General features: G+C 43.6%; 53 protein-coding genes. 21 read left to right on the top strand and 32 right to left on the bottom strand.

What is annotated here, in order from left to right:
• Window positions 1-163: 163 nt before the first annotated feature.
• On the bottom strand, window positions 164-1,180 hold the full coding sequence (gene tsaD, locus FTV12_RS10685) for a tRNA (adenosine(37)-N6)-threonylcarbamoyltransferase complex transferase subunit TsaD (protein ID WP_004782431.1): 1,017 nt from the start codon (window positions 1,178-1,180) through the stop codon (window positions 164-166).
• 146 nt (window positions 1,181-1,326) lie between these two features.
• On the opposite strand from tsaD, the gene rpsU reads away from it, so the two are divergent.
• Entirely contained in the window at window positions 1,327-1,542 is a 216-nt protein-coding gene (gene rpsU / locus FTV12_RS10680) for a 30S ribosomal protein S21 (protein ID WP_001136722.1), read from the top strand.
• A gap of 33 nt (window positions 1,543-1,575) precedes the next feature.
• Window positions 1,576-2,022, top strand: coding sequence for a GatB/YqeY domain-containing protein (locus FTV12_RS10675; RefSeq protein WP_004782432.1), 447 nt, complete (start codon window positions 1,576-1,578; stop codon window positions 2,020-2,022).
• A gap of 80 nt (window positions 2,023-2,102) precedes the next feature.
• Here the strand turns inward: FTV12_RS10675 and FTV12_RS10670 are convergent, their stop codons facing one another.
• From FTV12_RS10670 to FTV12_RS10610, 13 genes are all read right to left on the bottom strand, one after another.
• On the bottom strand, window positions 2,103-2,462 hold the full coding sequence (locus tag FTV12_RS10670) for a hypothetical protein (protein ID WP_004782434.1): 360 nt from the start codon (window positions 2,460-2,462) through the stop codon (window positions 2,103-2,105).
• 101 nt (window positions 2,463-2,563) lie between these two features.
• A complete protein-coding gene (locus FTV12_RS10665) occupies window positions 2,564-4,006 on the bottom strand; it encodes a M48 family metalloprotease (RefSeq protein WP_171521883.1) in 1,443 nt (480 codons plus the stop codon).
• Between the two features lie 85 nt (window positions 4,007-4,091).
• On the bottom strand, window positions 4,092-5,072 hold the full coding sequence (locus FTV12_RS10660; protein ID WP_004782439.1) for a D-glycerate dehydrogenase: 981 nt from the start codon (window positions 5,070-5,072) through the stop codon (window positions 4,092-4,094).
• Between the two features lie 22 nt (window positions 5,073-5,094).
• Window positions 5,095-5,742 carry a hypothetical protein gene (locus tag FTV12_RS10655; RefSeq protein WP_179992287.1) on the bottom strand — a complete coding sequence of 216 codons (648 nt, stop codon included), beginning with the start codon at window positions 5,740-5,742 and terminating at the stop codon, window positions 5,095-5,097.
• Window positions 5,743-5,950: 208 nt separating this feature from the next.
• Window positions 5,951-7,840, bottom strand: coding sequence for a M48 family metalloprotease (locus FTV12_RS10650; protein WP_180034002.1), 1,890 nt, complete (start codon window positions 7,838-7,840; stop codon window positions 5,951-5,953).
• A 91-nt stretch (window positions 7,841-7,931) separates the two neighbouring features.
• Window positions 7,932-9,467, bottom strand: a complete 1,536-nt coding sequence (gene purF, locus FTV12_RS10645; RefSeq protein WP_179992286.1) for an amidophosphoribosyltransferase — start codon at window positions 9,465-9,467, stop codon at window positions 7,932-7,934.
• A 24-nt stretch (window positions 9,468-9,491) separates the two neighbouring features.
• A complete protein-coding gene (locus FTV12_RS10640; RefSeq protein ID WP_005235088.1) occupies window positions 9,492-10,073 on the bottom strand; it encodes a CvpA family protein in 582 nt (193 codons plus the stop codon).
• A gap of 5 nt (window positions 10,074-10,078) precedes the next feature.
• Window positions 10,079-11,080 (bottom strand): quinone-dependent dihydroorotate dehydrogenase, encoded by a 1,002-nt coding sequence (locus FTV12_RS10635; RefSeq protein WP_180034001.1) that lies wholly within the window; start codon window positions 11,078-11,080, stop codon window positions 10,079-10,081.
• A 90-nt stretch (window positions 11,081-11,170) separates the two neighbouring features.
• Entirely contained in the window at window positions 11,171-11,650 is a 480-nt protein-coding gene (gene gspM / locus FTV12_RS10630; RefSeq protein ID WP_004782448.1) for a type II secretion system protein GspM, read from the bottom strand.
• Complete coding sequence (gene gspL, locus FTV12_RS10625; RefSeq protein ID WP_179992285.1) at window positions 11,650-12,792, bottom strand: type II secretion system protein GspL; 1,143 nt, start codon at window positions 12,790-12,792, stop codon at window positions 11,650-11,652. Before gspL ends, gspM begins: the two co-directional genes overlap by 1 nt.
• Before the next feature lie 29 nt (window positions 12,793-12,821).
• The gene (locus FTV12_RS10620; RefSeq protein WP_179992284.1) at window positions 12,822-13,277 is read right to left on the bottom strand and encodes a histidine phosphatase family protein; all 456 of its coding nucleotides are present in this window, start codon (window positions 13,275-13,277) and stop codon (window positions 12,822-12,824) included.
• Window positions 13,278-13,349: 72 nt separating this feature from the next.
• A complete protein-coding gene (locus FTV12_RS10615) occupies window positions 13,350-14,423 on the bottom strand; it encodes an NAD(P)H-dependent glycerol-3-phosphate dehydrogenase (protein ID WP_034704062.1) in 1,074 nt (357 codons plus the stop codon).
• A gap of 33 nt (window positions 14,424-14,456) precedes the next feature.
• Window positions 14,457-15,035 carry a nitroreductase family protein gene (locus tag FTV12_RS10610; protein ID WP_034169994.1) on the bottom strand — a complete coding sequence of 193 codons (579 nt, stop codon included), beginning with the start codon at window positions 15,033-15,035 and terminating at the stop codon, window positions 14,457-14,459.
• A 265-nt stretch (window positions 15,036-15,300) separates the two neighbouring features.
• Between FTV12_RS10610 and FTV12_RS10605 the strand changes: the two genes are divergently transcribed.
• Entirely contained in the window at window positions 15,301-15,678 is a 378-nt protein-coding gene (locus FTV12_RS10605; protein WP_171505595.1) for a hypothetical protein, read from the top strand.
• Window positions 15,679-15,738: 60 nt separating this feature from the next.
• On the opposite strand, the gene rhlB is transcribed toward FTV12_RS10605, so the two are convergent.
• Window positions 15,739-16,890: an ATP-dependent RNA helicase RhlB gene (rhlB, locus tag FTV12_RS10600; RefSeq protein WP_004782458.1), complete on the bottom strand. Its 1,152-nt coding sequence runs from the start codon at window positions 16,888-16,890 to the stop codon at window positions 15,739-15,741.
• A gap of 96 nt (window positions 16,891-16,986) precedes the next feature.
• On the bottom strand, window positions 16,987-17,202 hold the full coding sequence (locus tag FTV12_RS10595; RefSeq protein WP_004782461.1) for a cold-shock protein: 216 nt from the start codon (window positions 17,200-17,202) through the stop codon (window positions 16,987-16,989).
• Window positions 17,203-17,583: 381 nt separating this feature from the next.
• Between FTV12_RS10595 and FTV12_RS10590 the strand changes: the two genes are divergently transcribed.
• From FTV12_RS10590 to FTV12_RS10565, 6 genes are all read left to right on the top strand, one after another.
• Window positions 17,584-17,817 (top strand): sulfurtransferase TusA family protein, encoded by a 234-nt coding sequence (locus tag FTV12_RS10590; protein WP_175968201.1) that lies wholly within the window; start codon window positions 17,584-17,586, stop codon window positions 17,815-17,817.
• A 141-nt stretch (window positions 17,818-17,958) separates the two neighbouring features.
• Complete coding sequence (rpoH, locus tag FTV12_RS10585; protein WP_004782464.1) at window positions 17,959-18,828, top strand: RNA polymerase sigma factor RpoH; 870 nt, start codon at window positions 17,959-17,961, stop codon at window positions 18,826-18,828.
• Window positions 18,829-18,965: 137 nt separating this feature from the next.
• On the top strand, window positions 18,966-19,331 hold the full coding sequence (locus tag FTV12_RS10580) for a DUF423 domain-containing protein (protein ID WP_004782466.1): 366 nt from the start codon (window positions 18,966-18,968) through the stop codon (window positions 19,329-19,331).
• A gap of 39 nt (window positions 19,332-19,370) precedes the next feature.
• Window positions 19,371-19,568, top strand: coding sequence for a sulfur carrier protein ThiS (gene thiS, locus FTV12_RS10575; RefSeq protein ID WP_005235073.1), 198 nt, complete (start codon window positions 19,371-19,373; stop codon window positions 19,566-19,568).
• A 17-nt stretch (window positions 19,569-19,585) separates the two neighbouring features.
• Window positions 19,586-20,368 (top strand): thiazole synthase, encoded by a 783-nt coding sequence (locus FTV12_RS10570; protein WP_034702140.1) that lies wholly within the window; start codon window positions 19,586-19,588, stop codon window positions 20,366-20,368.
• A gap of 314 nt (window positions 20,369-20,682) precedes the next feature.
• Window positions 20,683-21,408 (top strand): hypothetical protein, encoded by a 726-nt coding sequence (locus FTV12_RS10565; protein ID WP_179992282.1) that lies wholly within the window; start codon window positions 20,683-20,685, stop codon window positions 21,406-21,408.
• Between the two features lie 40 nt (window positions 21,409-21,448).
• Here FTV12_RS10565 and FTV12_RS10560 read toward each other — a convergent pair whose 3' ends face one another.
• The 3 genes from FTV12_RS10560 to FTV12_RS10550 form a co-directional block, all read right to left on the bottom strand.
• Window positions 21,449-21,760 (bottom strand): putative quinol monooxygenase, encoded by a 312-nt coding sequence (locus FTV12_RS10560; protein WP_179992281.1) that lies wholly within the window; start codon window positions 21,758-21,760, stop codon window positions 21,449-21,451.
• A gap of 15 nt (window positions 21,761-21,775) precedes the next feature.
• Window positions 21,776-22,357, bottom strand: a complete 582-nt coding sequence (locus FTV12_RS10555) for an NAD(P)H-dependent oxidoreductase (protein ID WP_179992280.1) — start codon at window positions 22,355-22,357, stop codon at window positions 21,776-21,778.
• A 157-nt stretch (window positions 22,358-22,514) separates the two neighbouring features.
• Window positions 22,515-23,126 carry a glutathione binding-like protein gene (locus tag FTV12_RS10550; protein ID WP_004782472.1) on the bottom strand — a complete coding sequence of 204 codons (612 nt, stop codon included), beginning with the start codon at window positions 23,124-23,126 and terminating at the stop codon, window positions 22,515-22,517.
• A gap of 216 nt (window positions 23,127-23,342) precedes the next feature.
• Between FTV12_RS10550 and FTV12_RS10545 the strand changes: the two genes are divergently transcribed.
• Together FTV12_RS10545 and trmB are read left to right on the top strand one after the other, a co-directional pair.
• On the top strand, window positions 23,343-24,788 hold the full coding sequence (locus FTV12_RS10545; RefSeq protein WP_179992279.1) for a SulP family inorganic anion transporter: 1,446 nt from the start codon (window positions 23,343-23,345) through the stop codon (window positions 24,786-24,788).
• 150 nt (window positions 24,789-24,938) lie between these two features.
• Entirely contained in the window at window positions 24,939-25,655 is a 717-nt protein-coding gene (gene trmB / locus FTV12_RS10540; protein ID WP_004782474.1) for a tRNA (guanosine(46)-N7)-methyltransferase TrmB, read from the top strand.
• A gap of 43 nt (window positions 25,656-25,698) precedes the next feature.
• Here trmB and FTV12_RS10535 read toward each other — a convergent pair whose 3' ends face one another.
• The 5 genes from FTV12_RS10535 to FTV12_RS10515 form a co-directional block, all read right to left on the bottom strand.
• Window positions 25,699-26,475, bottom strand: a complete 777-nt coding sequence (locus tag FTV12_RS10535; RefSeq protein ID WP_180034000.1) for a Rossmann-like and DUF2520 domain-containing protein — start codon at window positions 26,473-26,475, stop codon at window positions 25,699-25,701.
• A gap of 83 nt (window positions 26,476-26,558) precedes the next feature.
• A complete protein-coding gene (locus FTV12_RS10530; protein WP_004782476.1) occupies window positions 26,559-27,356 on the bottom strand; it encodes a thioesterase family protein in 798 nt (265 codons plus the stop codon).
• Between the two features lie 62 nt (window positions 27,357-27,418).
• Window positions 27,419-28,090: a class I SAM-dependent methyltransferase gene (locus tag FTV12_RS10525; protein ID WP_180033999.1), complete on the bottom strand. Its 672-nt coding sequence runs from the start codon at window positions 28,088-28,090 to the stop codon at window positions 27,419-27,421.
• A 242-nt stretch (window positions 28,091-28,332) separates the two neighbouring features.
• The gene (locus FTV12_RS10520) at window positions 28,333-30,021 is read right to left on the bottom strand and encodes an AMP-binding protein (RefSeq protein ID WP_180033998.1); all 1,689 of its coding nucleotides are present in this window, start codon (window positions 30,019-30,021) and stop codon (window positions 28,333-28,335) included.
• 97 nt (window positions 30,022-30,118) lie between these two features.
• Window positions 30,119-30,754: a TetR/AcrR family transcriptional regulator gene (locus FTV12_RS10515; RefSeq protein WP_004782481.1), complete on the bottom strand. Its 636-nt coding sequence runs from the start codon at window positions 30,752-30,754 to the stop codon at window positions 30,119-30,121.
• A gap of 146 nt (window positions 30,755-30,900) precedes the next feature.
• On the opposite strand from FTV12_RS10515, the gene FTV12_RS10510 reads away from it, so the two are divergent.
• The 8 genes from FTV12_RS10510 to FTV12_RS10475 all read left to right on the top strand — a co-directional run bounded on the left by FTV12_RS10510 (window position 30,901) and on the right by FTV12_RS10475 (window position 40,386).
• A complete protein-coding gene (locus tag FTV12_RS10510) occupies window positions 30,901-32,073 on the top strand; it encodes an isovaleryl-CoA dehydrogenase (RefSeq protein WP_004782484.1) in 1,173 nt (390 codons plus the stop codon).
• Window positions 32,074-32,108: 35 nt separating this feature from the next.
• A complete protein-coding gene (locus tag FTV12_RS10505; protein ID WP_180033997.1) occupies window positions 32,109-33,710 on the top strand; it encodes a carboxyl transferase domain-containing protein in 1,602 nt (533 codons plus the stop codon).
• 12 nt (window positions 33,711-33,722) lie between these two features.
• Entirely contained in the window at window positions 33,723-34,517 is a 795-nt protein-coding gene (locus FTV12_RS10500) for an enoyl-CoA hydratase/isomerase family protein (protein WP_180033996.1), read from the top strand.
• Between the two features lie 19 nt (window positions 34,518-34,536).
• On the top strand, window positions 34,537-36,531 hold the full coding sequence (locus tag FTV12_RS10495) for an acetyl/propionyl/methylcrotonyl-CoA carboxylase subunit alpha (RefSeq protein ID WP_180003661.1): 1,995 nt from the start codon (window positions 34,537-34,539) through the stop codon (window positions 36,529-36,531).
• On the top strand, window positions 36,528-37,430 hold the full coding sequence (locus tag FTV12_RS10490) for a hydroxymethylglutaryl-CoA lyase (protein ID WP_004782490.1): 903 nt from the start codon (window positions 36,528-36,530) through the stop codon (window positions 37,428-37,430). The genes FTV12_RS10495 and FTV12_RS10490 overlap by 4 nt, the downstream gene beginning before the upstream one ends.
• 100 nt (window positions 37,431-37,530) lie before the next feature.
• Complete coding sequence (locus FTV12_RS10485) at window positions 37,531-38,235, top strand: CoA transferase subunit A (protein WP_180033995.1); 705 nt, start codon at window positions 37,531-37,533, stop codon at window positions 38,233-38,235.
• 2 nt (window positions 38,236-38,237) lie between these two features.
• Window positions 38,238-38,876 (top strand): CoA transferase subunit B, encoded by a 639-nt coding sequence (locus FTV12_RS10480; protein WP_125279247.1) that lies wholly within the window; start codon window positions 38,238-38,240, stop codon window positions 38,874-38,876.
• A 97-nt stretch (window positions 38,877-38,973) separates the two neighbouring features.
• The gene (locus tag FTV12_RS10475) at window positions 38,974-40,386 is read left to right on the top strand and encodes a short-chain fatty acid transporter (RefSeq protein WP_004782496.1); all 1,413 of its coding nucleotides are present in this window, start codon (window positions 38,974-38,976) and stop codon (window positions 40,384-40,386) included.
• 57 nt (window positions 40,387-40,443) lie between these two features.
• Here the strand turns inward: FTV12_RS10475 and FTV12_RS10470 are convergent, their stop codons facing one another.
• From FTV12_RS10470 to FTV12_RS10455, 4 genes are all read right to left on the bottom strand, one after another.
• On the bottom strand, window positions 40,444-41,937 hold the full coding sequence (locus FTV12_RS10470) for an OmpA family protein (RefSeq protein WP_166137259.1): 1,494 nt from the start codon (window positions 41,935-41,937) through the stop codon (window positions 40,444-40,446).
• Between the two features lie 193 nt (window positions 41,938-42,130).
• Entirely contained in the window at window positions 42,131-43,369 is a 1,239-nt protein-coding gene (locus FTV12_RS10465; RefSeq protein WP_180033994.1) for a dihydroorotase, read from the bottom strand.
• A gap of 10 nt (window positions 43,370-43,379) precedes the next feature.
• The gene (locus FTV12_RS10460) at window positions 43,380-44,396 is read right to left on the bottom strand and encodes an aspartate carbamoyltransferase catalytic subunit (protein ID WP_004782500.1); all 1,017 of its coding nucleotides are present in this window, start codon (window positions 44,394-44,396) and stop codon (window positions 43,380-43,382) included.
• Between the two features lie 223 nt (window positions 44,397-44,619).
• Window positions 44,620-44,952: a hypothetical protein gene (locus tag FTV12_RS10455; protein ID WP_034170006.1), complete on the bottom strand. Its 333-nt coding sequence runs from the start codon at window positions 44,950-44,952 to the stop codon at window positions 44,620-44,622.
• A gap of 654 nt (window positions 44,953-45,606) precedes the next feature.
• Here FTV12_RS10455 and rlmKL point away from each other — a divergent pair.
• A complete protein-coding gene (gene rlmKL / locus FTV12_RS10450; RefSeq protein ID WP_180033993.1) occupies window positions 45,607-47,811 on the top strand; it encodes a bifunctional 23S rRNA (guanine(2069)-N(7))-methyltransferase RlmK/23S rRNA (guanine(2445)-N(2))-methyltransferase RlmL in 2,205 nt (734 codons plus the stop codon).
• 67 nt (window positions 47,812-47,878) lie between these two features.
• Here the strand turns inward: rlmKL and clpB are convergent, their stop codons facing one another.
• The 4 genes from clpB to crp all read right to left on the bottom strand — a co-directional run bounded on the left by clpB (window position 47,879) and on the right by crp (window position 53,172).
• Window positions 47,879-50,458 (bottom strand): ATP-dependent chaperone ClpB, encoded by a 2,580-nt coding sequence (clpB, locus tag FTV12_RS10445; RefSeq protein ID WP_180033992.1) that lies wholly within the window; start codon window positions 50,456-50,458, stop codon window positions 47,879-47,881.
• A 253-nt stretch (window positions 50,459-50,711) separates the two neighbouring features.
• A complete protein-coding gene (locus FTV12_RS10440) occupies window positions 50,712-51,077 on the bottom strand; it encodes an antitoxin Xre/MbcA/ParS toxin-binding domain-containing protein (protein ID WP_180033991.1) in 366 nt (121 codons plus the stop codon).
• 144 nt (window positions 51,078-51,221) lie between these two features.
• A complete protein-coding gene (locus tag FTV12_RS10435) occupies window positions 51,222-52,271 on the bottom strand; it encodes an NADP(H)-dependent aldo-keto reductase (protein ID WP_004782522.1) in 1,050 nt (349 codons plus the stop codon).
• A 193-nt stretch (window positions 52,272-52,464) separates the two neighbouring features.
• Window positions 52,465-53,172, bottom strand: coding sequence for a cAMP-activated global transcriptional regulator CRP (gene crp, locus FTV12_RS10430; protein WP_004782527.1), 708 nt, complete (start codon window positions 53,170-53,172; stop codon window positions 52,465-52,467).
• 147 nt (window positions 53,173-53,319) lie between these two features.
• Here crp and FTV12_RS10425 point away from each other — a divergent pair, with 147 nt between their 5' ends.
• Window positions 53,320-53,742 (top strand): OsmC family protein, encoded by a 423-nt coding sequence (locus FTV12_RS10425; protein ID WP_004782528.1) that lies wholly within the window; start codon window positions 53,320-53,322, stop codon window positions 53,740-53,742.
• Window positions 53,743-53,903 lie beyond the last annotated feature (161 nt).

The following is a 53,903-nucleotide window of genomic DNA, read 5'->3' as shown; positions in this document are numbered from 1 at the left end:
AATAATTCAAGTGAATTTGTTTGAAAGAAGAACTTTAAAAGCTTTATTTTCACCCGATAAAATACCCATAAAACAAGAGGAAGCTCATTTGAGCTTCCTCTTGTGAAAAATTGTGGGACAGCAATGGGCTTAAGGCCCCTTTTCTTCATCCTGAATCTTTAAATCAAGCTTCTGCCGGATTCGTCAATTCTGTCATTGGCCAACGTGGAGTTGTGGTCACAGCCAAACCATCTTGCTGTCCGGCTTTTAGACGTTGATAACCCGCAAAGGCAATCATCGCACCATTATCGGTACACAGCGCAGGTTCTGCATAGTACACGGTGGCTTTGATTTTCGCCAAGTCTGCTTCCAGGCGTTCACGTAAACGCTTGTTGGCACTTACACCACCAGCAATCACCAGACGTTTTAAGCCAGTCTGTTTCAATGCCTTCACTGATTTTTTAACAAGTGTATCGACAATGGCTTCCTGGAAGCTCGCAGCGATATCTGCATCACGTCTTTCTTCACCGAGTTTCTTCATTTGAACAGAAACTGCAGTTTTTAAACCACTGAATGAAAACTCCAAACCTTGATGCAGCATTGGACGTGGGAAAGCAAAGGCGTTCGGATCGCCCTGCTCAGCTAGTCTGGAAATATTCGGGCCGCCCGGATATGGCAGACCCATCATTTTCGCAACTTTATCAAATGCTTCACCCGCCGCATCATCAATCGATTCACCGAGTAATTCATATTGTCCAATGCCATAAGCGGCCATGAGCTGTGAGTGACCACCAGACACCAGTAATGCCACAAATGGAAATTCTGGTGGCGTTTTAGAAAGTAATGGTGCCAGCATATGACCTTCCATATGGTGCACACCAATTGCCGGTTTATTTAAGGCAAAGGCCAAAGTCCGACCAAACAGTGCGCCAGTCATTAACGCGCCCATCAGGCCCGGACCACGGGTATAGGCCACCGCATCAATTTCTGATTTTTTGATGCCACTTTGTTCAAGCAGTTCATTCAGTAAGGGAATGAGTTTACGCACATGGTCGCGCGAAGCCAGTTCTGGTACGACGCCGCCATATTCAGCATGCAGTTTAATCTGGCTGTACAGCACCTGTCCGCGCAAACCCAACTCGCTGTCATACAGCGCAAGTCCTGTTTCATCACACGACGTTTCCAAGCCTAAAACGATCATTAAACTGCCTATAACCTGTATCAAATCTATTGCAGCAACTATTATAGACTTGTGATATGAGATGTAAATGAGTAAAATACTGACCTTCACTTGTGATCGAGGGCAATTCGGCCCTGATCTTATCCATAACTTAATGAGGATTCTTCATGCCACAAGTTAAATTGAAAGAAGGCGAACCAGTAGACGTAGCTATCCGTCGTTTCAAACGCTCATGCGAAAAAGCGGGTGTTCTTGCTGACGTTCGTAAACGTGAATTCTACGAAAAACCAACTCAAGAACGTAAACGTAAAAAAGCTGCTGCTGTTAAACGCTACCAAAAGAAATTGGCGCGTGAATCAGTACGTACTACTCGCCTTTACTAAGATTAATTTGTGATTGACTGCTTGGAATAAATAATGACTACTTTAAAAAACCAGATTACTGACGTATTGAAAGCCACCATGCGTGCCAAAGATATGTCAAAGTTGACGGTCATTCGTAGTCTGCAAGCAGCAATTAAGCAAATCGAAGTCGATGAGCGTAAAGAACTTGACGATGCTCAAGTTCTTGCGGTCATTGAAAAGCAAATTAAACAACGTAAAGAATCGATCAAAGCCTTTGAAGGCGCTGGTCGAGATGATTTAGCTAGTAAGGAACAAGCCGAAGTTGAGGTTCTCTCTCAATTTCTACCAGAAGCTATGACTGAGGAAGAACTTGATTCCCTGATTGCGCAAATAATTGAAGCGCAACAAGCTACTAGCATGAAAGATATGGGTAAGGTGATGAATTCTCTGCGTCCGCTCATAGCCGGGCGCGCCGATCCTGCACAAGTTTCAGCAAAAATTAAAGCAAAACTTGCTTAATTCCCCCATTCTATTTCAAATCTAAATCTGCGTTGAACTGCCTCCATTCCGGACAGTTCTCAGCATTTTCTTATTTATTCTTACTGTAAATTACAATCCACATTATAACGTTTCAGCAACTGCATCTCTTTTGAAGATTTTACCTGCAGTATGACATCCTGCTTGCCTACATTTTGATACTGACGATCCAGATAAGCCCGGTTCTGGTCTGCCGCTTTATATAAACGATCCACATAGCGCTGCACAATCGCGCAAAACTGCTGATTCTGCGATGCGCTAAAACCCTGCTGCTGTGGATTTAAACCTTTTAAAAACTGGCGTGATTCTTTTTGATAATCAGCATTAATCTGCTCAACGGACTGTACGTATTCTGCTGCACTAGCCGCCAATACATTACCGCCGTACCCCAATATCAATAAACCCAATAATATTTTTTTCATAAAATAATTAAAATAGACAACTTAGCTTTGCCCGGATTGTAGCGTGATTTAGTGAACTTCGGCTATATCTACTGAAGCTAAAAATCATTAGAAAAATAGACTTAAATTTTAAACTGTCGCGTTTGCTGCATCTGTTTTAAACGCTGGCCAATCGTTGCCGATAAAGACTGATTGCCTTTGCTGATGCGTTGAGCATGTATTAAGGACTTAATCGCAGTTTCTTCATAGCCTGACCAGTACTCCACTTCAGCCCGATAACGCAAGACATTCGCGGCTTTTATCGATGAATCAGGTGCTGCATTCGCTGCCAGTTGCATTAATCTCCAGCCACTAACATCACGGGTATTGCTATTTAAAAAGCGCTGCACAATCGTTCTGGCCTGATCAGGCTGTTTAGCACGAATCAGGGTTTCAGCATATTTATAATTTAAAGCACGGTTCTCCGGCATGATCCGTGCGGCTGAACTAATGCTTTTTAGCGCATTATCCAGCTGATTTTGTCCCAGATAAATATCAGTTTGAAATAACACCTGCAAAGGATGCATGTTATTGTGCTTTTTGGCTTGATCCAGTGCGACTTGTGCCGCCTGAAAGTCTCCCTGCTGAAGCTGATAAGCCGTTAAAGCCAGCTGGCCAGGAAAATCATTGCGTTGCACCATCAAGTTGAGCTGTTGTTCAGTGGTCTGACGTGACAGTACCCGTGTATACCATTTAATGATTTCAAAATCCTGATCATTTAAATTACGCTTAACCGCAGGCAACTGATTGGCACGCAAACGCGCTTCACTCATACGCTCAGTAGTTAAAGGATGCGTCAGCCAGAAATCTGGCATAAAGCTTAAACGGCTAGTGGACCGATGCATCACTTCAAAGAAATCCGCCATACTGTGCGGACTGTATCCGGCAGCATACATATATTGCATTCCGATCCGGTCCGCCTCACGTTCCTGATTACGGCTATAAGTTAATTGCTGATCAAGTAGTGCTGCCTGAGAACCCATCATCACTGCTGCACCGGCATCACCATCTGCCTGTGAAGCGACTAATGCACCCACCAGAATCCCTGCTAGGGCCAACAGTCCTTGTCCTTTAAAGGTTTCTTGCGAACGACTGTAATGACGTTGTGTAACATGTGCAATTTCATGTGCCATCACCCCTGCCACTTCATCCGTATTTCGAGCAGAATTAATCAAACCCGCATTTAGGGCAAATAACCCACCGGGTACTGCAAAAGCATTAATTTGCGGATCATTGATTAGCATTAAACCAATCGGTTGCTGTAATTTGGTCTGACTGAGAATGTGGGAAAATACGGAAAGCAACTGATCTTCAAGCCATGGATTCTGAATCACAGGCATTTGTTTCTGGACTTGACGATAGACCTTTTCGCCGATCATTTGTTCTTTTTGCTGATCGATCAATCCGACGCCCGCACCAATATCCGGTACAGAAAATTGTGCAGCAGGCTGATTAAAATAATTATTATCACTATGTCCTGCCGTTGCACACAGACCTAACCCGCACGCCAATACCAAACGTTTCAATGAAAAATCTCTAAAATTCAGTTTCAACCTGTCTCGAATATAGCATCGAAAAATGAGCATTGATGCAGGAAAATGTTATTTAATATTACTTAGATGAACCAATCACTTGCGGATTCACCACATAGCGTGGCACCCGCCCTTCAAGTACATCAACCAGATTCTGATAAGCCAGCTCAGCCATTTTTCGACGTGTCGCCACTGTGGCCGAACCGACATGGGGCAAGGTAATGACATTATCCAGTTCAAATAATTCTGATTCTTTTAAAGGCTCTTTCTCATAAACATCCAGACCCGCAGCAAAGATTTGGTTGGCTTTTAAAGCTTCGATCAAAGCCTGCTCATCAATCACAGGCCCACGGGAGATATTTACCAGCACCGCATGTGGCTGCATCTGTGCCAGTTGTTCTGCTCCAATCAGTGCTTTTGACTCAGCATTTAAATCCACGGTAACCACCACGAAATCTGAGCGCTGCAAAAGCTCATTCAGAGAACAATACTGTGCACTGAGCCCTTGAGCCAATTCCGGTTTTTCATGGCGATTATGGTACAAGATATTCATATTGAAACCGTAAAATCCACGGCGTGCAACTGCTGCCCCAATATGCCCTAGCCCGATTATCCCCAGCGTTTTTCCGAAAATATCCATACCAAACTGTGCTTCACGTGTCGTGCGGTGCCATTGTCCCTGTTTGGTCCAGTGATCCAGATAAGCCACTTTGCGTGCAGCTGCCATTAACAGCGTAAATCCCAGATCTGCCGTGGTTTCAGTCAGGACATGGGGGGTATTGGTCAGATAGATATTTTTTTCATTCAGATAATCAACTTCATAGTTGTCATACCCTACACTGACACTAGAAATGATTTTAAGTCGGGTTGCTGGTGCCAGATTATCGCGATTGAGCAACCTTCCTGCCCCGATCATGCCATCGGCATCCCGCACATGTTCCAGCAACTGCTCATGCACATTGCCCAGTTTCGGCTGTAAAGTTACTACATTAAAATTTTGTTCGAGTTTTTTTTGGACATCCTGATCGATCTGGCTAAATACAATCACTTTTTGCTTCATATGTCCCTATTCCACATCAATATTATTCTGAGTTCGCTGGCCTGTTTTGCATAAATTGCCATAAGCGTTTTTTAAGTATGGGCTGATCCAGCATTTCCTGTAAAGATGCCAGTTGAATCATTTTATTATGTGTCACATGCGGAATAGAGCCAAGGGAAATGATATTTTTTTCCAGGCTCATCATGTCCAGAAAACCCTGAATATAAGATTCAACACCTCGGCCATCTTGTAGATTCATCCATGGAAATGGCCAGTTTAATTCATAAAATTCACTTTGCAGAGCACACTGGATATTGCTCCATAAATGCTGGGTTTGCTCGGTCATTTCTGTGGCATCGATGACAATCGTGCAATGTTCCAAGCTTAAAGCCTGCAAGTTGAATGGCGGAATATGCAGAATTTCCCGCTGTTCCTGAATTGATGCAACAATTACTGGTACTTCACTTTTAACTTCAGCTTTTGCTTCAACTGTAACAGGCTCAGGCGCAATTAAAGGAGCTTTTTCTACCGGAGCAATCTGAGTCGGTTGTGGCAGGATGATTTCGCTATGTAATTCTGCTGGGGCCTGATCACGCCAGATCGAAACCTGATGCTGCTGACATACGTCGCCCTTGGGAATCCAGATATCGATTCCTAATGTTGCCAGTATGTCACGCTGATGCCCAATCATCTTTTCTTCATCACCTATTTCAGGTTGAACATTTTAACGGGATTCGCTTTTCTTTGCCGAACTATTTCCAGCTTTTCACTCTCTTTCTTGAGTCATTTTAACTCAGAATAGAAATCAATTTATAAGATTACTTTTTTCTACTGCAAGTTGGCTTATAGATCAGTTCTTGAAAAACTGGAGTTAAATACATCTTATTAATTTAAAAATACTAGATAATCATCAAGCTGTTTTTCTTAAGCATTTGCTGGGTAATTTCATTGGATTCAAAACCCAAGCGCCAGTACAGAAGTTCCATTACATCCAGCTCATCCTGGGTCATGATCCGGTCGCTCCACAGGCAAACTTCTGCAATACCCAACATGCTCAAACGATCACGTAATAACAATCCTGCAATATCATTTAAAATCTCAGCCAAATCAATCGGCTCATCTGAGATTTCACTATACAGATCAAGTTCTCTTGGGCTAAGAATACGATTTAAAATCTTTTCCCGAACCTCTAGCTGATTATCGCTGTTAATCTGCTGCACATGCAGCAAGGCATCAATCAGACGTACAATCTGTGGTTTGACTTCATCTAAAGACGTCGGTGTATGCATCGGCAGCAAATTCAGTTCATACTTCACCCGTTCTAGCAATAAGGCATCCAGCAAACCGATTTCACCATCTTCCTGAATAATCCTTGCCAGCTTCATTAAAAACTGCCGTGCCACCGTGGTAGGCATTCCACCAATATTTTTACAGGCCTGCTGGAAAATCGAGATATGTACCCGTCCATCCAGATTTAATAATGAATCAATAATCGCACGACTGACCTCTGCCTCGGTTGGAATAAACTCACGATATTGCCGGATCATCAGAATCGCGACCATCACCTCACGTGAACCGGTCGAAGTTTGCAAAGCACGCTCAATCAGTTCCGGACGCGGCATATTGGCACGTAGTTCAGGATTCAATGGCTTGATGGCATCTTTAATGGCGAAGCTAATTGGAGACAAGCGTAACAAAGGCAAAGGCTGTGGGGATTCCCAGACTGCTGTGCTTTCAGGTACGACATCTTCCAATGAGCGGAACAGACTTAACAAAGGCTGGTTTTTTAATTTCTTCAGATTTTCAAGCTGCAGATCCTGAATCAAGGCAGGATTTAATTCATAAATACGCTGATTAATATTCGGATGAATATTCAACCAGTTCTGTGGACTTAAAGAATTGGCAAAACACATATGTGAAATGGATTCGGCATATTCACTATAGATCTGTGATCCTGAATGATGCACATGAATGCGCAATAAAGTCTGAATATTGGCATCATTCTGAATCAGGCGTCGGGTTTTCTGGTCATTTTTATAGGTACGTCCGCCCAATGAAATATATTTAATAAAACGTGTAATCAAAATACCCAAGCTGCCAATCAACCAGATGACTGCTCCGATTGAGACATAGAAGGTTTCAAACTTGTTTTCCCGAGGTACATCATTTCGATAAAACCCCAACTTCGCAATCTTGCTGCCCCACTGGCTAAAAGTGGTCAGACTGCTATATAGAATTTTCAGGCGGGTATTTTCAGCTGTTTCACCAGATAGAATCTTGTTAAATTCATGACTGAGCAAGCCATAAAGTTCAATTTCATCAAGAGTTTGTAATGCACCCCAAGTCAGAATAATAGCAGTATCACGTGGACTAAAACCCGCTGTTAATGCATTGACCCCCACTTCATTCGGCAGGACATACATAGCTGGCGGTTCAATCAGGAACGTATCTGCCAGTTGAGTATTGATCCGTAGTGCAGCACTTTCTTCCGGAATACTTTCCATTTGGTTCAGTCGACGCGCGCCCATTTGCTGGGCTAAAGAATAGCCGCCGGCACGAAACGTATAAAATTCATAGATGACCGAAATAATCATCAAGAACAAAACCAGTGCTACCAGATAAGGACTAAGGACATGCCACCATATCGACTGGCCAGGATCAGCATAGAAAACAAACAGGCCAACCACTGTATTGATAATCAGAACTGTTAATAGTATCGCAATCAGACAAAAGCTGGCTAGCAATAGCATATTCTTGTTTTTGACCAAAGCATATCCTACGCTTTTCAATCTACCACCCTAACTGATCTGGTCTTTCCTTGGGCTCATCATATAACAAAAAAGCGGGAAATTCCCGCTTTTTCATCATGATTTTAATTGCTTAGACTTCGCGTACACCGGTCAGGTCAACTGATGCTGCATCAATATTCACATCAATAAAATTGTCGCCTTTTTTGGCGCCATCACTGCGTTTTTGCTCTAATTGATCGAGGTATTCAGCATTGATTCCACCTGCGACATACACACCATCAAATACAGAACAGTCAAATTCACGCAAATGAGGAACTTTTTTGGTACGTACTGCATCTTTCAGGTCTTCCAGATCTTGGAAAATCAGACGGTCAGCACCAATGATTTCACGGATTTCTTCTACACTGCGTTCAGAAGCGATCAGTTCAGATTTCGCCGGCATATCAATACCGTATACGTTTGGATATTTCACCATAGGTGCCGCAGAAGCGAAGAATACTTTTTTCGCACCCGCATCACGTGCCATCTGAATAATTTCATTACAAGTCGTACCACGCACAATCGAGTCATCGACCAGTAGAACGTTTTTGCCCTGGAACTCGAGCTCAACCGGGTTCAGTTTTTGACGTACTGATTTTTTACGCAGTTGCTGACCTGGCATAATGAAGGTACGACCGATATAACGGTTTTTCATGAAACCTTCACGGAATTTCACGCCTAGCATATTGGCTAATTCTAATGCCGAAGTACGCGAAGTATCCGGAATTGGAATCACCACATCGATGTCATGCTCATCGCCCCACTCGCGCAGGATTTTTTGTGCCAGTTTCTCACCCATTTTCAAACGGGCTTTATACACAGAGATCCCATCAATAGTTGCATCTGGACGAGCAAAGTACACATATTCAAAAATACATGGACGATATTCTGGATTCGCTGCACATTGCTGGGTAAAGAAGTTACCGTCAGAATCAATGAAAACTGCTTCACCTGGTTCGATATCACGTTCAACCTTAAAGCCTAGTGCCGTAATCGCTACAGATTCAGAAGCAATGATATATTCCATACCACTTTCTGTTTCGCGCGAACCGTAAATTAATGGACGGATACCGTTTGGATCACGGAAGCCTACCAGACCTTGACCGGTAATCATCGCAACAACGGCATATCCACCTTTACAACGCTCATGTACACGCGTTACAGCCTGAAAAATATCTTCAGAGGTAGGTACCAGCTTGCCACGTTTTTGTAATTCGTGCGCCAGTACGTTTAGTAGCACTTCTGAATCTGAATCAGTATTCATGTGACGCAGATCAGTTTTAAACAGGTCATCATGAATTTCTTCAGCATTGGTCAGGTTACCGTTATGCGCCAGCGTAATCCCATAAGGTGAGTTTACGTAGAATGGTTGCGCTTCGGCACTGCTTGAAGTACCCGCCGTTGGGTAACGCACATGACCAATACCATAATTACCCTGTAAAGCACGCATATGACGGGTATGGAATACATCACGGACCATACCGACATCTTTACGCAGGAACAGGCGGCCTTCCTGACAAGTCACAATCCCAGCTGCATCTTGTCCACGATGTTGTAACATCGTTAATGCATCAAACAACATTTGGTTAACAGGTGATTTACCAGCTATACCAACTACTCCACACATAGCAACCTCGCAGACAAGCTAGGATTAATAAAAAGGATTATTCGTTGACGCATCTGAACTCTTGGCCTTGGATGCCGGTTCAGATGAGGAATCTGAAGGTTTCTGTGCCCCTTCAGACTTGATATGTTGCAGGGCGCCATTTGCGGCTTCTTTGGAGAGCTCTGTTGCCCAAGGCGCATATGGCAATAAGACCTGTATAAATTTGGACTGCTTCCAGTGCGGCGAACTTTCCACCCAAGGGCCAATCCCCTGCATGGTAATCAGAACAATCAGCAAACCTTTCAGGCTACCGAAAACACCGCCCGCAAGACGATTCAGCGGACCGAGTTTCAGGGTTTTTAAAATGCGGTTGAGCAGAAAGGTGACAATCCAGGTGAGTACCACAATCATCAGAACGATAAAGGCAAAGGCTGCAATCTTCTGTACCACTGGATCTGTACTGAGAGCAACCATTGAGGGCGCAAGTAGTGTTGAATATTTCGCCGCAATAATCAAGGCAAAAATCCATCCCACTAAGTTCGCAAAGGCTTTAATAAATCCTTGGCGCAAACCGTTGAGCCCTCCAATGAGCAAGATAATCAGTAGAAAGATATCAATGGCATTCATAGGATTTAAAGCGCGGCTACACAGTCTTTAACCAGTTCCGGCCCAGTATATATGAGGCCACTATAGACTTGTACAAGGCTTGCACCAGCTTTTTTCTTGGCCAGCGCATCCGCACCTGAAAGAATACCACCCACACCAATCAATGGAATTTGTCCCTTTAATTCCTCTGCAAATGCAGCCAGACATGCCGTGCTTTTCTCAAAGACTGGCGCGTCTGATAAACCGCCCGCTTCTTCTGCATGCTCCAGACCTTCCACACCTTCACGTGACAATGTGGTATTGGTCACGATCAGACCATCAATCTTGTATTGCAATAACTGCTTGGCAATAAAGGCAATATCTTCAGCTTCAAGATCCGGTGCAACTTTTAATACCAGAGGAACGTAATGCTGATGTTCCTGAGCCAGTTCCAGCTGACGATTCTTCAGCGTTTCCAGCAATTCAGTCAGTGCATCGCCACTTTGTAAACTGCGCAGGTTCTTGGTATTTGGAGAAGAAATATTAACGGTGATATAGGAAGCATAATTATAGACTTTTTCTAAACAAATAAGGTAATCATCTACTGCTTTTTCTACCGGAGTATCAGCGTTTTTACCGATATTGATTCCCAGTACACCTTTAAATTTTGCAGCTTTAACGTTTTCAATCAGTTTGTCCACACCATCATTATTAAAACCCATACGGTTAATAATCGCTTTGGCTTTCGGAAGACGGAATAAACGTGGATGAGGATTACCAGGTTGCGGGCGTGGAGTAATGGTACCAATTTCAATAAAACCAAAGCCTTGACTGGCCAAGGCATCAATATAGGCACCATTTTTATCTAACCCTGCTGCAAGACCGACCGGATTAGGAAATTCGATTCCCATACAGGTCACAGGTTTCACAGCAACATTTTGACGCATCATGCCCATTTTATGGGATGATTTTAATAGTGATAGTGTCAGCTCATGTGCACGCTCTGGTGCTAAAGAAAACAACAAAGGGCGGGCTAGAGAATACAACATATCTAGAAAAGTCTACTGCTTTTTAAGTCGGCATATTATAGGCATAGGCTGACAAAAAAACCATGCTTTGCAAATCTTTATTTTTACCAGTTATTGCACAGTCGCTGTTAATTTAATCTGCCCTGCTTCATTATTTAGTTCCATTTTCTCGATACTTAGCCCCATTTGTGCCAACTGTGTCAGGAAGTTGGCCAGCACAGAATAATTTTCATGAGACAGCATCAACTGAATTTTTCCATCCATTTGCTGTGATGCGACCGACAGCCCTTGTTGCTGAGCAATACGCTGCACTTTTTCTGCTGCATCTAATTGCAAGTCTCCTGCCGGCTTCATAGTAACAGCATTGCTTTGCATCCAGACCAGCGTATCTTTTAGATCATTTAAACGTTTCTGCTGGGTATCTGCTGCCTGATGCATTGCCCAGAGTGCACTCGCAACAGCGGTCACCAGCACAAAGATTGTGGTAAAGATTACCAGAATGCGTTCACGTGCTGACAAACGATCCAGATAATCGGTCAGTTTTTCAATTTGCAGATCCATGCGGTTCTGTAAGGTTTCAATAGCTTTCATTATTGTATTTTCACCAGCCCTACGGCGCCTGTTCCATTCGCCTGTATATTCCCCAATTCTACTTTAAAGCCCTGCTGCCCCAGTTGCTTGGTCAAAGTATTTAAACTTTCAGATGAATTGGACTGTAACTGCAGACTCAATCCAGACGGATCATAATTGACACGCTGTGCCACAATCTGGTTTTGCATCAACACCGGCCCGACTCGGCTAATGAGCTGCAAAGCCTGAGTATCCGCAGTCTGACTTTGACGAAGCTGGGCTTCAAACTGACTTTTAATATTCTGCTCAGTGACCGGATAATTTTGTCCGAACCAATATTTAAACTGGTCAATCGCCTGCATCGCAGTGGTATTGGCGACTTTTTTATATTGATACCAGCGCACCGCATCATAAGTAAACTGTAGTACTAAAATCCCAAGAAAAACCGCCGCACAGGCTTTCCAGTAACCGGAAACAGTATGATCCGATTTACCCTTTGGCAGGATATTAAATGGATGCTGTTTCAGTTTTTTTAGCATTGGCAACGTATATTGGAACGAGTTTAATTGTTCACGTGTTGCTACCGCTTCTAAACTGCTCATTTGTTCAGGGCTGAGATTGCTGACCTGATATTCCAGATCTTTAGACTGAAAATCCAGATAAAGGCTCAGATCATCCACTGACTGGCCGATATATTCAGCTTCACGTACCAGCAAATGCCCACCAATTTGTGCAATAACGCGCTGCTGCGCATGTTCAGGCACTGGCAAAACCAGAAAGTCTGGCAATAATGCAGCGAGTTTAACAGGAATCAAATTCAGGGCATGCTGCAAAGTTTCAACTGTAGAATTTGCAATCCCCAGAATACTGATCTGGTCAGGCTGCTGAAAATGATGCAGCACTTTCATGGTATCGACAGGCAGTACTACATATTCTTCTAACAGATATTTAATGCCATCATTGCCCATTTTTTTATATTGGCTCTTTGGCAAAGTCTGCTGCAAAATTTGCACATGACGACTTGGAAAAAAGACCGTCGCCTCTTCACCATGATAAGCCTGAATATCCTGAATCAGCTGCTCAAGTGTTGCAGCAGTGTTCCAGAACTCCCCCTTTGACCATTGCCAAACCCCATTGGCTTCCGGCATCCATAAATACAACATCGATTGTGTTCTACCGTTTTAATTGGTTTTTATACTGTTGGAATAAAGCTTTTAACTTGTGTTGATAAGCCTGGTGCAATCACGGCCTGATCATAAATACGTGCTTCTGATAAATGAAATGGATGAAAAGACTCAGTCACGAGAATGGAGGCAATATGCGCCACAACATTCATATGACAAACCACCGCAATGGACTCATACGGCAACTGCGATAACCATTCAACTGCAACTTTAGCATCATCATCAGGCTTGATGGTATTACAGATCACCACGGGCACATCTTTAAAATAGTGCTGTAAATGCGCCAGAGTTTCCTGCGCACGCAATAAAGGACTGACCACAAATACTTCCGGTTTAATGATGTCCTTTAAATACTGCGCTGTCTGTTCCGCCTGGTGATGCCCGCGTTCCGTTAGGGGACGTTTGCTATCATTCCCACTCACTGGTGGCGCGGCTTCGCCATGTCGCACTAAAGTCAGTTGCATCTTATTCCCTATTTATTTTGTCGCTACGGTCATCAGTCAGCATTATAATCATCGCTCTTCCTGTGTTATAGATCAGACTTGATGATGTGGCAAGACAAATTCCACATCACTGCGATGACCATTTTTCATCAAAGATAAAGCGATCGTCAGCGGCGGCGCTCCTTCAAAGATCACTTCATACAAGGCAGTTGTAATCGGCATATAAACATCCAGCTCTTCTGAACGCGCTTTTACCTGCACAATGGTGTTGATCCCTTCCGCAGTTTGACCCAGTTCAGTCGTCGCCTGCTCTAAGGTTTTACCCTTACCTAATGCATAACCGACCTGATAGTTACGACTCAGCGGACTGTTACAAGTGGCAAATAGATCACCTACACCAGAAAGCCCCAAGAAAGTTAGCGGATTTGCACCCAGCTTGACTGCAAATCGGCTCATTTCAGCTAGCGCACGAGTTAGAATCATACTTTTGGTATTTTCACCGACATTATAGGCAGCCGCCATTCCCATCGCGACCGCATAAATATTTTTCAATGCGCCACCCAGTTCTACGCCATGCACATCATCACTGGCAAAGACACGGAATAATGCACTATGGAGTGCCTGTTGCACTGCATAACGTACCAGTTCAGATTCACTGGCAATCACCGTACCTGCCGGCTGACCTGCGACAATTTCTTTGGCCAGGTTTGGACCAGACAGCACACCATAAGGCACTTCCGGTAGTTCTTCACGAATGATGTCACTCATAAAGCTGAAGGTATTGGCTTCGATCCCTTTTGTCAGGGAAATCACCGCTTGAGAGGTTATAAAGGGCTTGATCTGCTGCAACACATCACGGAAAGAATGGCTTGGAATCGCGACTAGAATAATATCGCGATCACGAACAGCCTTCTCCAGATCGGACACAGCAAGCAGATTTTCTTCCAGCTTAAAATCCGGTAGATAGCGTTTATTGATATGTGTTGCATTAATATCTTCAGCTACTTCCGGATCACGAATCCAGATCATGGTATCGCAGCCATTTCGAACCGCGGTATTGGCCATTGCAGTACCAAAACTACCACCGCCTAAAACTGTAATTCTTAAAGCCGTATTCTGGTTGACCACTACCGGTTCAATCAAATCGGTAAAATTTAATTCTGACATCTTGTTTTCTAATATCCTGTGTCTTGAAATGCCTTAGTTTTGATTCCAATAACTTACATAATTCTGGGTCTGGATTTCAGCACGTGGTGCAATCGCTTTTGCCGCCGTACCGATATAGATAATGCCAGAAACCAGATCATCCTTACCAATGCCGAGCGACTGCTTGAAAAATTTTGATTCTACTACTGCGCCACTACGCCACATAGTTGAAAAACCTTGAGCCTGCAAAGACAGCAAGAAGTTTTGAATAGCGGCACCTGAACTCAAAATCTGCTCAAAATGTGGCACTTTCGGATGATCCTGCAAACGGGTTAATGCCAGTACCAGCAAAGGTGCACGAAAAGGATGATTCTTGACCCGTTCAATCTGAGCTGATTCAGTTTGACCCAGATCTATCAGTGCTTGCGATAACAGTTCACCAAATGCTTCACGTTGCGCATCCGGGATGATCACAAAAGTGGTAGGTTTTAACCGGTGATGATCCGGTGCTGTCAAAGCAGCTTTAAATGCCATTTCTAACTGTTCTGCATTCGGCGCAGGTGCCAGCAAATGTCCTATTGATTGACGTTGGTGAATATTTTGATGAACGATGTCGACCACAGATTCCGTCATTGCTTTATAGATCTATAACTTAAAAACTACGGTCAAGATTAGCATATTCCACTAACAATACTCTAGAAACTTGCAAATACCTCTACCCCGAAAATATTTAAGGAAGATTACAATATTTTCCGTGGAATCAATAAAATGTCTCTTTCATTCACTTTTCTCTCATAGAGCAACATCAAAAATTGCCAAACTTATACAACAGCTCCTAATTCTGTGCTTTTTACTGTGTTTCAATATTCCCAGTTCTGTTTTCAAGCGAGATTTTATGATGAAAAAAACAATTGCGATCAGCGGATTAGCAGCTTCAGCTCTACTTTTAACTGCCTGTGCATCTAACCCGACTTCAGTAGCGGTTCAAAAGGAAAATAATCAGTTTGAAGTAACAGGATTAGGTAAAAACCAGTTAACCTCTAAAAATAATGCAGTGAATGCAGCCAGCAAAACATGTGGCTCTAAAGCAACTGCGATTATTCTGGATGAAAAAACTTCTTATAATGGTGCACTAAAAGGTGTAGTCGATGAACAGACCGGACAAATGATTCAGGCTGCTGCGACTGTATTAGGCAATATTGCCGGCACCAACACCGGATTGAACCAGAATGATGATTATCAGACTGTTTTAACGTTCCGCTGTGAAGCCAAATAAGCTTCAACATATGCAGTAATAAAAAACCGCTCTTAAAGAGCGGTTTTTTTGCAGTTTAGATTAGCAATAGCCTTCCAAACGGGTCAGCGGTAATTTTTGTCCAATCGCTTTTTCAATCTCTGGCAAATAGAACGCATCATCTTCCGCCAGGAAACTGATACTTACACCACGCGTTCCCGCACGACCAGTACGACCAATACGGTGTACGTAATCATCGGACTGTTCAGGTAAAGTGAAGTTAATCACATGAGATACGCCATCCACATGAATACCACGACCGGCAACGTCTGTCGCAATCATGATGTTATGTTTACCATTTTTGAACTGGTCTAACATTTTTAAGCGTTTGTCTTGGGCAATTTCACCTGACAGCATTACCACCTTATAACCATCACGTTTTAAATGATCATATAGCTTACGTACCTGATCACGACGGTTAGCGAAAATCATGACCTTTTCAATCGGCTCATCACGCAGAATGTCTTGCAGCAACTTATATTTGTCTGCTTTCGCCACCATATACACACGCTGTTCTACGTCGGCATTGGTTTTTTTCTCTGGCTCAATTTCGACAGTGACCGGTTCAAATAACCATTGCTGTGCCAGATTCAAGACATCATAGCTAAAAGTTGCAGAGAACATCAGCGTCTGACGCTGCTCTTTGCGTGGCGAGAAACGCACAATACGTTTTACTGATGGAATAAAACCCATATCCAGTAGACGGTCAGCTTCATCAATCACCAGGAATTCAATCTGATCCAGCCAGACTTCTTTTTGCTCGACAAAATCAATCAGACGCCCTGGAGTAGCAACCATGATATCCACTGGCGCTTTATCCAATTGAGCTTTCTGCTTGTCAAAATCTACACCACCTAGAAGTGTTACGACACTCAGGTCAGTAAACTTGGTCAGCTCATGCGCGTCGCTTTCGATTTGCAGGGCAAGTTCACGTGTTGGTGCCAGAATCAGTGCACGCGGTTCACCACGATAACGCTGTTCTTTTACCGGATTATTCAGCAAGTCATTAATCACGCTAATCAGGAATGCGGCTGTTTTACCCGTACCCGTTTGTGCACGACCAATAGCATCATGTCCTGCCAAGGTGAATTTTAAAACCTTCTGCTGAATCGGCGTCATGGAAGTAAAGCCTAAAGCATCAATTGCCTTTTTCAGTTGGGGATGTAAATTTAAGGTTTCAAAACCAGATGACATAAAGCGCTGCTCTAATTTGATAATCACTAAGATGGAATAGTATAAACAAAAAACGCCCCAATTTATATTGGGGCGTTTATTAGCTTAATCCGAAGATTAGTCTAATGGTTGAACTTCTTCAGCTTGGAAGCCTTTTTGGCCTTTAACTACACTGAATTCAACACGTTGGCCGTCACGAAGTGAACGGTGGCCTTCGCCTTGGATTGCACGGAAATGAACGAATACGTCATCACCGCCGTTGCGTTGAATAAAGCCGAAGCCTTTAGTGTCGTTGAACCATTTAACTACGCCTTGTTCACGAGCAGCTGTCATAAGTTAATCCTCATTGATACTAAAAAAAGGACCACCCGGTGTTGCAAACAGCAGAGCAAACAAGTTTGAAAATATTATTTTTAAGCTTGTAATCATTCTGTAAAACTATTAACAAAATCCCGGTTACATCCATTGTGTATAGGGCGAAAAACAATCAATTTGTTTATCTGAAATCCTAAATACGCAACGAGCTTAACATGGGTTTATGACAATTAATAGATATTTTTTAGCTTTGTTCCTTTTGATTTAGTTATTTTTTTCACAATATATCAGAAAAATTATATATATTATTTCATGTAACTTTTTAGCCAAATAGTTGGGTTTTGGCATCCTATTTGCTAATATTTATAGCCTTTTTTTTGCGATATGAATAAAACGGAAATGAGTGATAACCACGGTCAAGCGCATATTATTGATGCCATGGGTAAGCCCTGTCCGATGCCGCTCCTGATGTTAAAGCGTGCATTAAAAGCGGATCAGGGCAAAACATTCTTGCTAAAGTCATCAGATCCACATAGTCAAACTGATGTTACACGGTATTGCCAAATGCATCAGTTAAAATGCGAATCTCAACAGATTTCTGCAACCGAGTATCACTACCTGATTGAATCTTAAAAATTTTCAATTAAACTGGATGCTCTCCATACTCGTATAAAAGTTTACATTTCTCTACCCAAATATCCATTATTTGAGGAGAGTTTGGATTAAGATAAAACCTAGTTAAGGGTTAAATCCCCCGCACTTCAAGGAGAACACATGAGTGACAGCCGCAATCAATTGATGCCCCTGTCATTATCGGCGCCAGGTGTCAATCTTGGTGCTTATATTAGCACTGTCAATCAAATTCCTATTTTGACGGCCGAACAAGAAAAAGAGTTGGCCGAACGCTATTACTACGACCAGGACCTGGACGCAGCAAAAATGCTGGTCATGTCTCATTTGCGTTTCGTGGTACATATTGCACGTAGTTATGCAGGTTATGGCCTGCCTCAAGGTGACCTGATCCAGGAAGGCAACCTTGGCCTGATGAAAGCCGTTAAGCGTTTTGACCCTAGTATGGGCGTACGTCTGGTGTCATTTGCGGTGCACTGGATCAAAGCTGAAATTCATGAATATGTAATTCGTAACTGGCGTATTGTCAAAATTGCGACCACTAAAGCGCAGCGTAAACTGTTCTTCAATTTACGTAGTCTGAAAAAGTCTTCTAAAAAGTTAACGCTTGAAGAAGCTCAGTCGATTGCCAATGACCTGAATGTAACACCAGAACAGGTGTTGGAAATGGAAGGCCGATTGACGGCTTATGATGCAGCATTTGAAGCATCAGGTGACGATGATGACGAAAATTCAACTCACGTTGCTCCAGCACTATATCTGGAAGACAACCGTTATGACCCGGCACGTCTGATTGAAAATGAAGACTATGAGGAACAAAGCACCTCTGCTCTGCATGAAGCGATGGAACAGTTAGATGACCGTTCCCGTAATATCTTGCAGCGTCGCTGGCTGGATGATGAAAAATCAACCTTGCATGAACTGGCAGCTGAATATAATGTTTCCGCCGAACGTATCCGTCAGCTTGAAAAGAATGCAATGGAAAAGATTAAAGTAGCAATGTCTTCAAACTGATGTATTGAATTAATAAACTACTAATCTTAAGAAAAAGCCTTCATATATGAAGGCTTTTTTTGTCTTTTAATGCCGTGTTTCAGCCTTAGCTTTTATGCTAAGGTTAAGCGCAAACTTTATTGGGAAGGTCAATTCAAATGTGGATTGCGATTTCAGCACTGAATCTTGCGCTTGCAGTCATGCTCGGCGCATTTGGTGCCCATGGTTTAAAGACTCGAGCGACTGAAGCACAGTTGACCTGGTGGCAAACGGCCACAGATTATTTCTTCTACCATGCTCTTGGCTTACTTATTCTAGCAGTGATCAGCCGAGTAATTCCTGAATTGCCAATCAAATGGAGTTTTCTCCTGATCCAGGCGGGGATTTTCCTGTTCTGTGGCTCACTCTATGTCATGGCACTGGGTCTGCCGCGCGGTTTAGGTGCAATTACGCCAATTGGTGGTGCCTTAATGATTGCTGGCTGGTTAATTCTGGCCTGGAATGCCGTAAAATACCTCAAATAGGTCTGATGCTTTAATCAATAATCATGGAGGGTTGCCAAGATGCTGGTGTATATCAATGGCGAACAACAAGAAACTCAATGCAAGAACCTGCTGGAACTGGTTCAAAGTCTGGCGCTTGAGGGTAAACGCTTTGCAGTTGAGGTCAATGAAATGATTATTTCTAAAAGCAGATTGGGTGAAACGCCCATTTGCGAAGCGGACAAAATAGAAATTATTCACGCAGTCGGTGGCGGCTAATAACACTTGGAACAATTATGCAAGATTTATTACAGATCGGTTCACGCCAATTCCAGTCTCGTCTTTTAGTAGGCACAGGCAAATATAAAGATTTAAATGAAACAGATCAGGCCATTCAGGCCAGTGGTGCAGAAATTGTAACGGTTGCTATTCGCCGGGTGAATATTGGTCAGCATCCAGACCAACCGAACCTGCTTTCAGTGGTTCCACCAGAAAAATACACCATTTTACCAAATACTGCGGGCTGTTTTGATGCCAATAGCGCAGTACGCACCTGTATGCTAGCACGTGAACTGCTGGATGGTCATAACCTGGTAAAACTGGAAGTTCTGGGTGATGAAAAGACTCTTTATCCAAATATTACCGAAACTTTGAAAGCAGCGCGTACCCTGATTGATGACGGTTTTGAAATCATGGTCTATACCTCAGATGATCCGATCGTGGCACAAGAACTGGAAAGTATGGGCTGTGTAGCAATCATGCCTTTAGGTAGTCTGATCGGTTCAGGTCTGGGGATTCTGAATCCACACACGATTTCGATTATTAAAGAAAATGCCAAAGTGCCTGTGCTGGTTGATGCGGGTGTCGGTACTGCCAGTGATGCAGCGATTGCCATGGAACTAGGCTGTGACGGCGTACTGATGAATACTGCGATTGCTGCTGCACAAAATCCGGTCTTGATGGCCTCTGCGATGCGTAAGGCGGTTGAAGCGGGTCGTGAAGCATTCCTGGCCGGTCGTATGCCACGCAAACGCATGGCCAATGCCAGCTCACCTGAAACCGGTTATTTCTTTAAATAATAATCGAGGCTAGAGGCCCAAAAAATTATTTAAATCATGTCGATCTGTTCAGGAGTTTCCAGCAAACTCCTGGACTTTTAAATTTAGATACCCAATACCCCGGTCAACTTTGAAAATTAAATATTAAAAGTTCACGTCTTGGTTCGGATTAATTCGAATAGGAACTTCAAATCCATAGTTGAATTTATAAAAAAGCTTTAAAGTTCACCATAAATATCTATCCAATATTCAAAGAGATGACTTAACCTATTTTGCTAAACTTATCACTCAGCTTTGATCATCAATAAAATTATAAATAAAAGGAATTTAAACCGATGCTTTATCAGATCAAACTGCCTTTCCTATTTAGCACCCTGCTGTGTCTAGCATTTACACAAAGTGCTTGTGCGAAACCTCAGACAGGTAGTTCTCCTAAATCAAGCTATCAATCTTTTGTTCCGAAAAACTGGAAAGTTCTAGAAAAAGCACAAGGTGATTTAAATCAGGACGGTCAAGCGGATATTGCCCTGATTATTGAAGATACTAATCCCGAAAACTTTGTTGCAAATGCAGGTGTAGGTAATCATGTTCTGAATACCAACGAACGAAAACTTTTGATTTTATTCAAGCAGGCAAATGGTTATCAGCTTGCAGCTAGCAATACTACTTTGCCAACCGAAGGTGATGTAGAGTCGCCTTGCCTCACTGATCCACTTGGTGAATCCGAAGCCTTAAGCATTCAAAAAGGTGTACTTCGGGTTCATTTACACTACTGGCTAAGCTGTGGTTCATGGTATGTCACCAATTATACTTATACCTTTCGATACCAAGATAATGCTTTTAAATTGATTGGCTATGATGTAGATGATTTTCACCGTGCCTCGGGTGAGAGTACAGCACGAAGCATTAACTTTTTAACAGGCAAGCTAAAAACTACAACAGATGAAAATGAATTTTCAGAACAGACGCAACTTGCCAAAGTTCAATGGTCCACCTTAAAACACCGCTACGCACTGAAACTTGAACAGGTTCAATTTAATCAGCCACAAGAGTTCGAATAAAATTAAATATTACAAACTCTTTCAAACTGAGAATTACAGCTTAAAGTGCTTCTAAAATCCGAATCTTTACACTCGCAACCGCACCTTGAGTGGCTTTAGCATGTTGCTGCATATTTACACTATGCATGTGGGTTTCCAGATGCTGAATACTTTCCCATTTTTCAAACATCATGATTGAAAAAGGCACTTTGGTCTGTAATCGGCTCTCAATTGCCGGATGATCAATATAGACATCATAAAGATGACAGCCTGGCTCTTGTAATACCTGTGTGCGGATGTTGTTAAATGAATCCAGCACTGTTTTCATATCTTGTTCCGAATGACAGATGATTTCAGCAATAACGGTTAGCATGGTCATATCTCCTGATTAAGCAAAAATTTGAGTTAAATGTTCACGATACTGTGCGATATACGCTTCAACTTCAGGGGCTTTAATTACATCATTCACAATAAATGTCGGTAAAGCTTGCATCCCCAGGAATTGGTTGGCTTTATGAAAAGGTAGGTAAACGCCATCTACACCCACGCCATGAAAAAACTGCTCGGTATCTGTAAACGCATCCATCGGTGCATTCCAGGTAAGAGATAACATATAGTTTTTATCGTGAATCAGGCCACCTGAGCCATATTTTTTTGAAGCATCTGAACGTGAGCGACCATCATTTGCATACAGGCTGCCATGCCCTTCGGTAAAAACATCATCAATATACTTTTTCACTGGCCACGGCGCACCCATCCACCAGCCTGGCATTTGGTAAATGACCGTATCTGCCCAAAGGTATTTTTCTACTTCTGCTTTTGCATCATATTCATTGTCAGCACGAGTTACCTGAACCTGATGCCCCAGCTTTGTTAATACTTCTTGAGCCAGTTCGGCCAAAGTATCATTTAACTGACCATTTGAGTGGGCAAAAGCTTTTGCGCCATTAATTAATAAAATATTTTTCATGGAAAGAACCTGAAACCAAAAATTTATGCAGGCACTATATAGACTCTGCTTATTGCTAAAAAGCAGTGATTTTGCAAATCATTATTGACTAAATATCAACAATTACTTTGGAAGCAATAAAAAAAGCGCCTTATGACGCTTTTTCAAAATTTTAGTATTAAGGAATCAAACCTTCATCACGCATTGCAATCTGTACAGACTGACGTTCTGCAACCTTATTACGGATATGAATAATATTTTTATATGGACTCAGATCATGTTCAATCTGGTTCGACCAGTTGGTGAGAACAAACAGGTAAGCATCTGCCGGACCGAAATTATCATCGACCAGATAATCATTGTCCGATTCACCAATCGCCTTATCGATATAACTCAATAAACGGTCAATTTCTGCATATGCTTTTTCTTTGGCTTCATCTGATAATTTTCCAGTGAAGAATACAGCATAAGCATCATGCAGTTCTGAATTGAGATAACCTAACCACTCCAGCACTTTGGCACGTCCCATGCCAGAAGGTGGAATCAGATCTTGTTTTGGATCGTGTTGAGCAAGAAACGGTAAAATTGCAACATTTTCTGTAAGAATTAAACCCGGATTAATTTCTAATGCTGGTACATAACCTTTTGGGTTAATTTCGTAATAATCTGCACCTTTTTCTGTTTTATGGGTTTTTAAGTCAACACGTTCCAAATCAAAATCGACATTAATTTCATTTAAAATAATATGAGCTGCCAAAGAGCACGCGCCTGGCGAATAGTAAAGCTTCATTTCTGATCCTTGTTATACACTTCTCAATGTTTTAAATCGCTTCTGACAAACTTTCAAGTGATCAAACCTGTAAATTGCAAAAAAGCGTAACTGTGATTCAGCACAGTTACATATTCAATATTGAGGAATTTACAGGCTTTTGCAAGTCAATCTTGTGTAGATTTTTATCTGTATCTGTTTAAGATACGCAGGTTCTCAAAATTTAGATGATATTTCGTGATTAACCTGAAAAAAGAAGAATGGTTTTCCAATATCCGGACTGATGTACTGGCAGGTTTGGTGGTTGGACTCGCCCTGATTCCTGAATCTATTGCCTTTTCTGCGATTGCCGGTGTCGATCCGCAAGTCGGCTTATATGCCTCTTTCTGTATTGCCGTGTCCATTGCCTTTTTCGGTGGTCGTCCTGCCATGATTTCTGCGGCTACAGGTGCAATGGCACTATTGATGATTACGCTGGTCAAGGATCATGGCTTGCAATACCTGCTTGCAGCCACGATTCTGACCGGAATCATTCAGGTGATTGCGGGCTTTTTTAAAGTTGCCAAGCTGATGCGTTTTGTGTCGCAGGCTGTGGTATATGGTTTCTTGAATGCCCTCGCGATCCTGATTTTTGTGGCACAAATCCCGGAAATTCACCGGATGGACAGTACGGCTTATCTGTTCATTTTAGTAGGTTTGGCAATTATCTATCTGTTTCCTTATATCCCGAAAATCGGTAAAGCGATTCCATCGCCTCTGATCTGTATCGTCGTACTGAGCGCACTTGCGTTATTGCTTGGTGCAGATATGCGTACTGTGAGCGATCTGGGACAGTTTCCAGATACCTTGCCAGTCTTTCTTCTTCCAGAAATTCCACTGAATCTGGAAACTTTGCAGATTATCCTGCCTTATTCCTTTACTCTAGCCACTGTAGGTCTGCTTGAAAGTATGATGACGACTACAGTGATTGATGAAGTGACTGGAACTGAAGGTGACCGACATCAGGAATGTCGTGGTCAGGGTATGGCCAATATTGTCAGCGGTTTTATGGGCGGAATGGCCGGTTGTGCCATGATTGGCCAGTCGATTATCAATGTCTCATCAGGTGCTCGTACACGTTTATCGACATTAGTTGCTGGCGTATTTTTACTGTGTCTGGTGGTCTTCCTGAAAGACTGGCTGGCTTATATTCCTATGGCAGCACTGGTAGCTATTATGATTATGGTATCATTTACCACCTTCCAGTGGGGTGCAATCAAACAGTTTGGCAAGCATCCGCTAGAATTTAATACCGTGATGATTGCAGTGATAATTGTCGTGCTTGCTACTCATAATCTGGCGCTCGGTGTATTTGTCGGTGTATTGCTCTCTGCTCTGTTCTTTATTAATAAGCTGGAAAGAACTGTACATGTCTCGACTTATTTGCATAAGCCTAATTCACGTAGCTATATAATTTCTGGTCAGATTTTTTTCAGTAGTACAGAAAAGTTCTACCAGTTTTTTGATTTTAAGGAAAAGCTAGATCATGTTGAGCTAGATCTGACGCATGCACATATCTGGGATGTAACTTCAGTAAATATGCTCAATAACGTCATCCAGAAGTTTAAAGCCCAAGGCATAGACGTGACTGTAATTGGTTTAAATGAAGCCAGTAGCACTTTGATCGATCGTTTTAGTACCTGATCAAGCTTGATCTATAAAAGAGCCAACTGGCTCTTTTATTTTGTCTGAGATCTCTGGCTCGATTTTTATGGAGAAATACCGAGAAAAGTTTGACTTGCACCGCTCAGGACTTAAAATACCGCATTCTGAATTTTTAGATTTGCCAAAATTATGTCGAACGATCAATTAGACCAGCAAGTCGTGGAGCTGGACAATTTAAGCGAGCACCGTGAAATTGTGACGTTTATGCGCCGCTCAGCGCCATTAAATACCTCTCAACGTACTGCGCTTGAACAATATGGTCACTTAATTTTGGAATATCCGGTAGGTGATTTGCGTCAGCATTTTGAACACCCTGAACGTCCGCTGACTGTCGAAATCGGTTTTGGTATGGGCCGCTCTCTGGTTCTCATGGCGAAAGCGAATCCAGAGCGTAACTTTGTCGGAATCGAAGTGCATGTACCGGGTATTGCGCAGTGCGTGTATGAAGCAGGTATGGCTGGCGTGACGAACTTACGTGTACTGGATGCTGATGCGATTCAGGTACTTCGTGAAATGCCAGACAATAGCATCAACACCGTTCAGCTGTATTTCCCTGATCCATGGCAGAAAAAACGTCACTTTAAACGCCGTTTTGTATCTCATGACCGCATGCCATTGGTTGAGCAAAAACTGGAACTTGGCGGTACTTTCCATGCTGCAACAGACTGGGAACCGTATGCTGAGTGGATGCTGGAAGTTCTGGAAGAACGTCCACGTTTAGAAAACCTGGCGGGTAAAGGAAACAGCTACCCTCGTCCTGAATGGCGCCCACAGACCAAATTTGAACGTCGCGGGATCGAAGCTGGCCACAAGATTAATGACTTTATCTTTAAGAAAATTTCTTAATATCTATAAGTCTAAAAAGCGCTGATTATTCAGCGCTTTTTTATTAGCTCTTATGGCGTTCTAAAATCTGCTGACTGAATAATCTATATACATCTGCCAAGTCTTGTCGCTGAGACTGCTCTAGCATCTGCTGATGCATATTCAGAATATTCTGATCACCACGCATCGCAGGTCCAGTCTGCCCCTGGCGTGGATCATTTTGCGTCGCTTTATGGGCTGTTTCCAGAATCAATGGATAAAGCAGGCTAAAGTCTACCTGCTGTGCATCTACTACCTGCTTGGCCATGTCATAACAGTAGTTGCTAAAATTGCAGGCAAACACCGCAGCTAGATGCAAGCTCAAACGTTGTTCTGAACTATATTGATAAACTCGTTTACTTAGGCTATTTGCTAAATGAATTAGAATTTTTTGATCTTCTGGATCAGATGCTTCAATAAATAAAGGTGTATTTTCCCAGTCGATTTCACGTTCCAGACTAAAGGTCTGCAGTGGATAAAAGACACCAGACTTTACATGTACATCTGCTAGAACATTTAGATGAGTACTACCCGAAGTATGGACAATCAGCACATCTTGCAAGTAAGAATGAACTTGTCTGATGACCTCAGCAATTGATTGATCACTCACGGCAATGATCATCAAATCTATATTCTGATTCAGATTCTCAGGTTGAGCGATGGCTTGCGCTTTAAATTGATCAGCCAGTTGCTGTGCTTTATCCAGAGTCCGGCTGTAGATCTGTACAATTTTATGTTGTGCTGACAAAGCACGGGCAAGATGATAAGCCACTCGCCCTGCCCCAATAATACTAATCCGCATTCATCAATATTCCTGAATCATTGCGCACAGCATGCCAATAAAAAAAGGATGAATCAATTCATCCTTTTGCTTTTGAACCGGATTTAGAATTTACGTAAGGTCAGAATCTGTTCACTACGACCGAAAGGCCCGTGAATATCATGCAGCACACCACTGGTGAGACCAATCCCATCTTCACCATATTGTTGCACCACTTCCAGCCCCAACCATTCACCTTGCGGCAGACGGTACATATGAATCTGTAAATCTAGATTCGGGAATCCCCAGCCCGCATTCGGGTCCTGACGTGGCACAATGCCATTCGCGGTATCGACCATACCGAGTAAACGACTAAAATCTGTAGTCGGTTGTCCTTCTACCATATCCAATGAATTTCTGAGCCAGACAATGCCTTTGCCTGCACGATGATCAGGATGTGCACGGGTTTCAATACTTTGAATATAACCGCCCGGCCAGCAACTCATACCCTCCCAAACCGGTAAAAACTCAGGGCTTTCAATCGGAAAATCTTCGATACCTGCAATGGCCCGGCTATCTGAAGTCAACATCCTCCAGGCACGTGCAACAATACAGGTTTTTCCATTGGCACACATTTCTGCCTCAATCAATTCAATAGTTTTGCCAGGACGGATCATGCGTGTAGTAATAGAAAATTCACCAAATGCAATCAGCCCAAAAATATCCAGTCCAACCCGGCCAATGCGCATTTCTGATCTAGGCTGAAACTGTTCCAGTTCAACACATAGAATACCGGTTGCCGGTGCCATATGCTGTTCATGAGGATTCCACGCACCTTGAGCATGAATATTGGAACGATAATAGGCAGTAGTACTGCCATCTGTATGCTGCTCGCGCTGGATCAAACTATAATATGCTGACATTCTTCTTAAACTTCCTTGATTATTCTCTTAAACTTTAAAATTCATATAAAGTTTCATGATCTTTATTTTCTGAGTAAAAAACCATAATAATTCATGATTTGACTATAAATTTTGTGCTGTTTAAATCCGACTTTTGTTAAAAGTTCATTTGAATCTTCCGCTGAAATCAGAAAAAAGTCCTGCTGCAATCTGGCCAGCATATTTTCGCTTTGCTGCACACTAAGTCCGGTTTGCTGTGCCATTTTTTGCATCACCTTTAATTCATTCTCACCTTCTGGCTGCATCAGATCATAGGTCAATGCGATCCCGCCAGCTTTAAGGCTCTGATAGATAGCCTGAAAAAAATCAGATTTCTGAGGTTCAGGAATAAAATGGGCGACTAAAATAGCGAGTGCAGCATCGAAAGTATCCTGCTGATCCAGTTCCTGAGTGGTGCACTGTATAAACTGAACTCGTTGTTCAGCTCCAATAGAAGCCAGATGCTTCCTTGCCTGTTCAAGCATCGCAGCGGAAGGATCAATCGCAGTAAATGTCCAGTTTGGATGCTGTTGCAATAAATAAGATAGTTCATAACCAGTTCCGCAACCCACAATCAGGATATGTGCATTTTCTGGAAGCTCAGTACTGAGTATGGCTTCAATCTGCTGATGCACCAGTTCATAGCCAGGAATCAGTTTACGGATATGATCATCATAACTTGCGACCACCACTTCACTGTGAAAGTTTTTTGCCATCTGTTTACTCTGATTTATATAGAAATAGATTTTTATCTATTTAAAGAAATTGCTAAATACATGACCTCAATTTGCAAGATGGATTCTTCTTCCATTGTGCAGGTGCTTCGTTACTTTGACTGGGCAAAGTAACCAAACCCCTCTGTTTCATTGATATGGCATCCTTGCCATACAATGAAACGGCGGCATCCATGCCGCCAGGTCATCTGATCAAATACTATTTAAACTTAGCTTTAATTAATTTAAGCAATCTCTTTTAAATTTAATTCTTCACGCATAAATTCACGCAACTTGAACTTCTGTGCCTTGCCTGAAGCTGTCATCGGGAAGTCATGGAAGAAACGCACATAACGCGGCACTTTATTGTGAGAAATATGCTCCTTACAATACTGACGGATGGTTTCTTCAGTACATGAATCATTTTCATGCAGGATGATGCAGGCACAAAGTTCCTCACCATATTTATGGTCTGGCACCCCAATCACCTGTACATCTGAAACAGCCGGATGGGTATAAAGGAAATCTTCAATTTCTTTCGGGAACAGGTTTTCCCCTCCACGAATCACCACGTCCTTGATTCGGCCCTTGATTTTGACAAAGCCTTCATCATCCATTTCAGCGATATCACCGGTATGCATCCAGCGCGCCGCATCAATCACTTCCTGAGTTTTGTCCTGATCTTCCCAATAACCGAGCATCACTGAATAACCACGTACACACAGCTCACCCAATTGGCCGCGTGGAACCACCTTGCCATTTTCATCGACAATTTTAACTTCCAGATGCGGATGTACCCGGCCAACCGTACTGACACGTTGCTCGACACTGTCTGCCGTTGAGCTTTGTGCACTGACGGGTGCGGTTTCAGTCATGCCATAACAAATCGTGATTTCAGACATATGCATCCGTTCAATCACGCGCTGCATAATTTCCTGCGGACATGGACTACCCGCCATAATCCCGGTACGCAGACTGGACAGATCAAACTCGTCAAACTGTTCATGTTCCAGCACCGCAATAAACATAGTCGGCACACCATAAGCCGCGGTACATCTTTCCTGCTGAATGGCTTTTAAGGTTTCTAATGGATTAAACACGGCAGACGGATAAATCATGGCGGAACCATGCGTAATACAGGCCAGATTGCCCATGACCATACCAAAGCAGTGAAATAAAGGCACTGAAATACAGACACGGTCTTCTGGCCCTAAATGAATGGCTTCGCCAACAAAGTACCCGTTATTTAAAATATTATTATGGGTCAGCATGGTGCCTTTCGGATTGCCGGTGGTGCCCGAGGTAAACTGGATATTAATGGTTTCATCGAACTGCAGTTCACTGGAGATCTGTTGCAGTTGTTGCAGCTCTTGTTCGCCAGGCGAGCTCAGCAAATCCTGAAACCGGTGGATGCCGGTATGCTGCTGGTCATCAATTTTAATTACATGTTTTAAATGCGGCAGACGCTCTGCATTAAGGAATTTATCCTCGGTTTCCTGCAATTCCGGTGCAATTTTAGTCAGAATTTCCTGATAGTCCGTCGTCTTAAACTGCGCTGCAATCACCAGTCCCTTACAGGAGACCTTGTTTAGCACATATTCAAGCTCATTGCTTTTATAGGCCGGATTCAGGTTCACCAGAATAATGCCTGCCTTGAAGGCCGCAAACTGGGTAATGGTCCATTCCACACAGTTCGGCGACCAGATTGCCAGACGGTCACCTTTTTGCATACCTAGTTTCAGCAGCTGACAGGCAAAGGCATTGACCTGATCCTGTAGCTGCCGGTAACTGAGGCGTATGTTCTGATGCAAACTCACTACCGCATCACGTTCTGCATACTGCTCGCAAGCTTGATCAAATTTTTCACCAATCGTCATGCCCAATAAAGGCTGGCTGCTGGTTCCATAGGCATAGCTTAACCGTACTTGTGTCATTGAATCGATCTCCTTGATTCTTTGTAATTCTGATTTTCAACTTTACTAATTGTTTTATGACCACGACGACCTTGTCTATGTGCCTGTTTTTGTGTGTCTATGCTGCTGAATTTCCCTCCTGTCGATGTACTGCGTTAACACAAAAATCGGCAATCTGTTTGACAAAGTGATCCTTGTAGTTCTGATCAAACATCACATTACGGGACGGATTCAAAGGTTCAATCACGACAAAGGTCATGGCACCAACCACGCCCAAAGCTGCCGTATTTAAATCTTCAAACTCGAACTCTCCATTCACCTTTCCTTCGGCCAGGATTTCCTTAATGCTTTGTTTAAGCAGCTGTTTACTGCGAAAACGCTCATGTTCCATTTCCGGATCAACCGGTTCAAACATAAGTGAATACGCCAACTGGGGGCTATTCATGGCACGTTTCACAAAAGTTGTAACAGATTTTTGCAATTTCAGTTTTGGCGACAAATCCGACCCGGCAATGGAAACAAGAATTCCAACTTCATGCTGAATCGCTGCCGACAAAACCTCAATCAAAATCTGGCTTTTGTTTTCAAAATATCGATATACCAGCCCTGTAGAAACGCCTGCGCGTTCTGCAATCGCCTGAATCGACGCCTCTTTAAAGCCCCCTTGAGTAATCAGTTCACGAGCAGACTGTAAAATCGACAAACGATTTTGTTCCATTCGTTCCTGCATCAGTGATGATCTTTTATAACTCATAATCTTATTCTCAACCAGATAAAATGAATTGTAAATCATTTTGTGAATATAGGTTCACTTTTTTAATTTTTCGTTGTATGTTAAAAAAACAAGCACAACAAAAATGCTTTTGGACACAACAAATATAATCTCAGGATGGATGAAGAATGAATTTACAAAGCTTAGATTTCGGTTTGGATGAAACTCTTATTGCGCTTCGTGATTCAGTGGCCGCATTTTGCGCCAAGGAAATTGCCCCAATTGCCCAGCAAGTTGACCGTGACAATGAATTCCCGGCTCACCTCTGGAAAAAATTTGGTGATATGGGCCTACTTGGTTTAACGGTCAGTGAAGAATATGGCGGTACCAATCTGGGGTATCTGGCCCATATTATTGCCATGCAAGAAATTTCCCGTGCTTCAGCATCCATTGGTTTGTCCTATGGCGCCCATTCTAACCTATGTGTAAACCAAATTAAGCGAAATGGTAATGAAGAACAAAAGCAGCGTTATCTGCCAAAACTGATTTCTGGTGAATATGTCGGTGCATTAGCAATGTCTGAGCCGAATGCCGGATCAGATGTAGTCAGCATGAAACTGAAAGCTGAAGATAAAGGCGATCATTATCTACTCAATGGTTCCAAGATGTGGATCACTAACGGTGGTGATGCCGATGTACTTGTCGTCTATGCCAAAACCGATTTACAAGCTGGTGCCAAAGGCATGACTGCTTTTCTGGTTGAGAAAAATATGCCAGGTTTTAGTCACGGCACTCATTTAGACAAATTGGGCATGCGTGGTTCCAATACTTATCCCCTGTTTTTTGACAATGTCGAAGTTCCGAAAGAAAACGTGCTTGGCGGTGTCGGCAATGGGACTAAAGTGCTGATGAGTGGTCTGGACTATGAACGTGCGGTTCTGAGTGCTGGCCCACTGGGCATTATGGATGCCTGCATGGATACCGTGATTCCTTATATTCATGACCGTAAACAATTTGGTCAGGCACTGGGCGAATTCCAGTTGATGCAAGGCAAAATTGCTGACATGTACTCTACCTGGCTGGCATGTAAGGCCCTGGTGTATGCCGTTGGTGCTGAATGTGACAAGGCCGATCATAGCCGTAGCCTGCGTAAAGATGCTGCCAGTGCCATTTTATATGCCGCTGAAAAAGCCACCTGGATGGCGGGTGAAACCATTCAGACCCTAGGTGGGAACGGTTATATCAATGAATTTGCTGCAGGCCGTTTATGGCGCGATGCCAAACTCTATGAAATTGGCGCCGGAACTTCCGAAATCCGCCGCATGCTCATTGGCCGTGAGCTCTTCAACGAAACAGCCTAAACATTAACACTTAGAATAAAACAAGGATGTTCGTCATGAATCAGTTACAGAGCAAAATCAATATACGTAGTGAAGAGTTTAAGACCAACCAGGCTGCCATGCTGCAACTGGTGAATGACCTTAAACAGAAAGTAGAAAAAATTGCCTTGGGTGGCGGAGAAAATGCCCGCCAGAAACATCTGGATCGCGGCAAATTACTGCCGCGTGAACGGATTAATCATTTAATTGATCCAGGCACGGCTTTTCTGGAAATCGGTCAACTGGCTGCCTATCAGGTTTATCAGGATGATGTTCCTGCAGCAGGTGTAGTTGCTGGTGTGGGTCAGGTCAATGGTGTGACCTGCATGATCGTGGCCAATGATGCCACAGTCAAAGGCGGGACTTATTATCCCCTTACGGTGAAAAAGCATTTACGTGCCCAAGAAATTGCCGAACAGAATCATTTGCCATGTATTTATCTGGTCGATTCTGGCGGTGCTTATTTACCTTTACAGGATGAAGTCTTCCCGGATCGTGATCACTTCGGTCGTATCTTTTACAATCAGGCACGTATGTCGAGTCTAGGTATTGCCCAGATTGCAGTGGTGATGGGTAGCTGTACGGCAGGTGGTGCTTATGTGCCAGCGATGTCAGATGAAACCATTATTGTGCGTAATCAAGGCACGATTTTCCTCGGCGGCCCTCCTCTGGTGAAAGCGGCAACCGGTGAAGTGGTTTCTAGTGAAGACTTAGGTGGTGGTGATGTACATACCCGTTTATCTGGGGTTGCCGATCATCTGGCAGAAAATGATGAACACGCAATTGCCATTGCCCGCAACATTGTGGCGAACCTGAATAAAAAGCCAAATAAAACTGCAGATGAAATTGAAGCACCGCGTTTTGACAGTTCAGAGCTGTATGGCATTGTGCCAAGCGATGCACGTAAACCGTTTGATATCCGTGAAGTGATTGCGCGTATTGTCGACGGTTCACGCTTTGACGAATTCAAGGCACGCTTTGGGACTACCCTGGTCACTGGCTTTGCCAAGCTCTATGGAATGCCAGTTGGAATTATTGCCAACAATGGAATTTTATTCTCTGAGTCTGCACAAAAAGGCGCGCATTTTATTGAACTATGTACCCAGCGCAATATTCCGCTGATCTTCCTGCAAAACATCACCGGCTTTATGGTGGGTCGTCAGTATGAAAATGAAGGTATTGCTAAAAATGGTGCCAAGCTGGTGATGGCCGTCGCGACAGCCAATGTGCCTAAACTGACTCTGGTGATTGGCGGTTCTTTTGGTGCCGGTAACTATGGCATGTGTGGCCGTGCTTACTCGCCACGCTTTATGTGGACCTGGCCAAACTCACGTATTTCGGTGATGGGCGGTGAACAGGCCTCTAGCGTATTGTCGACTTTGAAACGCGATCAGATTGAGCAAAAAGGTGGAACCTGGTCAGCTGAAGAAGAAGACCAGTTTAAACAGCCAATTCGTGACCAATATGAACGCCAAGGCCATCCTTATTATGCTTCTGCGCGTTTATGGGATGACGGTGTCATTGATCCAGCGCAATCGCGTGAAGTCCTGGCCCTAAGTCTGGCTGCAGCGATGAATGCACCAATCCAGCCAACCAAATTCGGCGTGTTCCGCATGTAAGAGGTGACAAAAATGGACTATCAATTTTTACAGCTCGAACAGCAGAATCAGGTGGCAACGGTCTGGATTAACCGGGCTGAACTGCATAATGCGTTTAATACCCAGGTCATTGAAGAGCTACATGCCTGTTTCCAGTCTTTAAATCAGCGTGATGACGTACGCGTGGTGATTCTGGCAGGCCGAGGCAAAAGCTTCTCTGCGGGTGCAGATCTGAACTGGATGAAACAGGCCGGTCAGGCCTCACAGGCAGACAATGAAGCCGATGCTCTCAAACTGGCAAAAATGTTGCAAAGTCTGGCGACATTAAAACAACCGACGATTGCCCGTGTCCATGGAATTGCTTTTGGCGGCGGTATGGGACTGGCATCCGCTTGTGATATCTGTATCGCCAGCACTGATGCCAAGTTTGCAACGTCTGAAGTACGTTTAGGATTAGCCCCTTCGACCATTAGTCCGTATGTGATTCGTGCGATTGGCGCCCGTCAGGCGTCACGTTATTTCCTGACTGCTGAGCGAATCTCAGCTGAACAGGCGAAAACCATTGGTCTGGCACATGAAGTGACTGCACCAGAACAGCTCGACAGCAAAATTGATGAGATTGTGGAAGCGCTCTTACTCGGTGGACCAGCAGCGCAAAACGCCTCAAAACAGCTGATTCAACTGGTCGATCAACAGGTCCTGACTGAAGATCTGCTGCTTAAAACCGCACAGCATATTGCCCATGTTCGCCAGGGAGATGAGGCGAAAAATGGACTGAATGCATTTTTAAACAAAAAAAGCCCGGCCTGGATCAAGACCACGGCATAACAACAAGAAGGATCGTAGGATGTTTGAAAAGATTTTAATTGCCAACCGTGGTGAAATTGCCTGTCGTGTAATTCGTACAGCGAAAAAGTTAGGCATCGCTACTGTTGCCGTATATTCCGATGCCGATGCACAGGCACAGCATGTCAAACTGGCAGATGAAGCCATCCATATTGGTGAATCGCCTGCTGCACAAAGTTATTTACAGATTGAACGTATTATTCAGGCAGCAAAAACTACAGGTGCTCAGGCTATTCATCCAGGTTATGGCTTCCTGTCTGAAAATGACCAGTTTGCCCTGGCCTGTCAGGATAACAACATTGTCTTTATTGGTCCGCCAGTGGATGCGATCTTAGCAATGGGTCTGAAAGCGACCTCTAAAGCCTTAATGGAAAAAGCTGGTGTACCTTTAACCCCCGGCTATCATGGTACCAATCAGGATGCCGATTTCTTGAAACAACAAGCTGACAGTATTGGCTATCCAGTACTGATCAAGGCTAGTGCTGGCGGTGGCGGTAAAGGCATGCGACTGGTCGAGCGTAGTGAAGATTTCCTGAGTTCACTCGCCTCCTGTAAAAGCGAAGCACGTTCCAGCTTCGGCAATGAAGATGTGCTGATTGAACGCTATGTCGTGCAGCCACGCCATATTGAAGTTCAGGTCTTTGGTGATACACATGGCAATTATGTGCATCTGTTTGAACGTGATTGCTCCGTGCAGCGTCGTCACCAGAAAGTTCTGGAAGAAGCACCTGCACCTAAAATGCCAGAAGACAAACTTGAGGCGATGCGCCAAGCCGCAATTGATGCTGCACGTGCTGTAAATTATGTCGGTGCCGGTACAGTCGAGTTCATCGTTGAGCAAGACGGTACTGCTTACTTCATGGAAATGAACACCCGTCTGCAGGTTGAGCATCCAGTCACTGAAATGATCACCGGTCAGGATCTGGTGGAATGGCAGTTACGTGTAGCGTTCGGTGAACCTTTACCGAAACAGCAGCATGAATTACAGATACACGGTCATGCACTGGAAGCCCGTGTTTATGCCGAAGAACCAGAAAAAGGTTTTATTCCTGCCATCGGTCAGATCAGCTATTTGCACTATCCAGAACAAAATGACAGCGTGCGTGTGGATAGTGGCATTGTCGAAGGTGATGAAATCAGCACCTATTATGATCCGATGATTGCCAAACTTATTGTTTGGGGCAAAAACCGTGAAGCTGCTTTAACCCAGATGCATCATGCCTTGGGTCAGTTTCATGTCGATGGTCTTGGCAATAACATCGCTTTTCTTGATCGCTTAGTATTATGTGATTCATTTAAAAATGCCCATCTCGATACTGGCCTGATTCAACGTGAAGAAGAGTTCCTACTCAAACCATCTGCTGATATCAGTGCAGAATTAGTGGTCACTGCAGCCTTGGTTGAACTGTTATCGCGTCTGGCTCAAAACCCGACTAGCAATAATCCCGTCTGGCAGCAAAAGGCATTTTGGCGTCTGAATCAGCAAAATAGCTACACAATTAAATTACAATGTAATGACGTTTTACGTGTGGTGAGCTTTAAAGCGCTAGAAAATAGTTTCCTGGCAAATTATGAAGGCCAGACACTTACCATCCAGGGTGAGCTGCTTGATCAACACCTACTCCAGTTAAATCTTGCGGGTCAGCAGCAGAAACTGGCATTTAGCCAGACTGAGCATGGCATTACCCTGTTCCAGAATGGTCAAAGTTACAAGTTTACTTATCTGAAGTCTGATTTTAATAGCCAGGATGAACAAGGTACTGAAAACAATCTAACTGCGCCAATGCCTGGCGTGATTACTCAGGTTCTGGTCGCGGCAAATGACAAAGTGAAAAAAGACGATGTACTGCTGACCTTGGAAGCAATGAAGATCGAATATACCATTCGTGCTCCGCATGATGGCATTATCGCAAACTCATACTTCCAGAAAGGTGATCAGGTTAAAGCCGGTGATGAACTGGTTGAGTTTCAGCCTCTAGCGGAGGAAGTTGCATGACAGATTTCGTTAAAATCGTAGAAGTCGGGCCACGCGATGGCCTGCAAAACGAAAAAACACCTTTAACACTAGATGACCGTAAAAATCTGATTCTGGACCTGATGAAAACAGGTTTGCAGGCGATTGAGGTCGGCTCCTGTGTTTCAGCCAAATGGGTTCCACAGATGGCAGATAGCGATACGCTATTTGCCAGCTTGCCTAAAGATCCGAATATCCAGTTCAGTTTGCTGACGCCAAACATGAAAGGTTTTGAATCAGCGCTGGCTGTGGATTGTAAAGAAGTTGCGGTATTTACCGCAGCTTCTGAAAGCTTTACCCACAAGAATATCAACTGCTCGATTGATGAAAGCTTTGAGAAGTTTGCAGATGTGATGGCAGCTGCCAAAGCAAATGATGTCAAGGTGCGTGGCTATGTCTCTTGTATGGTGGACTGCCCTTATGAAGGTGCAATTGATCCGAAGCAGGTCGTCAAAGTTACACAGCGTCTACTAGACATGGGCTGCTATGAAGTGTCATTAGGTGAAACCATTGGTACGGCAACTCCGGATCGCGTGAAGAACGTCTGGGATGCCTGTCTTTCAGAAATTGATAGTAAAGTGCTAGCCGGTCATTTTCATAATACCTATGGCATGGCCATCGCTAATATTTACCAGTCATTGCTGCAAGGGATTCGGGTATTTGACTCCTCTATTGCCGGTCTCGGTGGCTGTCCTTATGCCAAAGGTGCTTCCGGCAATGTTTCAACTGAAGACCTGTATTACCTGCTCTCCAAGATGGGCTTTGAAACCGGTATTCAACTGGATGCTTTGATGCAGGCCAGCCGTAATATCAGCGAGGTATTACAACGCAATAATCCATCCAATTATGCCAATGCCTATTGGCAAAAAGCCTGTGCTTAAAAACTTGAAATAGCCGGACACTCTATAAGTCCTCATGGATAGAAATCAGCAGATCTTTAGATGAAAGAGATCTGCAAGAGAAGAATAAATCGAGGTAAAAATGTCAAATAAAGTGTATGACAGTGCAAAAGCCGCTTTAGACGGCGTGGTCCAGGATGGACATACTCTGGCGGTAGGCGGTTTTGGACTCTGTGGTATTCCAGAAGCCCTCATTGTAGCTTTAAAGGAAACTGGTGCCAAAAATCTGACCTGTATTTCTAATAATGCCGGTGTGGATGGCTTTGGCTTGGGGCTATTGCTGGAAACCAAACAGATTAAAAAGATGATCTCTTCCTATGTGGGCGAGAATAAGGAATTTGAACGCCAATACTTAAGCGGTGAACTTGAAGTTGAACTGACCCCGCAAGGAACTTTAGCTGAAAAATTACGTGCCGGTGGTGCAGGTATTCCCGCTTTCTATACCGCGACCGGTGTTGGAACCGTCATTGCTGAAGGTAAAGATGTCCGCGAATTCAATGGCAAGTCTTATATTCTGGAAGAATCCTTAACTGCTGATGTAGCTTTGGTTAAAGCTTATAAGGCCGATAAAGCCGGCAACCTGATTTTCCGTAAAACTGCCCAGAACTTCAATCCGGTCTGTGCCATGGCTGGTAAAGTGACCATTGCTGAAGTTGAAGAAATTGTCGAGATCGGTGCCCTTGATCCAGATGAAATTCATCTTCCCGGTATTTATGTGAACCGGATTGTACTGAATACCCAACCAGAAAAACGGATTGAACAGATGACTTTAAAGGCGGAGGCTTGATCATGGCTTGGACACGTAATGAAATGGCGCAGCGCGCCGCACAGGAACTTGAAGATGGTTTCTATGTGAATCTGGGTATTGGTCTGCCAACCTTAGTCGCAAATTATATTCCAGAGAATATTAATGTCTGGCTTCAGTCTGAGAATGGTCTGCTGGGTATTGGAGAATTTCCAACGGCAGAGACTGTGGATGCCGACCTGATCAATGCTGGCAAACAGACGGTAACTGCCCGCAAAGGTGCATCTTTCTTTTCCAGTGCCGACTCCTTTGCCATGATCCGTGGCGGTCATGTCAATATCGCCATTCTGGGGGCTATGGAAGTCTCAGCAAATGGTGATCTGGCCAACTGGATGATTCCAGGCAAGAAGGTCAAAGGCATGGGTGGTGCCATGGATCTGGTCGCAGGTGTGCAAAAAGTTGTGGTGCTGATGGAACACTGCGCCAAAGATGGTACGCCTAAAATTGTCTCACAATGTAGTCTTCCGCTTACTGGGCAGGCCGTAGTGAACCGGATTATTACTGACTTAGGTGTATTGGATGTCACACCTGAAGGTATTCAACTTGTAGAACTGGCACCCGATGTCAGTTTTGATGAAATTCAGAAAGTCACCGGCGTACCTTTACTCCGTAAAGCAGCCTGATTTTTCCCAGCCCTTAAAATGAAAAATTTTAAGGGTTTCTTTTTGGCTGAAGAAAGCCGCTTCTTAATAACAAATGCAGAATAAATGGATTTTAATCATGCAAACTCAACAAAATATCTTGCAGCGCTTTGCCATGCGCGTCAGCGACTGGTCTGAAAAATGGTTTCCGGACTCTTATATCTTTGCCCTACTCGGTGTCATCATCGTTGCGATTGCCGCGATTGGCATTGGTGCGCCGGCACAAGACGTCGCGATTTCATTTGGTGACGGATTCTGGAGTCTGATTCCCTTTACCTTACAGATGTGCATGTTGATCGTGGTCGGTTATGTAGTTTCAGTTTCCAAACCGATGCAATTACTGATTCAGAAAATGGCGCGCATTCCTCATTCTGGACGTGGAGCCATCGTTCTTGTCGCCACAGTTAGTCTACTGATTTCCCTGATTAACTGGGCGATGAGTACAGTACTAACTGCTCTTCTAGTGATTGCACTGGCGCAGCGTAAAGAGCTGAATATGGATTACCGTGCAGCTGCCGCAGCAGCGATTATCGGAATGGGTGCAACCTGGGCGCTCGGCATCAGCTCCTCTGCCGCGCAATTACAAGCCAACAAATCCAGCCTACCAGAACCGCTTTATAATCTGACTGGTGTGATTCCTTTTACCGAAACGATTTTCCTGCCGCAATCCATGATCATGACAGCAGTCTTGATTATTGCTTCGATTGCCATTGCTTACTGGTCTGCGCCCAAAGGCAATCATATTAAAACTATTGATCACTTCCCGATCCAGATTGAAGAAGAAAAGACTGAAACCGTGACCCATAAACGGCCGGGTGACTGGCTGGAAAACTCGCCAATCTTAAGTATTCTGATTGTGGTTCTGGGTCTGGTCTGGATGTTTAACGAGTTTTCCAAAAGTAATCCTATTCTGGCAATCTCCAGCTTAAACACCTATAACTTTATCTTTCTGATTTTGGGTGTAGCTTTACATGGTACACCACGTAATTTTCTCAATGCTGTGTCCAAAGCTGTGCCGGCCATTTCAGGGGTGCTGATCCAGTTTCCGCTTTATGGCAGCATCGCCTTTATGATGACCAATGCCCTGAATTCTGCTGACCTGTCCCTATCGCACTATATCGCCGAGTTCTTCGTTTCGATTGCCTCGCAGGAAACCTTTGCAGTGGTGATGGGAATTTATTCAGCGATTCTAGGCTTCTTCATTCCTTCTGGTGGAGGAAAATGGATTATTGAAGCGCCTTATGTGATGCAGGCTGCACATGACCTGAAAGTGCATCTGGGCTGGTCCGTCCAGATTTACAATGCGGCCGAAGCCTTGCCCAATCTGATCAATCCTTTCTTTATGCTCCCCATGCTGGGGATCCTGAAGTTAAAGGCTAAAGATGTGATTGGTTTTACAGTGACCCAACTGGTCTTTCATCTTCCATTGGTACTATTCTTGCTCTGGTTCCTAGGAAGAACCCTGACTTATACCCCACCTGTCTTCTCTTAATTCATAACAAATAAAAAAGGACGAATCATTCGTCCTTTTTTATGATGAAAGAATTATTTAGCTGGCTTTCTTTTCAACTACGCCTTCATTATCTACAGTATGTACACGACCATCTTCGGTACTCATAACTTCAAAAGTTACACGACGATTTTGATACTGACCGTTCGAGGTTGCATTCGGTTGAGCAGGCTGATTCGCCGCCATACCTACAGGTTGTAATTGTGCCGGATTCACCCCTTTCTGTACCAGATAATTCACAATGGCTTGAGCACGTTTTAAAGATAGCTCCTGATTTTGAGTGCTGCTGCCTTCCGTATCAGTATGGCCTATTACGGTTAGACGTACATCTTTGGCATATTGCAATAAAGCTGCGGTCTGATCCAGCAAGCTTTTATTCACTTCAGGAATTTCTGTAGAACCTGTCGCAAAATGAATAAGTTGCAGGTTTAAGGCAGTAGCAACATCCAATGCCTCAATATTCTCCATCTGAAGTTCGTCTAAAGCTTTTTTAGCCTCGGTATTGGCTGTATTGATCGCCTCATCCATATCCACTGGTTTTTGGGTCACGACTTCTACATTTTTAGCCAGACCACGAATCTGACCTGCCAAACGCTGTGCATCCGCACTGTTTGCTGCCTGTACAGACACCTGATTACCCGCCCAAGTCAAAGTCACATTTGACATGCCTTGCAGCAGTTTCAATACAGATGGAATCGTATCCTGATCAATAAATTCTGAGTGGTAATTCTCATTGGCTACTGCACCACAGCCAATACTGTAATTAAAGATCTGTTTGATTTCATTTTGCAAAATCTGCATATATTTCGAATCATTCATCTGTACCTGACAGTTGACGATTTCACCCTGACTACCGGTGCTGATTTTGAGAATTGCAGGGTTCGTTGCAGCAGCTTCACTCACTGCTTGGGCATTTCGCAATTCATCCGGATCATCATCACGCAGGCATCCACGGAAGAAGAATAAGATAATCGCCGCAATAATCACGAGGAGAATAAAAGGCCAGAACACTACTGCCTTTTTCTCTTCAGTCAGTACTGGTTCTGCTTCCGGTTCGGAAGCCAGACCCGGTGCGCGGTTCAGATTTTGTCCCGCCAGCGGAGATACGCCTAGAGATGCCAGTATGGGGCCAGCCCAGACTGGTAATGCCCGTTGAATCGAGTCTGCATGGGTATCTAACAAATGGCCTACTGCTTCAGCAGTGGGTGCACCCGCTTCTGCTTGCAAGAAGTTCATGGTTGGAACAATTGCCCGGTTCAGGGTCTGTTCAATTTCATCTTGAGGTGCAGTTGAATCTAACTGAGCCAGGAATTGTTGTTTTAGGGTCGGATTATTATTAAATAATTCATCAATCTTGGGATTAAGTTGCTGACCCAGACTTTCAATCCAGGCCGGTCTTGCACGAAGAATACTTAACAATACAGGATAGAATTGGGCTAAGGCCTGATCCTTGGCAAATAGATGTTCTGTTTCACCTTGCAGCACAATGGCGGTCACATCACTCTTTAAACGTTCAATTAAATCTGTATTCATCAAGATCACCATTATTCTGATTTATAATGTTTAATATTTAATCAGTGTAGCGACCCACCCTCTTTGGAATGTTAATAATTGTACTGATATCATAAAGTTTCACTGTTTATGTAGGGCTAACTTTTCTAGTATTTTATTTAAGATATAAAAAAGTCAGCCGAAGCTGACTTTTTGTAAACGCGAAATGTAAGTGTTATGCAGCAATAAAAGTTTGCAGCACTTTACCTTTCACTTTTTGATTGAGCAGTGGTGTATTTTTACCTTGAGAAACGATCGTTTCTTTGCTTAATGTCCACTCCTGTTCTGGATCAACCAGTACCCAGCCTGCTTCCGCTTTCCAATGCTCAAACATACTGGCGACTTTCGCAGGAGCAACTGTGACTTTCTCCACCCATTCCAACGGCGTAAAGAAGCCTTCATTCACTAGTTGGATACCGAACGGTACATAGGTATCAAACGCAGTAAATCCAGGCAGTGTCTCCGCGAATGGTGCCATTTTGGCAGAGCTGCTCAGGGGTTCATGATGGGTACAGATCGCATCAATCACACCAGATTTCACACCTTGACGCAGTAATTCTTTGTCAGATTCAGAACGTAATGGTGGACGCACGTGTGCAAGAGAGTTAAAGCCATCAATCAGATGGTCAGTCAGATGCAATTGGTGCATTGCGACATCACAAGTTACTGGCAGACCTTTTTCTTTAGCAATACGGATCAGTTCTACTGATGCACCACAAGATAACAAACCGAAATGAGCGCGTACTTTAGTTGCTTCAATCATGAGCAGGTATTTGGCAATGGCCACAGTTTCCGCTAGCGATGGAATCATTGGCAAACCTTGGCGCGAAGCAATAAAGCCTTCATGCACACAACCATCTTTGGCAATTTGCGGCTCTTCTGCATAGAACACTACAGTCAGGTCCAATCCTGCTGCATATTCAAGTGTACGCAATACCACATCATCATTGGCAAACGGCGCACTGGCATTAGAAACCGCAGTACATCCGCCCTTTTTCAAACCTGCCATATTGGCCGGTTGCTGACCTTGCAGACCTTGGGTTTGCGCACCGATCACCTGTAAATAAATACCGCCATCCAGCATGGCTTTTTCAACCAGACCATGAATCAGCGCACCATTATCCTGCACAATCGGTTTGGAATCTGGCGGGGTAAAGACATGCAGAATACCGTTTTCACGTGCAGCCTTACCTTCAGACTTTAAAGTTCCGTGTTGCTGCTGGCCCGGTTCACGTAAACGTGCGCATAGATCCACCATAGTGGGCATCAGCCATTTGCCCTGCCCATCAATGGTTTCAGAGACGTTAGCAGTTTCTGCAATACGTTTACCATTTTCCAGATAAACCGTTTCGACTGAATCAGTGTTTTGGATTGGGTCAAGAACACGGACATTTTCAATTTTTACAATAGACATGACTTATTCCTTATACCGCAATCGCTTCAATCAAACCCTGTTCCTGTAACTGACCCTGCATCGCAAGAGCCAGTACCGCCATACGTACTGCAATCCCGTTAGTAACCTGTTTCAAAATCACGGATTGCGGACCGTCTGCAATGCTGGAATCAATTTCCACACCGCGGTTCATTGGTCCTGGATGCATCACGATACAATCCGGCTTGGCCATGGCGAGACGTTCTTTATTCAGGCCATACATTTTGTAGAATTCAGCCTGAGAAGACAGCGCTGGCGAATCAATACGCTCGTTTTGAATACGCAAAGTAATGATCACATCACAGTCTTTGATGCCATCTTCCATATTATTGAACAGGCGTACATCTTCACTGTAGTCATCAAAACCGTATGGCAACAACGTATTCGGTGCAATCACGCGAATATCTTTACAGCCTAAGGTTTGCAGTGCCGCCACATCTGAACGTGCTACACGCGAATGCTTGATATCGCCAATAATAGCAATCGACATATCTTCGAATTTTTTATTGGTCTCGCGGCGAATAGTCAGCATATCCAGCATCGCTTGAGTTGGATGGGCATGACGGCCATCCCCTGCATTAATAATAGCGACATTTGGACATACATCTTTGGCAATAAAGTGTGCTGCACCTGAAGATGAATGACGTACCACGAAAATATCTGCCGCCATAGCCTCAAGATTCCACAAGGTATCACGTAAAGTTTCACCTTTAGAGGTACTTGAACGGGCAATATCGATATTCAGCACGTTGGCAGACAGACGTTTGGCCGCTGCCTCAAAAGTAGTACGCGTTCGGGTAGAATTTTCAAAAAATAGGTTCATCACCGTTTTGCCTTCGAGCAAATTATTGGTGATCAGCTGATTTTGGTCATTAAAAAAGGACAACGCAGTGTCCAGTATTTTTGTAAGAGTTTCTTTAGAAAGACCTTCGATGGTCAGGAAATGTTTAAGATTACCTGCTTTGTTGAGTTGAATCTGGCTCGGTGTATGCAATGCCGCCAAGTGCATGAGAGATTCCTTATACGTTAAGTCAACGTATTATACAGAGATTAGCGAATCTTTATAGTTGATAAAGAGCTCGGTTGTACAAAAACCATCTCGGTAATAAGAATGGAAATTTAAATTCCCATGTATTTTTTCAATAAGATAATTTAACCTGTCTATCTATATGCTTGTTTCTTCATTTAAACATGAGTGCTTCAGTCTGGAGCATCCACACTCAATCCCCCAATTAGCGCAATGCGCCAATATAATGATGTGAAACCTGTGCGCGATAGATATCTTCTTCACTTGGTTCCACAGAAATCAGTTCCTTTTCCGCCTGTTCTTCAGCCTGCAGTTCTGAAAATGACGATAAATCCAGAGTGGTTTTTAAACGATTGACCAGATGTAATAACTCAGGATCTTCAGTCTGCTCTGCCAGCCCAATCACATGCTTTGCATAGTGGATATTTTCTGCAAGATACATGGCATCAATTACTCGCCCAGTCACTCGTCTTAAACGTGCATAGATCAAGGTAGCGATTGAAAATGCCTCATTCCTGCGTAATTGAAGATCCAACATCTAAGCCCCTCCGAAATAATAATTAAGAATAAAGATGAAGCTGTAATGATTCCCCTCAGCATTACAGCTTCATTGATATTAGATAGAGCAATAAACGTACCAAAATTAATAAATAAGTTATGTGAGTTATAAATTGATATGAATGAAAATTGTTCTACCTCGAGCAATCGTAGATCAGTGTCTTTTTTGTTTTAGATTCACTCCTCGTCTGGCTAATCAATTCTTAGTCTCGATCACTTGACATGAGTGACCAAATTTTAGCTTTTACTTTTAGAGTAATGTTGATGCCATGAGGTGTATATAAACGATCCGGCATCAGATCCATCACATCAATAACCCGATTATTTATTTTTTAAATCACACATACAACATGGCTGCAATTGAAGATCTAGATTGCGAATTAGTTTAATAATCATCACATACCCATCTGTAAAATAAAAAGATTTACTCAATAAATTTGCCTTACTGTCACTGTTTAGTTCTACATATCTCGTAAATTTTCAGTTTGCTTTTTAAGTCAACATTTAGCGCTTTTTATGATGAGTAAAACTAGGCTGCATGTGCTCGAATTTAAAAAATTTCCAAAGCTTTAACAGGCAAAATACGCTAAACTGAGCGCAGTTTTTATTTATTCTTTTCCGGTCTCTCTATTTTATGAATACCTCTTCACGTTTAAGCAATTATTGGGTCACCTGTGCCGATGGTCTGGAAACCTTATTAGAAGAAGAAATCAAAGGTTTAGGTGTTCAGGATATTGAACGTTTCCCAGGTCGTCTGACCTTCAAAGGCACGCTTGAAAATGCTTACCGCATCTGTATGTGGTCTCGTCTGGCTTCTCGTGTCCTGATGCCAATTCACACGCATGAAATCGAATTCTCCCACGATGCGCGTGATGTTGCAGAAGAGCTTTATGAAGGTGCGATGAGCTTCGACTGGTCACTGATTTTTGCACCACAAAGCACCTTCGCAATTCGTCTGCACGTTGAACGTGATATTAAGGTCAATACCCAGTTTGCAACTCTACGTGCCAAAGATGGCGTCGTCGATTCCTTTATGGAAGCTGTGGGCAAACGTCCAAGTATTGATACCAAACAGCCAGAAATCACCATGTATATTCTGGCAGGTAAAAAAGAACATACTTATTGTTTAGACTTATCCGGTGATTCACTGCATAAACGTGGCTATCGCCGCTTTATGACTGAAGCACCAATCAAGGAAAATCTGGCGGCTGCGATCCTGCAAAAAGGCAGCCTGAAAGACATCAACCCGGATATTGTGGTTGATCCAATGTGTGGTTCAGGGACGTTTATTATTGAATCCCTGATGATTCTGACGGATCGCGCCCCAGGTCTGGTGCGTCGTTTCGGATTTAATGGCTGGAATGGTCATGACCATGAATTATGGATGGGGATTAAAGCTGAAGCGGCTGAACGTCATAAAGCTGCGCTAGAAAACCCATTACCCAAATTCTATGCCTTTGATGCCGACTGGGAAGCGGTGAAAGCCACTAAACAGAACATTATTGCGGCAGGTTTTGAATCAGCCCTCGATCAGATCAAGATCGAAGAGCGTACTTTAAATGACTGGCCAGATTTCCAGGCTGAAGGCAAGAAAGTGTTCTTCGTCACCAACCCACCGTACGGTGAGCGTTTAGGTGATAAAGCCTCTAACCGTGCCTTGTATCTGGGTTTGTCTAATCTGCTGCAAAAGAATTTCCCGAATCAAAAAGCCGCAGTCATTGCTGCTCAGGTGGAACAGGCCGATGTCTTGGCGTTCAATGATCCACAAATTCTGCGTTTGATGAACGGTAAACTGCCGATCTATATCCGTTTCGGTACGGTAAAACCGGCAGCAGTCACACGTCCTTTCCTGGAAAGCTGGCAGCCGCAACAATTCGAGCCGATTGAAGGTGCGATGGAATTTGCTAACCGTCTGACCAAGAATATGCAAACCCTGAAAAAATGGGCGGTAAAAGAAAATATTCACTGCCTGCGTTTGTATGATGCCGACCTGCCGGACTTTAATGTAGCAGTTGATCTATACGGCGAACGTCTGCATGTTCAGGAATATGCACCACCGAAAAAAATCGATCCTGAAAAAGCAAAAAAACGTTTTAACCTGGCTCTACAGGCAATTCGTGCCGTGACCGGTTTGGGCCGTGATGCGATCTTTATCAAGACGCGTGCCCGTCAGGAAGGTAAAAACCAGTACACCAAACAAAGTACAGCGTCTAAACGTTTTATCGTCCAGGAAGGCCAAGCCAAGATTCTGGTCAACCTGACCGACTATCTGGATACCGGTTTGTTCCTGGATCACCGTCAGATACGTTTGCGTATTGCCAAAGAAGCCAAAGGCAAGCACTTCCTGAATCTGTACAGCTATACCTCTACCGCGAGCTTACATGCAGCTTTAGGCGGTGCAGCGAGTACCACCAGTGTCGATTTGTCTAATACTTATTTGAACTGGTCAAAAGAGAACTTTGTTCTAAACGGCCTGACTGTAGACCATGCCGATCAACAACATCAATTCTTTGCATCTGACTGTTTTGAATGGCTGAAAGAAGGTCATGAACAATATGACCTGATCTTTATCGATCCACCGACATTCTCTAACTCGAAAAAATTCTACGGGACTTTCGACGTTCAGCGTGACCACGTCTCTTTATTGAAACGTGCCATGAACCGTTTAACCACTGACGGTACGTTGTATTTCTCGAACAACTACCGTGGTTTCGAAATGGATGAAATGATTGAAGGTTTATATGACGTGGAAGAAATCACGCATGAAACCATTGGTCCAGACTTCAAGCGTAACCAGAAAATTCACCGTGCCTGGAAAATTACTCATCCAAAAATGTAAGGTGTGAATATAAGATAAAGAAAAACCCAGCCTAGGCTGGGTTTTTTTGTTGCGAGGAGAACTTCTATTAGCTGAGTTTCATTTTTTCAAAGACCAGCTCGCCACTTTCACCACGAACGACGATGGTATCACCAGGGCCAAACTCACCTGCCAGGATGCTTTGTGCCAAACCATTTTCAATACGTTGCTGGATCGCACGTTTTAATGGACGCGCACCATACAACGGATCGAAACCAGCTTCGATTAACTGATCGAAAGCACTGTCATCCACAGACAGACGCATATCGCGTTCTGCCAGACGTTGACGCAAGCGGTTCAACTGGATATCGGCAATACCACGGATCTGGTCTTTTTCCAGTGCATGGAACACCACTAGCTCATCAATACGGTTGATAAACTCTGGACGGAAATGTTCCGATACCGCATTCATCACCACTGTACGGACTTCTTCACGAGTTGCTTTATCGCCCAGTTCACGGACATCCTGTGAACCCAGGTTCGAAGTCATCACAATCACGGTATTTTTAAAGTCCACCACACGACCTTGCGAGTCAGTCAAACGACCATCATCTAGCACTTGCAGCAGAATGTTAAATACATCCGGATGCGCTTTTTCGACCTCATCGAATAACACCACGCTATATGGTTTACGGCGCACCGCTTCAGTCAGCACACCACCTTCTTCATAACCGACATAGCCCGGAGGTGCACCGACCAAGCGGCTCACCGAATGTTTTTCCATAAATTCGGACATGTCGATTCGGATCATGGCATCGTCACTGTCGAACAGGAAGTTCGCCAAAGCTTTAGTCAATTCTGTTTTACCCACACCTGTTGGGCCTAAGAACAGGAATGAACCACTTGGACGGTTAGGATCGGACAAGCCAGCACGTGAACGACGCACAGCATTAGATACAGCCACTACGGCTTCTTCCTGACCAACAACACGGTTATGCAGGAATTCTTCCATATGCAGCAGTTTATCACGCTCACCTTGCAGCATTTTCGCCACAGGAATACCGGTCGCAGCACTGACTACTTCAGCGATCTCATTGTCAGTGACTTTGTCACGTAACAGTTTTGGTGCTTCACTTTCTTCAGCCGCTTCAATACGTTCCAACTGTTTTTGCAGTTCAGGAATCACACCGTATTGATAACGTGCTGCTTCAGCCAGATCACCTTCACGCTGGGCTTTTTCCAGCGCAATGCGAGCCTGATCCAGTTTCACCTGAATATCTTTGTTGCCTGCTACCAGCGCTTTATCGGCACGCCAGATTTCTTCCAGCTCGCTGTACTCTTTCTCTACAGTGGCAATCTGCTCTTCCAGATGTTTCACTTCGCCTTGTGCACCAGAGTCTGCATCTTTTTTCACCGCTTCAAGCTGCATCTTCAGCTGAATCAGACGACGTTCGAGTTTATCCAGCGCTTCAGGTTTAGAATCCAGCTCCATTTTGATACGAGATGCTGCTTCATCAATCAGGTCAATGGCTTTATCCGGCAATTGACGATCTGTGATGTAACGGTGTGACATTTTCGCCGCAGCAATGATTGCAGAATCCAGAATCTGCACACCATGGTGAGTTGCATAACGATCTTTCAGACCACGCAGAATCGCAATGGTATCTTCCACGCTTGGTTCATCCACCAGCACTTTCTGAAAGCGACGCTCTAAAGCTGCATCTTTTTCAATGTACTGACGATATTCATCCAGAGTCGTTGCACCGACACAGCGTAGTTCACCGCGCGCTAATGCAGGTTTCAGCATGTTACCCGCATCCATGGCGCCATCGCCTTTACCGGCACCGACCAATGTATGCAGCTCGTCAATGAACAGGATGATTTCGCCTTCATGTTTAGCCAGATCTTTCAGAACGGCTTTCAGACGTTCTTCGAACTCACCACGATATTTGGCTCCTGCCAGCAATGAACCTAAGTCCAGTGATAATACACGTTTGCCTTTCAAGCCTTCAGGAACTTCACCGTTAACAATACGTTGTGCCAGACCTTCGACAATCGCAGTTTTACCGACACCTGGCTCACCGATCAGTACCGGGTTGTTTTTGGTACGGCGTGACAGCACCTGAATTGTACGACGGATTTCATCATCACGACCAATCACCGGGTCCAGTTTGCCAGCCATGGCACGTTCAGTTAAATCAATCGTATATTTATTCAGTGAGTCCCGTTGATCTTCATGATTATTGCTCATGACTTTTTCATCACCTCGAATTTGATTAATGACCTGTCGTAAAATTTCAGTTTTTACGCCAACACTATTTAATAAGGTTTTGGTGGCACCCGTTTCTGCAAGTGCCAGTAATACCCAGTCAGTGGACAGGAACTCATCTCCTGCTTTTTGTGCATAACTGTCCGCTAGATGCAGGGCTTTGGCTGCTTCCTGACTGATATTGATATCGGCAGAGGGATTACCGAGCGTAGCTACATTGTTCAGCGCAGTTTGTACTTTGCTTTGCAGGTCACGCAGGTTCGCTCCTGCCTGTTGCAGCAAGCTCACATTCGATGCTTCTTCCATCAAGGTGGACAAGATGTGAATCCCTTCAATGGCAGCATGATCCTTGCTCATTGCCAGAGATTGCGCATCGGAAAGGGTTTGCTGTAAGCGATTGGTAAATTTCTCAAAACGCATTCTTGTTATTCCTCACAACAAATTTTCTACTTGATGGATATATGGGTGCTGGAAATAAAATTTCAAATAATTTTTTATATATTTTTCAAAAATTTAATTAAATAAAAGACAGAGTTATCAGTATTAATATTGGTATTCAATGAAAATATTTCAAGTGAGCGAAAGTAGAATTTTTAAGGTGAAGATCAATAATGAATATTTGATTTAATTGACTCTGCTATTTTTCGGATGGGTAGAAAATAGAGAAAGACCTTTAGTGCGGTTGCAAGCGTCCTAGTAATCGCAATACTGCACTCAAACTATGTTCTGTTTGCATCAAGGATCTTGGTATTTGCTGATCCAAAAGCTTGTTAGGTGAATTGATAAACTGGCGCATCCAGCTCAGATCCCCACCATTCAGACCAAATAACGCTTGATAGATATTGATTAAAGTTATTGCTCTTTTACCTGCGCTAGTATCTGGTTCTAATTCTTTTTGATTTATGATTGACGATAATTCTGCTTCAGATAGATCCAGAACTAATGCAAGCTCGGATTCTTGCAATTGCAACTGTTCAGCTAAGTTGAATATAGCTTTGGCTAATACTTGGGATTTAGAAATATCCGTTTCATTATTCATTTTTATTAAATCCTATTGATGAATCTTGTTTTGATTATGCTGCCTTTATCCTTTTCTCGCTATGTTGTTTATCATTAAATTTGATCCTTTATTGAAACAAAAATGCCCTCACTTGAAGGGCATTTAAAGAGAACACTTGAACAATTATGGTGCCGGATTGGGTTGCTGACGGTGAATGGTTTCAATGCCCTGCAAGACTTCTTCAGAAAGATTCACGTCAAACGCCTGAATGTTTTCCTTGAGCTGATCCAAGTTGGTCGCACCAATAATAGTACTGGTCACGAAGAACTGCTGTTTAATGAAAGCCAGTGACAACTGGGTTAAGGTCAGGCCATGCTGCTCAGCCAGTTGTGCATACTGCTCGACGGCCCACTCGCTTTCCGGATTGCTATAACGGCTAAAACGTGAAAATAAAGTCACACGTGCATTGGCTGGACGTGCACCATTGCGGAATTTACCAGTCAGATAACCGAATGCCAGTGGAGAATAAGCCAGCAAACCTACACCTTCGTATTTGGCAATTTCCGACATACCAATTTCATAAGTCCGATTCAGCAAGCTATACGGATTTTGCACGCTAACAAATTTAGAAAGTCCCAATTTCTCTGCCAGATGCAGGAACTTCATGGTGCCCCAAGGGGTTTCATTGGACAGGCCAATATAACGGATACGACCTTTCTTAATTTCGTCATGCAAAGCAGTCAGGGTTTCTTCCAGATTCGTTACGGCACGATCATCTGCAGCTTCTGCATTGCCATAACCCAGCTTGCCAAAGAAATTGGTTGCGCGCTGAGGCCAGTGCAATTGGTACAGGTCGATATAATCAGTTTGCAAACGCGACAATGAATTATCAATTGCTGATGTAATTTCCGAAGCCACGAACTTGGTCTGGCCATCACGGATATGACTACCACCTTGTGACGGGCCCGCAATTTTCGAAGCTAAAAATAGTTTGTCACGACCACCACGTGAAGCAATCCAGTTACCAATAATTCGTTCAGTTGCCCCTTGCGTTTCAGGCTTGGGTGGCACCGGATACATTTCTGCGGTATCCCAGAAATATAAACCTTGATCCAAGGCATAGTCTAATTGCTGAAAAGCCTCTTCCTGAGTATTTTGCTCACCAAAAGTCATGGTGCCCAAACAGATTTCTGGCAATAAGATTCCCGTATCCGCCAATGGTCTGAATTGCATAAAAATGTCCTTTAAGTTTATCTGTTATTTATCAAGAGCAAGTGTGCTATAGCCTATCGGAATTATAAGACGGACTTAAATCATCTTTTCTAACAAGCTTGTGCCAATTTGTTATGTTCTGAATCAGGCTGAAATTTTTAAACAGGAATAAAAAAAGCAAATCCGAAGATTTGCTTTTTATCGTGCTTTTGGCTTATTCGTCTTCGAACTCGCCAGCACCCACTGCTTCAGGTTCTTCCAGCGATGCATCAAAAATCAGAATCGCCTTACCATCGGTTTCAATCATGCCCTGTTCTTCTAGAGTTTTTAGAACACGACCGACCATTTCACGTGAACACCCAACAATACGGCCAATTTCCTGACGGGTAATACGGATCTGACGACCATTTGGCAAGATCATCGCTTCTGGCTGAGATGACAGGTCAATCAGACAACGTGCAATACGACCAGACACATCGATAAATGCCAGGTCAGTCACTTTACGTGTGGTATTTTTCAGACGGCGAACCAGCTGGGCAAAAACTGCATAGCTAAGGTCTGGATATTGTTTGCTAATTTCATGAAAGTTTTCATAGGTAATTTCAGCAATTTCACAGACATCACGAGTACGCACTTCTGCAGTACGCTGTGGATTTGCTTCGAAAAGCCCCATTTCCCCAAAGAAGTCTCCCGCATTTAAATAAGCTACCACAATCTCACGTTCATCATCTTCACGAAGAATGATAGATACAGACCCCTTCAGAATTAAATACAGCGATTTAGATTCTGATCCTGCATCCACGATCGTGGTACGTTTTGGATAGCGATTGATATATGCACGTTTTAATAACGCTTTCACTGATTCAGGTAGTTGCCCCGGCGAAAGTGCGTCTGTGCTTAATTGTGAAAAGTTTGAAGTCATGCTTACAGTTCCGAATATGGATAATTTATAGATCGCACAAGACCTAATGTGAACTTGTCACACAGTGGGATTGAAATTCCTTATCAACCCAATTTATGTTAGTGTACAGTTACTTCGTAAATTTATAGCTTTTTTTAGGTAGTTGCAATGCAAACGAGTGTTCATTGGCTAGAGAATGTTGCTTTTGAAGCAAAAACTCAAAGTGGTCACAGTATCATCATGGATGGTTCACCTGAATATGGCGGTGAAAACCGTGGTCCTCGCCCAATGGAACTGATTTTGACCGGTCTGGGTGGTTGTGCTTCTTTTGACATTGTGACGATTTTAAAGAAAGCACGTCAGGAGATTACTGATGTACGCTGTGAATTAAAAGCAGAACGTGCCGATACAATTCCTGCGGTATTTACCAAAATCCATCTACACTTTGTGGTCAGCGGTAAGGGCATCAAAGAGAAACAGGTCGCTAAAGCCGTAGAGCTTTCTGCTGAGAAATACTGCTCTGCCAGCAAAATGCTGTCTGATGGTGGTGTCGAAATCACCCACGATTTTGAAATTGTAGAAGTGGAATAATCCGCTAATTTCAATAAAAAAGTAGTCTTCGTGGCATTGCTGTCCCATAGTTTGCTTTAAATAAAAAAACCTGAGTCCTAACAGTTAAAATATGAGTGCAAACAAACACTTTAACGACCAGGATTCAGGTTTTGTCACATCAGAATACCGTATTTCATGAG

It is taken from the genome of Acinetobacter sp. YH12233, from assembly GCF_013417725.1.
Taxonomy (GTDB): Bacteria; Pseudomonadota; Gammaproteobacteria; order Pseudomonadales; family Moraxellaceae; genus Acinetobacter.
This window is presented reverse-complemented; position numbering and strand designations above follow the sequence as displayed.

Excerpts from the sequence above, each read along its gene's own strand:
- tsaD (WP_004782431.1), bottom strand. The coding sequence starts at position 1,180 with ATGATCGTTTTAGGCTTGGAAACGTCGTGTGATGAAACAGGACTTGCG.
- rpsU (WP_001136722.1), top strand. The coding sequence starts at position 1,327 with ATGCCACAAGTTAAATTGAAAGAAGGCGAACCAGTAGACGTAGCTATC.
- FTV12_RS10675 (WP_004782432.1), top strand. The coding sequence starts at position 1,576 with ATGACTACTTTAAAAAACCAGATTACTGACGTATTGAAAGCCACCATG.
- FTV12_RS10670 (WP_004782434.1), bottom strand. The coding sequence starts at position 2,462 with ATGAAAAAAATATTATTGGGTTTATTGATATTGGGGTACGGCGGTAAT.
- FTV12_RS10660 (WP_004782439.1), bottom strand. The coding sequence starts at position 5,072 with ATGAAGCAAAAAGTGATTGTATTTAGCCAGATCGATCAGGATGTCCAA.
- FTV12_RS10655 (WP_179992287.1), bottom strand. The coding sequence starts at position 5,742 with ATGATTGGGCATCAGCGTGACATACTGGCAACATTAGGAATCGATATC.
- purF (WP_179992286.1), bottom strand. The coding sequence starts at position 9,467 with ATGTGTGGAGTAGTTGGTATAGCTGGTAAATCACCTGTTAACCAAATG.
- FTV12_RS10640 (WP_005235088.1), bottom strand. The coding sequence starts at position 10,073 with ATGAATGCCATTGATATCTTTCTACTGATTATCTTGCTCATTGGAGGG.
- FTV12_RS10635 (WP_180034001.1), bottom strand. The coding sequence starts at position 11,080 with ATGTTGTATTCTCTAGCCCGCCCTTTGTTGTTTTCTTTAGCACCAGAG.
- gspM (WP_004782448.1), bottom strand. The coding sequence starts at position 11,650 with ATGAAAGCTATTGAAACCTTACAGAACCGCATGGATCTGCAAATTGAA.
- gspL (WP_179992285.1), bottom strand. The coding sequence starts at position 12,792 with ATGTTGTATTTATGGATGCCGGAAGCCAATGGGGTTTGGCAATGGTCA.
- FTV12_RS10620 (WP_179992284.1), bottom strand. The coding sequence starts at position 13,277 with ATGCAACTGACTTTAGTGCGACATGGCGAAGCCGCGCCACCAGTGAGT.
- FTV12_RS10615 (WP_034704062.1), bottom strand. The coding sequence starts at position 14,423 with ATGTCAGAATTAAATTTTACCGATTTGATTGAACCGGTAGTGGTCAAC.
- FTV12_RS10610 (WP_034169994.1), bottom strand. The coding sequence starts at position 15,035 with ATGACGGAATCTGTGGTCGACATCGTTCATCAAAATATTCACCAACGT.
- FTV12_RS10605 (WP_171505595.1), top strand. The coding sequence starts at position 15,301 with ATGAAAAAAACAATTGCGATCAGCGGATTAGCAGCTTCAGCTCTACTT.
- rhlB (WP_004782458.1), bottom strand. The coding sequence starts at position 16,890 with ATGTCATCTGGTTTTGAAACCTTAAATTTACATCCCCAACTGAAAAAG.
- FTV12_RS10595 (WP_004782461.1), bottom strand. The coding sequence starts at position 17,202 with ATGACAGCTGCTCGTGAACAAGGCGTAGTTAAATGGTTCAACGACACT.
- FTV12_RS10590 (WP_175968201.1), top strand. The coding sequence starts at position 17,584 with ATGAGTGATAACCACGGTCAAGCGCATATTATTGATGCCATGGGTAAG.
- rpoH (WP_004782464.1), top strand. The coding sequence starts at position 17,959 with ATGAGTGACAGCCGCAATCAATTGATGCCCCTGTCATTATCGGCGCCA.
- FTV12_RS10580 (WP_004782466.1), top strand. The coding sequence starts at position 18,966 with ATGTGGATTGCGATTTCAGCACTGAATCTTGCGCTTGCAGTCATGCTC.
- thiS (WP_005235073.1), top strand. The coding sequence starts at position 19,371 with ATGCTGGTGTATATCAATGGCGAACAACAAGAAACTCAATGCAAGAAC.
- FTV12_RS10570 (WP_034702140.1), top strand. The coding sequence starts at position 19,586 with ATGCAAGATTTATTACAGATCGGTTCACGCCAATTCCAGTCTCGTCTT.
- FTV12_RS10565 (WP_179992282.1), top strand. The coding sequence starts at position 20,683 with ATGCTTTATCAGATCAAACTGCCTTTCCTATTTAGCACCCTGCTGTGT.
- FTV12_RS10560 (WP_179992281.1), bottom strand. The coding sequence starts at position 21,760 with ATGCTAACCGTTATTGCTGAAATCATCTGTCATTCGGAACAAGATATG.
- FTV12_RS10555 (WP_179992280.1), bottom strand. The coding sequence starts at position 22,357 with ATGAAAAATATTTTATTAATTAATGGCGCAAAAGCTTTTGCCCACTCA.
- FTV12_RS10550 (WP_004782472.1), bottom strand. The coding sequence starts at position 23,126 with ATGAAGCTTTACTATTCGCCAGGCGCGTGCTCTTTGGCAGCTCATATT.
- trmB (WP_004782474.1), top strand. The coding sequence starts at position 24,939 with ATGTCGAACGATCAATTAGACCAGCAAGTCGTGGAGCTGGACAATTTA.
- FTV12_RS10535 (WP_180034000.1), bottom strand. The coding sequence starts at position 26,475 with ATGCGGATTAGTATTATTGGGGCAGGGCGAGTGGCTTATCATCTTGCC.
- FTV12_RS10530 (WP_004782476.1), bottom strand. The coding sequence starts at position 27,356 with ATGTCAGCATATTATAGTTTGATCCAGCGCGAGCAGCATACAGATGGC.
- FTV12_RS10525 (WP_180033999.1), bottom strand. The coding sequence starts at position 28,090 with ATGGCAAAAAACTTTCACAGTGAAGTGGTGGTCGCAAGTTATGATGAT.
- FTV12_RS10520 (WP_180033998.1), bottom strand. The coding sequence starts at position 30,021 with ATGACACAAGTACGGTTAAGCTATGCCTATGGAACCAGCAGCCAGCCT.
- FTV12_RS10515 (WP_004782481.1), bottom strand. The coding sequence starts at position 30,754 with ATGAGTTATAAAAGATCATCACTGATGCAGGAACGAATGGAACAAAAT.
- FTV12_RS10510 (WP_004782484.1), top strand. The coding sequence starts at position 30,901 with ATGAATTTACAAAGCTTAGATTTCGGTTTGGATGAAACTCTTATTGCG.
- FTV12_RS10505 (WP_180033997.1), top strand. The coding sequence starts at position 32,109 with ATGAATCAGTTACAGAGCAAAATCAATATACGTAGTGAAGAGTTTAAG.
- FTV12_RS10500 (WP_180033996.1), top strand. The coding sequence starts at position 33,723 with ATGGACTATCAATTTTTACAGCTCGAACAGCAGAATCAGGTGGCAACG.
- FTV12_RS10495 (WP_180003661.1), top strand. The coding sequence starts at position 34,537 with ATGTTTGAAAAGATTTTAATTGCCAACCGTGGTGAAATTGCCTGTCGT.
- FTV12_RS10490 (WP_004782490.1), top strand. The coding sequence starts at position 36,528 with ATGACAGATTTCGTTAAAATCGTAGAAGTCGGGCCACGCGATGGCCTG.
- FTV12_RS10485 (WP_180033995.1), top strand. The coding sequence starts at position 37,531 with ATGTCAAATAAAGTGTATGACAGTGCAAAAGCCGCTTTAGACGGCGTG.
- FTV12_RS10480 (WP_125279247.1), top strand. The coding sequence starts at position 38,238 with ATGGCTTGGACACGTAATGAAATGGCGCAGCGCGCCGCACAGGAACTT.
- FTV12_RS10475 (WP_004782496.1), top strand. The coding sequence starts at position 38,974 with ATGCAAACTCAACAAAATATCTTGCAGCGCTTTGCCATGCGCGTCAGC.
- FTV12_RS10470 (WP_166137259.1), bottom strand. The coding sequence starts at position 41,937 with ATGAATACAGATTTAATTGAACGTTTAAAGAGTGATGTGACCGCCATT.
- FTV12_RS10465 (WP_180033994.1), bottom strand. The coding sequence starts at position 43,369 with ATGTCTATTGTAAAAATTGAAAATGTCCGTGTTCTTGACCCAATCCAA.
- FTV12_RS10460 (WP_004782500.1), bottom strand. The coding sequence starts at position 44,396 with ATGCACTTGGCGGCATTGCATACACCGAGCCAGATTCAACTCAACAAA.
- FTV12_RS10455 (WP_034170006.1), bottom strand. The coding sequence starts at position 44,952 with ATGTTGGATCTTCAATTACGCAGGAATGAGGCATTTTCAATCGCTACC.
- rlmKL (WP_180033993.1), top strand. The coding sequence starts at position 45,607 with ATGAATACCTCTTCACGTTTAAGCAATTATTGGGTCACCTGTGCCGAT.
- clpB (WP_180033992.1), bottom strand. The coding sequence starts at position 50,458 with ATGCGTTTTGAGAAATTTACCAATCGCTTACAGCAAACCCTTTCCGAT.
- FTV12_RS10440 (WP_180033991.1), bottom strand. The coding sequence starts at position 51,077 with ATGAATAATGAAACGGATATTTCTAAATCCCAAGTATTAGCCAAAGCT.
- FTV12_RS10435 (WP_004782522.1), bottom strand. The coding sequence starts at position 52,271 with ATGCAATTCAGACCATTGGCGGATACGGGAATCTTATTGCCAGAAATC.
- crp (WP_004782527.1), bottom strand. The coding sequence starts at position 53,172 with ATGACTTCAAACTTTTCACAATTAAGCACAGACGCACTTTCGCCGGGG.
- FTV12_RS10425 (WP_004782528.1), top strand. The coding sequence starts at position 53,320 with ATGCAAACGAGTGTTCATTGGCTAGAGAATGTTGCTTTTGAAGCAAAA.